Here is a 57,671-nt window from a genome sequence, read left to right on the forward strand (position 1 = left end):
AAGGCGCCTCCGCTTTTCTTATTCTATTTAAATGGGTACAAGCATATATTGGAACGAGCCATAAACTAAGGAGGATCGTTCGTGTATGCGTGTTTCTAATGTAACAGTGAGAAAAAGGTTAACAATAGCTTTAGTCGCAGGCATGTTAATTTTTTTTATAATCGATATTCGGCTTGGATATGTTCAATTCTTTTTGGGCAACTCATTAACAGATGGTGCAAAAGAACTATGGAGCCGTGATATACCCTTCGAACCTGAAAGAGGCGAAATCGTTGACCGTAATGGGATCGCGCTTGCGACAAATGTCAGTGCACCTACAATATATGTAGTACCAAGGCAAATTAAAGACCCTCATGATGTTGCGGAAAAATTGGCTGCAGTCCTTAATGCATCTAAGGAAAAAATTTATTCAGAGATTACTAAGAAAGAAAAAGATGTAAAATTAACAGCTGGAAGAAAGATCTCCCATGAAAAGGCAAAAGAAATAAGAGCGTTGAATATAGATGGTGTTTATCTTGGTGAGGATTCAAAAAGACATTATCCATTTGGAAATTATTTGTCCCATGTTTTAGGGTTTGCCGGGATTGATAATCAAGGGTTGATGGGTTTAGAACTTTATTATGATAAAGAATTGCAGGGGAAAAAGGGATCCGTTAAGTTTTATGCAAATGCAAAAGGTGAACGAATGAATGATATGGCTGACGATTATGATCCCCCTGAGGATGGATTAGATTTAAGGTTAACAATAGATTCTAAGGTTCAGACCATTATGGAACGGGTATTAGATAATGCTCAAGCGACTTATAACCCAGATGGAATAATTGCTATCGCGATGAATCCGAATAATGGAGAAATATTAGCGATGTCAAGCAGGCCAAATTTTGATCCTGCTAATTTCCGGAATGTCTCACCTGAAGTTTACAACCGTAATCTCCCAATTTGGAGTACATTTGAACCAGGATCTACTTTTAAAATCATAACACTTGCTGCCGCATTGGAGGAAGGGAAGGTAGATCTGAAAAAAGATCATTTCCATGATCCGGGCTACGTTAAAGTGGGCGGAGCAAGATTGCGATGCTGGAAAAAAGGCGGCCATGGCAGCCAATCATTCCTTGAAGTAGTTCAAAATTCGTGTAACCCTGGCTTTGTTGAGCTTGGTGATAGATTAGGAAAAGAAACTTTATTTAAATATATAAGAGACTTTGGATTTGGTGAAAAAACAGGAATAGACCTGCAAGGAGAAGGAACTGGAATCCTGTTTAATATGGATAAAGTGGGGCCCGTTGAACAAGCAACTACTGCTTTTGGACAGGGGGTTTCAGTCACTCCCATCCAACAAGTTGCTGCCCTTTCAGCAGCTATAAACGGCGGGACATTATATACGCCATATGTAGCAAAGGAACTCATTGATCCAATAACTGGTGAAGTTGTGATGAGAAAAACTCCTACAGCTAAAAGGGAAGTAATTTCAAAAGAAACATCAGATCAAATTAGATATGCCCTTGAAAGTGTTGTGGCCCAAGGAACGGGAGGTAAAGCATTTATTGACGGGTACCGTGTGGGAGGAAAAACCGGAACAGCCCAAAAGGCCCAAGGCGGCAGATACCTTGAAAATAACCATATCGTTTCATTTATTGGCTTTGCCCCAGCAGATGATCCACAGCTAGTTGTATATGTTGCTGTAGATAATCCAAAAGGCACCGTTCAATTTGGGGGAGTTGTTGCTGCCCCGATTGTAGGAGACATTATGGAAGATAGTCTGCGTGCGATGGGAGTTAAGCCGAGGGAAAAACAAATCGAGAAAAAGCTTACATGGCCTGATGTTCCGATGATCGAAGTGCCGGATTTAGTAGGGATAACGAAAAAAGAGCTCGGAGAACTATATATTAATTTAAGAATAGATGCTAGCGGGGAAGGGAACAAAGTGGTTAAGCAAACACCAGAACCGGGAATAAAGCTTAAAGAAGGGTCCACAATAAGACTTTATTTTGGCAAGGAAGAATAAAATAATGCCATTCTAAAAAAAAGCGGGCGGCCCATTATGATACGCCGCCTGCATTTTTATTATCCATTTTTAGACTTAGTAAATTCGAATAGCTAAATGTCAATTTTTCATGTAAAATGAAAATCGTTACGATTTTTGGCTGTTTCTAATATGGCATGGATTATAGTATGTAAAGTCTATGAGTTAAGGGGATGACGAAATGAAGTTACATACGCTTTTGCATGATTTGCAGCCATACATGGCATATAGCGGAGAAAATCCTGACATCTCTTCAATAGAAAATGACAGTCGTAAAGTGGAAAAAGGCAGTTTGTTCATTTGTATTAAAGGATTTACAGTAGATGGACATGATTTTGCCTCCTCTGCGGTAAAGAAGGGTGCGGCCGCAATCATTTCCGAAAAAGAAATGAACCTTTCTGTACCGGTTATTGTTGTTCGAAATACAAGGCGTGCAATGGCGTTATTAGCCGACTCCTTTTTCAAACAGCCAAGTAAGAAACTGCATTTAATTGGGATTACCGGAACAAATGGCAAGACAACAACAAGCCATTTAATCGAAAAAATATTATCCGATTATGGCAGAAAGACTGGCTTGATTGGGACAATGTATACAAAAATAGGGGATAAAATATCGGAAGTGAAAAATACAACTCCAGATGCCCTTACACTGCAAAGGATTTTCAGACGAATGGCTGATGCTGGTGTACAATCAACAGTGATGGAAGTTTCTTCTCATGCTTTGGATGAAGGAAGGGTCCACGGGTGTGATTTTGATATAGCCGTTTTCACAAATTTAACTCAGGATCACTTGGATTTCCATAAAACCATGGATGAGTATAGAAATGCAAAAGGTCTTTTGTTTGCACAGTTAGGCAGTGCATTCCGATATAATCCTCCAAAGTATGCCGTTCTAAATAACGATGATTCTGTAACCAATCATTATATAAAAGCAACATCAGCTCATGTTTTAACATATGGGATTGATCAGCCTGCAGATTTACAAGCTGTAAATATCCAAATGACAGCTTTTGGGACATCATTTGAATTACATAGTCCATTTGGAATTTATCAAATATCTATGCAGCTAGTAGGGATGTTTAGCGTATATAATGTGTTGGCAGCAATTGGTGCAGGGATAGCATCCGGCATTCCTATGAAACCGATCATTCAATCAATTGAGGAAGTGAAAGGTGTTTCTGGCCGTTTTGAGACAGTCGATGCAGGACAGAAATTTACTGTGATTGTTGATTATGCACATACGCCAGACAGCTTAGAAAATGCATTGAAAACAGTCAAGCAAATTGCTGCAAAAAGAATTTTTGTAATCGTTGGCTGTGGCGGGGACAGGGACCGTTCGAAAAGGCCATTAATGGCAAGTATTGCATGTCAGTATGGCACCGATGCTATTTTCACTTCTGATAATCCCCGTAGTGAGGATCCCCTCGCGATATTGGCAGATATGGAAGCTGGGGTAAAAGGTCAAAAATATAAAGTTATTCTTGACCGAAAAGAAGCAATTTATTATGCAATTAACATGGCAGCTGAAGGTGATGTCATATTAATAGCTGGAAAAGGGCATGAAACCTATCAGCTAATTGGAAATCAAGTTTTTGATTTTGATGACCGGCTAGTTGCAAAAGCGGCAATAGAGGAGCGATAAAATGTTATTAGCGTATGGTGATTTAGCGAAACTGTTTCCGAAAATGAAAGGAATACAGGATCATGAGCTTTTTTTTCATACGGTCGCGACAATTTCAGATGTACCCCAATTCAGAGGAGTGTTCATCCCTCTTGGCGAGAATACAGGGGAGTTGAAGAAAGCCATTGAAAATGGTGCAGTTGCTGCCCTGTGGAAGGAAGAGATGGAGATTCCCCGATATACTCCTAATCATTTTCCAATATTTTTTACTAATGACTTATTGAAAGGCTTAAAGGACATGATGGAACTATATATAGAAAAATTAAACCAACAACAAAAAACAGAACTTAAAGTGACTAATTTCCTCTTTTCAGATGAAATACTTCTTAATGAAAATAATTCAACATATGATATTGCTGTGATAGCAGAAAAAATGAAGGTAATAAATAATCTGCTCCAGGAAAGAAAGGAGGGAGCAAAATGATGGAGAAAGTAATATTTTTTACAATAATAATGAGCTTTTTAGTAACAGTCCTGCTTTCTCCCATCTTTATCCCCTTCTTGAGAAGATTAAAATTTGGGCAAAGCATAAGAGAGGAAGGTCCTCAATCACATTTAAAGAAATCCGGTACTCCTACGATGGGGGGAATTATGATCCTTCTCTCGATTGCCATTACTACCATTGTGATGACAGGGAAGTTCTCTGAACCAACTGTAAAGACTTATTTGCTCTTATTAGTTACACTCGGATTTGGGCTGCTTGGTTTCCTTGATGACTTTATTAAGGTCGCTTTGAAAAGGAATCTAGGATTGACTTCAATACAGAAGTTATTAGGGCAAATTATTATTTCAATTATTTTTTATTTTGTTTTTCAGCAAAACGATTTTTCAACAGTCATTCATATTCCATTAACAAATCTTTCTTTTGATTTAGGCTGGATGTATGTTTTCTTTATCATATTTTGGCTAGTTGGCTTTTCCAATGCTGTGAATCTTACAGATGGTTTGGATGGTCTTTTATCTGGAACAGCTGCAATCGCTTTTGGAGCGTTTGCTGTTTTGGCTTGGAGTTTATCACAATTTGAAATTGCCATTTTTTCTGTAGCGGTGGCAGGTGCTGTGCTAGGGTTCCTCGTTTTCAATGCTCATCCTGCCAAAGTATTTATGGGGGATACCGGCTCCCTAGCACTTGGTGGAGCTATTGCTACAATTGCTATATTAACAAAGCTTGAAATCATTTTACTTATTATTGGCGGCGTTTTTGTAATCGAAACTTTGTCTGTTATTTTACAGGTGATTTCATTTAAAACAACAGGTAAAAGGATCTTTAAGATGAGTCCATTACATCATCATTATGAGCTAATTGGATGGTCTGAGTGGAGAGTAGTGGTGACCTTTTGGGCTGTAGGCCTGCTTTGCGCAATTCTTGGAATCTATATTGAGGTGTGGATGTAATTGAAACAGATCAATCGCTATCGTCATAAAAAAATATTAGTATTAGGATTAGCAAAAAGTGGGGTTGCTGCTGCTTCTCTTTTACATAAACTCGGTGCTTTTGTAACCGTAAATGATTACAAACCACTTTCCGAAAATCTGGAGGCACAAAGTCTGCTAGAAGAAGGAATTACTGTTATATGTGGAGAGCATCCTATAGGACTCCTTGAAGAGGGTTTTGAGCTTATCGTGAAAAATCCGGGGATTCCTTATCATAATCCAATGATTGTAGGGGCAATTGAAAAGGAGATACCTATTATTACAGAGGTTGAGCTTGCCTATCAAATTTCTGAAGCCCCGCTTATTGGGATCACAGGGACAAATGGGAAGACAACAACTACCACACTTATTTATGAAATGCTGAAGGAAGGCGGGAAGCTTCCTTTAATTGCAGGCAATATTGGTACAGTAGCATCCGATGTAGCACAGGAGGCAACTAGGGAAAATACAATTGTTATCGAATTGTCTTCTTTTCAGCTTATGGGTATAAATGAATTTAAACCAAAAATTGCTATTTTAACAAATCTTTACGATGCTCACCTTGATTATCATGGGACAAGAAATGATTATGTTCAAGCGAAAGCAAATATTACTAAAAATCAAACGAATGATGATTATTTTATCGTAAATGCTGAGCAGGATGAAGTGTTGGAGGTCGCTGCACAGTCAAATGCCACAATCATTCCGTTTTCAGTTAAAAGTAAATTAAATTCTGGTGTTTATCATGAAAACGGCTGGATTTACTTTAATAACGAAAGAATTATTGAGACAAAGGAAATCGTGTTGCCGGGTGCTCATAACTTAGAAAATATTTTTTCTGCTATTGCTGCGGCCAAGCTTTCATCAGTTGATAACGAGGCAATTTCAAAAGTACTTCGTACATTTATAGGTGTTAAGCATCGCTTGCAGTATGTTAGAGAATTTGGGGGCAGAAAATTTTATAACGATTCAAAAGCAACGAATATTTTAGCAACTCAAAATGCTATTTCCGCTTTTCATGAACCTATTATTCTTCTTGCGGGCGGTTTGGACCGTGGGAATGAATTTGATGAACTCACTCCTTACTTCAAAAACGTAAAGGCAATAGTAACCTTTGGGCAAACAGCCCCAAAAATTGAAAGAGCTGCCATTAAAGCAGGAATAAAAAACATTTTGCATGTCGATAATGTGGAAAAAGCCGTTCCTGTAGCCTATCAGTTATCTGAACTGGGAGACGTGATATTATTATCGCCAGCTTGTGCGAGCTGGGATCAATATAAAACTTTTGAGGTTAGGGGAGACATTTTTATACAAGCGGTGCATATGCTTAAGTGAGGGCTTGTACGCGAAAAAGGAAAAAACAGCTTAGGGAGTCATCTTTCGCAAAAATTGCTTCGTTTTTTACACGGCCCTAAAACTAGCATTCGAGGTGTTTTGTGTTGCCAACAAAAAGAACGACTCCCGATTTGATTTTAATCATCGTAACTTTAACATTGCTTTCAGTTGGATTAACGATGGTATATAGTGCTAGCGCTATTTGGGCAGAGTATAAATTTGATGATTCTTTTTTCTTTGCTAAGAGACAGCTGCTGTTCGCAGGGGTAGGGATAGCCGCGATGTTTTTTATTATGAATGTCGATTACTGGACTTGGAGAACTTGGGCAAAGGTTATAGTCATCATTTGTTTTGTCCTTTTAATACTTGTTCTCATACCAGGAATTGGAAATGTTAGGAATGGTTCAAGGAGCTGGATAGGGGTCGGAGCTTTTTCGATTCAGCCATCGGAATTTATGAAGCTTGCGATGATTGCCTTTCTCGCAAAATACTTATCTGAGCGCCAAAAACTAATAACGTCATTTACAAAAGGATTAATTCCCTCATTAGGGATTGTGTTTTTGGCTTTTGGATTAATCATGCTGCAGCCCGATCTAGGAACGGGGACCGTCATGGTTGGAACTTGTCTTGTTATGATATTCATTGCAGGGGGGAGAATTAGCCATTTTCTCGGTCTTGGTTTACTGGGGCTTGGAGGATTTGCAGCCTTGATCTTATCTGCTCCATATCGGATCAAACGAATAACGTCTTTTTTGGATCCATGGGAAGACCCATTGGGAAGCGGATTTCAAATTATTCAATCCTTATATGCAATAGGGCCAGGTGGGTTATTTGGATTAGGCCTAGGACAGAGCAGACAAAAATTCTTCTATCTCCCAGAACCGCAAACAGACTTCATATTTGCCATTCTTTCGGAAGAACTTGGGTTTATTGGCGGATCGTTTGTAATTTTATTGTTTTCTTTATTATTATGGAGAGGAATTAGGATTGCCCTCGGAGCTCCTGACCTATTTGGCAGTTTCCTAGCGGTTGGTATTATTGCTATGATCGCTATCCAGGTCATGATTAATATCGGGGTTGTCATTGGACTCATGCCCGTTACTGGGATTACCCTTCCATTCTTAAGCTATGGCGGATCATCCTTAACACTTATGCTTTTAGCAATCGGTGTTTTGTTAAATATTAGCCGATATTCAAGATATTAATTTTTTGACCCTGATTACAGGGTTTCTTTTTGTTTTGTCTATCGTATAGTATTTTTATTACGGTTAGATGAAAATGAATAAAATCCACTGAAATTTATTACATTTACATGTCATTATGATATCCCATTATAATCATTAGTTTTTATATAGTAGAATAGGGTGTGTGAGCCGAACGGGGGTCACCACGGCAAGAAAATAAATCAATACACTCTGCTTTGAGGTGAGCACATGAAAATAGCAATTAGCGGCGGCGGAACTGGTGGGCATATTTATCCAGCTCTTGCTCTCATAAGAGAAATACAAAAGGATAATAAGGATGCAGAGTTTTTATATATTGGAACAGTAAGCGGTTTAGAAAGTAAACTTGTCCCAAGAGAAAATATTCCGTTTAAATCAATACATATTACTGGATTTAAAAGAAAGCTTTCATTAGAAAATGTAAAAACTATTTTCCGTTTTTTAAAAGGTGTTAAGGATAGTAAGAAAATGCTTAGAGAATTTAATGCAGATGTTGTAATTGGTACAGGAGGATACGTATGCGGGCCAGTTGTATATGCTGCAGCAAAGCTAGGTATCCCAACGATCATTCATGAGCAGAATAGTGTACCTGGTTTAACAAATAAATTTCTAAGCAAATATGTCGATCGAATTGCTGTTTGCTTTGAAGAAGCAAGTAAATATTTTCCGCATGAAAAAGTCGAGTTAACCGGAAATCCGCGTGCTTCAGAGGTTATTGGGAAAGATGGAATTAATGGGCGGCTATCCGCTGGGTTAAAAACAAATGTCCCCGTTGTATTAATCGTAGGTGGGAGCCGGGGTGCAAAACCTATTAATGAAGCAGTTCTAAAATCATTGGCGGAACTTGGTGAAAAGCCATATCAAATATTGTATGTGACTGGTGATGTTCATTTTGATGAAGTTCAAAATGAAGTTGAATTGATTGGAAATCCTGAAAATGTAATCATTAAACCGTTTATACATAATATGCCAGAAATTCTTGCAGGAACAGATTTAACAATTGCTAGAGCAGGAGCTACAACCCTCGCTGAATTAACCTCACTTGGGATCCCTAGTATTCTAATACCTAGTCCTTATGTTACAAATAACCATCAGGAAAAGAATGCTAGATCATTAAGTGATCATGGAGCAGCTGAATTGTTATTGGAAAAGGATCTGACAGGGAAGAAGCTTGTTGAGTTAATGGACCAAATCTTAATGGATGAAGTAAAGTTAAAGGACATGAAAAAATCCTCAAAGAAATTAGGGATTCCTGATGCGGCTAATAGGCTTTACAGGCTAATGGAAGAACTCGTTACGAAGAGGGGAAAGTAGCCTAAAAGAAATAACTGCATAAAATGGTCTATAAATTAAATTTAGAATTGAATTTAAAAAGAAAGGGAGGTAAATATGAACGAATTAATTGACAAGCTAAATGAATTAAACATTGGAAAAATAAAAGAACAAGAGCCTTTAGCTAATCATACAACTATGAAAATAGGCGGACCAGCCAATTTGTTTATTGAGCCTTCATCTGTCGAAAATATAATAAAAACAGTTGAGCTCCTTCATGAATATAAAGTAGGATGGACAGCAATTGGAAGAGGGTCTAACTTGCTAATATCAGATTTAGGTATAGAAGGCGCAGTCATTAAACTTGGATCAGGTTTGTCACATATGGAAATTAACGGATCAGAGCTAAAGGTTGGCGGTGGATATTCAATCGTCAGTCTTTCCACACAAATAAGCAGAAAGGGACTTTCAGGTCTTGAATTTGCAAGTGGTATTCCTGGTTCAGTCGGTGGGGCTGTTTATATGAATGCTGGTGCTCATGGTTCTGATATTTCTAACATATTAACAAAAGCCCACATTCTTTTTGAAGACGGGAAGGTAGAATGGCTATCTAATGAGGAAATGGAATTTTCCTATAGAACATCCGTTTTACAGAAAAAACGCCCTGGCATTGTCATTGAAGCCGTCTTTCAATTACAGCCCGGAGATAAAGACAAAATTTTTGAAGAAATGCAAAGAAATAAGGATTACCGGAAAGAAACACAGCCATGGAATTTTCCTTGTGCAGGCAGTATTTTTAGAAATCCCCTGCCTAATTATGCGGGTAAGCTGATTGAAGATGCAGGATTAAAAGGCTTTTCCATCGGGGGAGCTAAAGTATCAGATATGCATGGAAATTTCATTGTCAACACAGGAAATGCAAAAGCTGCTGATGTCCTGGCATTGATTCAGCACATAAAAGATGAAATTTATGAAAGATTTGCGATTAAAATAGAAACCGAAGTAGAAATAATCGGTCGAAAGTAACGGGAAAAAATCCTTACTACGGCTATTTATTATGGTATAATTGTACTCTAGGACTAAGGTCAGTATTCACTTTGGAAAGACGGCATGTCTATTCGTGCCGTTTGTTTTCCCATTTATAAATTTGGTTTTTATGAAAAAGGACAAGTCTTCCTTTATTTATTTTGATTTATATTGGGTTATTTGAAAGATTATGTGTGATACTTGAGGTGAATGATATGGAAAAAGGAAATGTTGTTTCTCTTGAGGACCGAATTCCAAAGCTAAAACAACAAAGGCGAAAAAAAGCTAATAGAAGACTGATTTTTTTGCTGCTGTTATTTTTCACGCTTATTTCTTTTATCATTTATTTCCAATCTCCCTTAAGCCATATACATAAAATCGAAGTTTTAGGCAGCTCCACATACAGCCAAGAAGAATTGATTTCTCTGTCAGGTCTTTCCGAGAAAATAAATATTTGGAAAGTAGATGAAAGTGCTATAAAGAGCAAACTTGAAGAGCTTCCAGAGATAAAATCCGCAAATGTTAAGATCAATTTGCCTAATACTGTTAGAATGACAATAAGTGAATATAAGCGTATCGCCTACATAATGAAAGATAAAAGCTATTTGCCGGTTCTTGAAAATGGGAAAGTTCTTAAAAAGAGTAAAACTGCTGAAATCCCCGCAACTGCGCCTATACTCATTGGCTTTTCTGAAGGTAATGAACTTAATGGAATGATTAATGAGCTTGAAGTGCTTCCAGAGGTGGTATTAAATTCTATTTCTGAAATTCACCATACCCCAAAGAAAACAGATACGTATAATCTGACTCTTTATATGAATGATGGATTTGAAGTAAGTGCTACAGTCAAAAGCTTTTCAGAAAAAATGTCACACTACCCTTCAATTATTAGCCAATTGGACCCTAATAAAAAAGGCATTATTGATTTGGAAGTCGGCTCTTATTTCAAAGCTTATGAACAAGAGGGAGCTGAACAGCTTGAAGAAGAAATTGAAAGTGACGGGTAATCATGTTATTTTTTCTCTTGTTTTTCTTGTATTAGGCTATATCATTGCTTTTTCATATCATCAAACTCAAAGCGAAGGTGAGAACACAGCTATAACAGGAAAACAATGGGAAAGAGATTTAGAATTACGGAATCAATTAGTTCAATTAGAGGAAAAAAACCGCTCATTACAAAAAGAATTAAATGAAAAGCAAGAGAGAGTGCGTGAAATCGAGAAGGAGATGTCACAAGAAGCACAGGTTTACTTCAATCTCGCTGAAGATGCAGAAAAGTATAGAATGTATTTAGGCAAGGTTAAAGTAAAAGGGCAAGGTGTTGAAGTAACGCTGGCAGATGGGGATTATAATCCTGAAGAAGTGAATGTTAATAATTATATTGTTCATGAACATCATGTGTTTAAGGTAATAAATGAATTATATATATCTGGTGCTTCTGCTATTGCTATTAACGGACAAAGGCTAGCCCATAATTCATATATTCTCTGTAATGGGCCGGTTATAGAAGTTGACGGCTATCAGCATCCAGCACCCTTCGTCATTTCCGCTATTGGCGATGCTGATGTTTTAGCCTCAGCTTTGAATTTAACAGGCGGAGTAAAGGATTCATTAGTCAATGATAATATTCTATTTACTCTTGAAAAAAAAGCCGATATTATGTTGGAGCCTTTGTTAGGAAGCTAATATAACAGTATGTATAATTGTTTCAAAAATCGTCCACATTTTTAAATTAGGTTGGAAAGTTAGGTGGTAAAAAACGTGGACAAATTCAAAAAAAATATAAATTTCACACTTATAACGATTGTCATTGGATTTATGGTAGCTATTCAATTTCGAACGGTTAAAGAGCCCGTTGTACGTGATACTCGAGATACTTGGCAGCTTAGGGAAGATGTCATGAAGGAAAATGAGCTCCAGATCAAACTAATTCGTGAAGTACGATCAAATGAAGAAAAGATTGCCAAGTACGAAACTGAACTAAAGCAAAGCAAAGAACAAATTTTGAGGGAAACTCTTGGTGAACTAAAAGCAGAAGCAGGGTTAACGAAGGTACAAGGAAATGGGATCATCTTAAATATTGAGCCAGTATATGAAGAACTTTTAGTTGGCAAGCCTGTATCAACTGTTTCTCCCGATTTATTAAAAAGACTAATTAATGAATTAAATATGTATAATGCAATGCACATATCAATTGATGGTCAGCGCCTCATTAATACAACGGTAATTAGAGATATAAACGGAGAAACAAAGGTTGACGGGCATTCCCTCAATCGATTGCCAATCGAGATCAAGGTGATCGCTGAAGACGCAAAATCCGCTGACAAACTGTTTAAACGGATGCAAGTATCAAAATCTGCTGACGAATTTTTTATTGATAATCTAAGGGTGAAAGTTCAAAAGCCGGAGGGAATTATTACAATACCCGCGTATGAAAATACAATAAGGATAAGAGATATGGAACCAGTGAACACAGACAAAGGAGGCAATTCATAATATGTGGCTTCCTTTATTAGGATTAATAATAGGTGTTATTCTAGGTTTATTTACCGAAGTGAAAATTCCAGAGGAGTATTCCAATTATTTATCTATTGCTGTACTTGCCGCATTAGATACGTTATTTGGAGGAATACGTGCTCAGCTTCAGAACATATACGATGAAAAGGTTTTTGTTTCCGGTTTCTTTTTTAATATTTTGCTTGCTGCAAGTTTGGCTTTTCTAGGTGTTCATCTTGGTGTAGACTTATATTTAGCGGCAGTATTTGCATTTGGAGTTAGATTATTCCAAAATATAGCTGTGATAAGAAGAATATTATTGACAAAATGGTCTGTAAGCCGTGAAAAAACTGAAAAAAATTAATTTTTATAAAGGGAAATTGCTAGTTTTGCCGAATTATTTAATATTAGCAAATTAATTTAGAATAAAGCGGGAATAGCAAAAGGAGGTGCCATAGAATGAACAACAATGAAATATATGTAAGTCTTGACATCGGTACATCCAGCGTAAAAGTTATCATAGGGGAAATGGTCAACGACTCTTTAAATATTATTGGTGTCGGCAGTGTGCAATCTGAAGGTTTAAGAAAGGGAGCCATTGTTGATATAGATGAAACGGTTCATTCAATTAGAAAGGCAATTGAACAGGCTGAAAGAATGATAGGAATGGAAATTACAAGTGTAATAGTTGGCATCACTGGCAACCATGTTATGCTCCAGCCATGTCATGGAGTAGTTGCAGTTTCAAGTGAAAACAGGGAAATTTCAGATGATGATGTAGCTAGAGTCATTGATGCAGCCCAAGTGGTTTCTATTCCGCCGGAAAGAGATATAATCGATGTCATTCCGAAACAATTTATTGTTGATGGTTTAGATGAAATTAATGATCCGCGTGGAATGATAGGGGTACGTCTTGAAATGGAAGGCACCATTATTACTGGATCCAAGACCATTTTACATAATTCATTACGTTGTGTTGAACGTGCGGGTCTTGAAATACTTGACATTACACTTCAGCCTTTGGCAGCTGGTGCTTACGCATTGTCAAAGGATGAGAAGAATCTCGGTGTAGCCCTAATTGATATTGGCGGTGGTTCAACAACAATAGCCATATTTGAACAGGGTAATTTAAAAGCTACAAGTGTTCTTCCAGTAGGGGGAGACCATATCACAAAGGATTTATCAATCGGTCTCCGCACATCAACTGAGGATGCTGAAAAGATAAAAACCAAGTATGGATATGCTTTTTATGACCATGCATCAGAAGAAGAGGTTTTCAGTGTACCGATAATTGGGAGTGACCAGCACCAGCAATTTAATCAGCTGGAAATTTCTGATATCATTGAAGCACGTATGGAAGAAATCTTTGACTTGATCCAAAATGAAGTGAGAAGGCTAGGCTCTCAAGACTTGCCTGGAGGATTCGTTCTTACAGGTGGGGTCGCGAACACTCAAGGGATCCTTGAGTTAGCCCAAGTCATTTTTCAAAATCGGGTTCGAATCGCCATACCAGATTATATCGGTGTAAGGGAGCCACAATTTACGACTGCAGTAGGACTAATTAAATTTGCATATAAAAATGCGAAGATTCAAGGCAGAAAAATGGCAATGGGCGGAGCACCCGTCCATGCACCAGAAGTAAAAGAAAAGCGTGTTCCAAAACAACCGCAACCAAAAAAGCCGGAAAAACAACCGGAAGAAAAAATTACATCAAGAGTGAAGAAGTTCCTCGGATACTTTTTCGAATAGTGGCTAAAAAGGCAAAAATGCTATTTATCAATTTTAATATAATTTAATAAATCAATGAATTATTTACTTAGTATAAATGGCGTCTATACACTTTGCCTTTTAAAAAATTATTCGTAAAAATGGTGTTCTATGGGATATCGTCGAATTAGGAGGATTTGTCATGTTGGAATTTGATACTAATTTAGATTCATTGGCAACTATTAAAGTCATCGGCGTTGGCGGCGGTGGTAACAACGCGGTTAACCGAATGATTGAACATGGTGTACAAGGTGTAGAATTTATTGCAGTTAACACGGATGCTCAGGCACTAAATTTATCTAAAGCAGAAGTGAAAATGCAAATTGGCGGAAAGCTCACCCGTGGACTTGGTGCAGGTGCTAACCCTGAGGTCGGTAAGAAGGCTGCTGAAGAGAGTAAAGAGCAAATTGAAGAAGCTCTTAAAGGAGCAGATATGGTTTTTGTAACTGCCGGTATGGGTGGAGGGACAGGAACAGGTGCTGCGCCTGTAATCGCTCAAATTGCACGAGATCTTGGGGCATTAACTGTTGGAGTTGTCACACGTCCGTTTACCTTTGAAGGACGAAAGCGTTCTACACAAGCTGCGGGCGGTATTGCTTCTATGAAGGAAGCTGTTGACACATTGATTGTCATACCTAATGATCGTTTATTAGAAATCGTAGATAAAAGTACGCCAATGCTTGAAGCTTTCCGTGAGGCTGATAATGTGCTCCGTCAAGGTGTACAAGGTATCTCTGACTTAATTGCAGTGCCTGGACTAATTAACCTAGATTTCGCGGATGTTAAAACAATTATGTCCAGCAAAGGATCAGCATTAATGGGAATTGGTGTTGCTGCTGGAGAGAACCGTGCTGCTGAGGCTGCGAAGAAAGCCATCTCCTCTCCGTTATTAGAAACATCTATTGATGGCGCTCAAGGTGTACTAATGAATATTACTGGCGGAACGAATTTAAGTCTTTATGAGGTACAAGAAGCAGCAGATATTGTTGCAACTGCATCTGATCAGGATGTTAATATGATTTTTGGCTCGGTTATTAATGAAAACCTAAATGATGAGATTGTCGTTACAGTAATTGCTACTGGCTTTAATGAAGAAATTCCCCAGCCAAAACCGTCTTCTAGGCCAACTTTTGGACAACCAAAACCTGCAATAAATCAAGTTAAACGTGAACCAAAAAGAGAAGAAGTTTCTCATGAACCCGTAAGAAATAATTATACTCAACAAACTGATGATGCATTAGACATCCCTACATTTTTAAGAAATAGAAATCGTAGAAGATAATTGTATGTCAATGAATAAAGGCATGACCTCTGTTAAAGAGAGTCATGCCTTTTTATTGTTTATTAACTTAAACAGTTTGAGACTCTTTTAATTCCATGGCCGGTCCGAAGAATTCATAGCGGATATTTTCCTTTTTGATGCCTGCTTTCATTAATGCTTCATACATAGCTTGCATAAAGCCGACGGGACCGCACATATAAACAATAGCATCTTTGTTATTGATTACTTTATTTAACCAATCAGAAGTAATATAGCCTTCTTTACTATAGAGCCCATTTTCTTTGTCAAGAGCAGTTGGTTTTTCATAGCAGTAATAGCTTCTTACTAATTCACTTTTCTCGGTTATTTGCTTGACTTCATTGACAAACGCATGAACATTTCCATTAATAGCTGCATGGATAAAGGTAGTTTCTTGTTGTTTATCAGCTAGTTGATGGAGCATGCAAAGCATCGGTGTGATGCCTACCCCACCGCTAAGCAGAACGGTTGGCCGAATTGTTTGTTCCTCTAATACAAAATCACCAGCAGGCGCACTGATTTCAATGATGTCGCCAACCTTGGCATTATTGTGCAAATAAGTTGAAACGATTCCAGCAGGTTTATTTCCAATTGGATCCTCTCTCTTAACTGATATGCGATAGAACGATTTATCTTGTGATTGAGATAGGCTATATTGACGAATATGTGTGTATTGTTCGTTAGGTATATTATTTAATTTAATACTAATGTATTGTCCGGGAATAAATTCAGCGATAGGCTCTCCATCGACTGGTGTAAAGTAAAAGGAGGTAATAACATCACTTTCCTTTACGATTTTTTCAATTTTAAATTCTCTGAAAAGCTCCCAGCCCCCTTGCTGTTTGCCCGCCTTATCATACATATCCTTTTCTACATTAATAAATGCATCGGCAATAACTCCATAGGCTTTTTCCCATGCACTAATGATTTCATCTGTAGCAGCCTCACCTAATACTGCTTTTATGGCTAATAGCAAATGTTTTCCTACTATTGGATATTGCTCTGGCAATATTCCTAAAGATCTGTGCTTATGGGCTATTTGTTTTACTACAGGGACAATCGCTTCTAATTGATCGATATATTTCGCAGCGGCATAGACAGTATTTGCAAGCGCTTTTTGCTGTCTGCCTTGCTTTTGATTAGCGTGATTAAAAACATTTAATAATTCTGGATGATTGCCGAACATTAATTCATAGAATTTTTTTGTGATTTCTTCTCCATGCTGTTCAAGAACTGGAACTGTACTCTTAATAATATCAATTGTTTTTTGATCTAACATTCTGAAAAACCCCTTTACTCTATTATCATCGTCATTATAGTGGAATAAAGAATTCGAAAGTGTGATTTGAATCACACTTTTTTAGACCAAAAGTGTCTAGTTTGTGAAAAGCTAAATATTGACAAAATTCGAAAGGAATAGTGGAAATTTCTATCTTTTTGATTACAGAAAGTGACACACTTTATCTTATAGGGTACGTTATACTTTTTTTAAAAGATTACTAGGTGTCATATATTTGTTCCTACCAATCTATAAGGAGGAAGAAGATTGGAGGTTTATTTAGATATTATTTGGGCTTTAAATCTTTTATTTGATAGCCTGTTGCTTTACTTAACTGCTGTTATCTTAAAAAGGGATATAAGGCTTTGGAGGCTTTTTACAGGGGGATTAATTGGGTCTGCCATAATTTTGTTATCCCTTACTCCATTGAACACGTTCTCATCACATCCATTTGCTAAATTGTTATTCTCTATTTTCATGATTTTAACAGTGTTTGGTTATAAAAGGCTTCGCTACTTTATTAACGGTTTGATGACTTTTTATTTAATAACGTTTTTAATTGGCGGAACACTGATCGGTGTGCATTATTTTATCAAATTTGACTTTCAGCTTTCTTCCTCGGTTATGCTTGCAAGTGTTAAAGGGTTTGGGGATCCAATCAGCTGGGTATTTGTATTAATTGGTTTTCCATTAGCCTGGCATTTTTCTAAACGTAATATGGATCAAATTGAAATGACAAAAATCCAATATGATACTTTAATTAAGGTCATTGTTTCAATAAATGGTGAAATATTCAGGTTTAAAGGTCTAATTGATAGCGGAAACCAGCTTTATGATCCAATTACTAAAATGCCCGTCATGTTTATTTCATTAAAAAACAGGGTTGAGGAATTTCCAGAGGATATAGTAAAAATGGCCCGAAATCCAGAAAATATCATTCTAGGTGAGGAAATGATATCTTCAGATTGGGAGTACAGAATGAGAATTGTTCCATACAAAGTAGTTGGACAAGAACACCAGTTAATTATTGCAATTAAGCCTGATTACATTGAATTAGAAAAAGAAAATGAATTAATGAAGGTAGAAAAAGGTCTTATTTCTTTTTCAATGCAGCAGCTGTCCGCAGATGATGCATTTCAATGCATTGTACATCCTAAGATGCTTACGACTACAAAAAAGGTTAATACAGAGGCATATGTAAAGCATGCATAGTAACACATTTCTATTTAGGAGGAGGATATTTCATGAAACGGTTAAAACTTCGCTTATCATACTATTGGTATAAATTATTAATGAAGCTTGGACTTAAAACGGATGAAGTATATTATATTGGCGGAAGCGAAGCATTGCCCCCTCCTCTTAGCAAAGAAGAAGAGGAACTGTTATTAGAAAAACTTCCGAATGGTGATAAAGCAGCAAGATCCATTTTAATTGAAAGAAATTTAAGGCTAGTTGTTTATATAGCTAGGAAATTTGAAAATACAGGAATCAATATTGAGGATTTAATTAGTATTGGCACCATTGGCCTTATTAAGGCTGTTAACACCTTTAATCCCGAAAAGAAAATAAAGCTTGCTACATATGCGTCACGGTGTATAGAAAATGAGATATTAATGTATTTAAGAAGAAATAATAAAATTCGTTCAGAGGTTTCCTTTGATGAGCCATTAAATATTGATTGGGATGGAAATGAATTGCTTTTATCAGATGTATTAGGTACGGAGGAAGATATTATTACTAAGGACCTCGAAGCAAATGTAGATAAGAAACTCTTATCAAAAGCATTGCATCAGTTATCTGATAGAGAAAAGCAAATTATGGAACTGCGGTTTGGACTAGGAACTGGGGAAGAGAAGACCCAAAAGGATGTAGCTGATATGCTGGGCATTTCACAATCGTATATTTCAAGATTAGAAAAGCGAATAATAAAGCGGCTTAAAAAAGAATTTAATAAAATGGTATAGAGCTGTAAATTTATTATTTCGAAAAAAATTATTTTTATAAAAAAAATGCAGGATTAAAGCTTGAATCCATCGTGTTTTTCTAAATTATGTGTTTGAGTCAAACTTCTAGCCGTGCATATTTTTCCTCCTCAAGGAAATACTGTTTTTTGTACAGCAGCTCCTATGAGGAGGGAAAGAATTGACTCGAAATAAAGTAGAAATTTGCGGTGTTGATACATCAAAGCTTCCAGTTTTGAAAAACGAAGAAATGAGAGAACTCTTCAAGCAAATGCATAAGGGGGATATAACCGCACGGGAAAAACTCGTTAACGGTAATTTACGCCTAGTTCTCAGCGTTATCCAACGCTTTAATAACAGGGGTGAATTTGTTGATGACCTATTCCAGGTCGGCTGTATCGGTCTAATGAAGTCTATTGATAATTTTGATTTAAGTCAAAACGTTAAGTTTTCCACCTATGCTGTTCCCATGATAATAGGCGAAATTAGAAGATATTTGCGTGATAATAATCCGATACGCGTCTCTCGTTCATTAAGGGATATTGCTTACAAGGCATTGCAAGTAAGAGAACGATTGATGAGTAAAACATCGAGAGAGCCGACAGCAGTTGAAATTGCGAAGGAGCTTGATGTGCCGCATGAGGAAATTGTATTTGCTTTAGATGCAATTCAAGACCCTGTGTCCTTGTTTGAACCCATTTATAATGATGGGGGAGATCCAATTTATGTGGTGGATCAATTAAGTGATGAGAAGAGTAAGGATATTCAATGGATTGAGGAAATAGCGTTAAAAGAAGGAATGAGAAGGTTAAACGATCGGGAAAAGCTAATTCTGCGAAAACGCTTTTTTCAAGGGAAAACTCAAATGGAAGTTGCTGAAGAAATCGGCATCTCCCAAGCACAAGTTTCGAGACTTGAGAAAGCTGCCATCAAACAAATGAATAAAAATATTCAAAGCTAAGCTGCCGTTTTGGCAGCTTATTCTTTTTTCTATTAATAGATACGATAATTTATTATGGATAGTCATATATATTCTATATCGATGCGAAATGATGGGAGTGGGAGGAAATGATAAGAATATCAGAATTCCAAATGAAGGATGTCATAAATGTAGCAAATGGAAAGAAGCTTGGCAATGTTGGGGATATAGATATCAATGTTCAAACCGGGAAAATTAATGCTGTTATTATTGGGGGAACTGGGAAGGTTTTAGGTTTTTTTGGCCGGGATGAAGATATGATTATTCCTTGGAAAAATATCCTTAAGATTGGGGAAGATGTCATCCTTGTGCGTTACCAGAATGGTAATATGGAGAAAGATGTCGATGAAGATGTGTAAATAATGTCTTTTAACTGTGAAGAGTGGCTATATTATGGTAAACTATAGAAAAATATAATGGGGTTTAATAAATGGAACCATTTATTTTGAAAAAAAGCGAGTATTTTGTTATTAATGAATGGGCTGAGAAGTTTCCCGGTTTACGTGCGGGATTTACGAGTAAAAATGGCGGAGTTAGTGAAGGCGCTTATTCCTCTTTGAACCTTGGGCTCCATGTAAATGATTCAGTGCAATCTGTTAGACAAAACCGGGAACATATGGCTGAAAGATTAGGATTCCCACTTCATACATGGGTGAGTGCAGAACAAACACATGACATACACATAGAAAAGGTAAATAGAGAAAACGGCGGGAGAGGCTCTTTACTTTATGAGGATTCCTACAAAGCAACAGATGGCTTTTTTACAGCAAATTCTGGACTGCTGCTAACCTTATGCTACGCCGACTGTGTACCCCTTTATTTCTGTCATGAAAAGACTGGAGCAATTGGTGTTGCCCACGCGGGCTGGAAGGGAACAGTCAATGGGATTGCCAGCGAAATGGTTTCAATGTTTAAGAAAGAAAATATGGACATTGAAGGAATTCATGCAGTAATTGGACCATCCATTTGCGGTAAATGTTATATTGTTGATAATCGTGTTATATCAATAATAGACAAAAACCTAGCCGATTACCATCCTAAACCTTATACTCAAATAGAGGATAATCAATATTTTCTTGACTTAAAGCAATTAAATAAAGATATTCTAATTAAATCAGGCGTCATGGAAAAAAACATAATCGTAACAAATTTATGCACCAGCTGTGAAAACAAAGATTTCTTCTCGCACCGAAGAGACAAAGGGAAAACAGGAAGAATGATGAGTTTTATTGGCTGGAAGGAGGATTTCTAGTTTTAAATGAAGGTCATTGAAAATCTAAAAAAAATTCAAATGAAAATAAAAAATGCTTGTGAAAGATCTAATCGAAATATTGAAGATATTAAGATTATCGCTGTAACCAAATACGTATCGACTGAACGCGCCCTTGAAGCGCTTGATGCGGGTGTTATCCATTTAGGAGAAAATCGAGATGATGGACTCCTAGAGAAATGGGAAGTGATCAAGGACAAGCCGGTATGGCATTTTATTGGTGCTTTACAAACTAGAAAAGTGAAAAATATCATTGGCATAGTTGACTATATTCACTCTCTTGACAGATTGTCGCTTGCTCAAGAAATAAATAAGCGTGCAAACAAGCAAATAAAATGTTTTATACAAGTCAATGTATCAGGTGAAGAATCAAAGCAGGGAATTCATCCTGAAGAGGTTAAGAAGTTTATTGAGGAGTTAAGTCAGTATCCAAATATTCTTGTATGTGGTTTAATGACAATGGCTCCGCTAACTTCTGATGAACAACTGCTAAGATCATGTTTTCAAAAACTTAAAAAACTGCAGATTGACATTCAACAGATGGAATTAGATTACGCACCTTGTCATGAGCTATCGATGGGTATGTCAAATGACTTCGAGATTGCTATTGAAGAAGGAGCGACAATGGTCCGGATTGGAACCGCTCTTGTAGGAAACGAGGAATAGGAGGTTTGTAAAATGAGCATAAAATCAAAGTTTAAAACATTTTTCTTCTTAGATGATGAATATGATGATAGACAAGAAGAATATATGGAAGAAGAGCCCGAACAAAAACAGCCTCAATCTCAAAAACAGCCCGTGCAGAAGAATAATGTCGTCAGTCTTCAAAGTGTGCAAAAATCATCAAAGGTTGTATTAATTGAACCACGTGTGTATGCAGAAGCACAGGACATTGCTGACCAATTGAAAAACAGAAGAGCAGTTGTTGTTAACCTACAAAGAATCGATCGGGACCAGGCAAAAAGAATTGTAGACTTCTTAAGTGGAACCGTCTATGCGATTGGCGGGGATATACAGAAAATTGGGACTGATATTTTCTTATGCACCCCTGATAATATTGAGGTTTCAGGTAATATTTCTCAAATCATGCAAGAAACTGAATTCGAAAGTTCGAGGTGGTAATATTTAATGGGTATTATACTTAGTGTGTTAACATCGATTATTTACTATTATTCATGGGCATTAATCATCTATATTTTATTGTCCTGGTTTCCAAATGCTAGGGAGTCAGGAATTGGGCAATTTTTAGGAAGAATTTGTGAACCTTACTTAGAACCGTTCAGAAAAATAATTCCACCACTTGGTATGATTGATATATCTCCAATTGTGGCTATTTTAGTTCTACGCTTTGCATCAAGCGGATTGCACCAGTTGTTCGTTTGGATTGCATAATTTGAAAGCTACAGGGCTCTTTCCAAGGCCCTTTTTTGTTTTCTTATTCCAGAGGGGCAGTAAAATGAAAACAAAGGATGCTACTTAAAGGAGTATTGTAAGTAAATGTCTATTTACCAGCACTTTCGTCCAGAAGAAAAAGGTTTTATTGATCAAGTTCTTAACTGGAAGAACTCCGTGGAAATTACATATGCACCGAAATTAACTGATTTTCTTGATCCAAGAGAACAGGAAATCATCAGACAATTAATTGGAATTAATAATGATGTAAAGATACAGTTGTTTGGCGGCTTTGATATGGCTGAGAGGAAGCGTGCCTTGTTATATCCAGAGTACTTACAGCCAGAGGATGAAGACTTTCAAATATCTTTATATGAAGTTGAATATCCGAAAAAGTTTGTTAACTTGGAACATCCTCAAGTGCTTGGCAGCCTAATGTCTCTTGGGCTAAAAAGGATGAAATATGGTGATATCCTTCTTGAAGATGATCGGATACAGTTTTTAGTAACTAGAGACATTGAACACTATATTTCTACGCAATTGAACACAATTGGCAAGGCCTCTGTCAGTTTAGTGAAACTGCCATTAGCCAGTGCCCTTCAGTCGAACGAAATTTGGTCTGAACAATCTGTAACTTCAACATCTTTACGGTTAGATACAGTTGTTTCTGCTATTCATAATATTTCAAGGCAGAAATCTCAAACTTTAATTCAACAGGGTCTTACTAAGGTGAATTGGACTTTAATTGAAAATCCATCTTTTGAAGTGAGAGAAAGTGATATAATTTCAATTAGAGGGTATGGCCGTGCAAAAATTATCTCTTTAGAAGGAAAAACGAAAAGAGATAAATGGAAAATCACCGCGGGAAAACAAAAATAATTATTAATATTGCAGGATTTTGCTACAAGTTGTCGAATTAATATTAGATAGATATTTATTAGACCAAGTACATAATTATTACTACTGAATTTGGGAGGTGGCCAAGATGCCATTAACACCGTTAGATATTCATAATAAAGAATTCAGCAAAGGATTCCGAGGTTATGATGAAGATGAAGTAAATGAATTTCTTGACCAAGTGATTAAAGACTATGAAATTCTAATTAGAGAAAAGAAGGAATTAGAGGAAAGACTAAATGACCAAAACGAACGGATTGGCCATTTTACCACAATTGAAGAAACGTTAAATAAATCAATTATTGTAGCCCAAGAGGCTGCAGAAGAAGTAAGAAGAAACGCACAAAAGGAAGCAAAGCTTATCATTAAAGAGGCTGAGAAAAATGCGGACAGAATTGTCAATGAATCATTATCAAAGGCAAGAAAAATTGCCCTTGAAATTGAGGAATTAAAAAAGCAATCGAAGGTATTCCGAACTCGCTTTAAAATGCTAATCGAAGCTCAGCTTGATTTGTTAAATAACGATGACTGGGATCATTTACTGGAATATAAGCTTGACGCTACCGAATTAAAATCCGCTCAAGAAGAGGATTCATTAGCTTGACGAAAGCAGAATATATCGCATATAATCTTAAAAAGAATGTAAATTATGAACATTAACTATGAGAGGGACAGTACAAATTTCATAGCTTAGATCATTGCTTAGCAGGCATTGTCAGCGAACCAGGGAAGGTGAAAGCCTGGAGTAAGCGGAGATTTGGAAGATCACCCTTGAGTTCCTTTGTTGAACATCCTTTAAGGATCAGTAGATAAAGGCGAGTCATTCACGTTAAGAATTTTTAAAGCGGATAGAAGTTTATTTATTATTCTATCTACAAGGGTGGTACCGCGGGAAATAATACCTTCTCGTCCCTTTTTGGGATGAGGGGGTTTTTTTATTTTTAGAAGCTCTAGCCACATCAATAATTGGTTTAATGTTGTTAAAAATGGTAATCATGAAGCTAGTGAAAGCTACGGGAGGAAAAGGAAATGGAATACAAAGATACTTTATTAATGCCAAAAACAGAATTTCCTATGCGTGGAAATTTACCAAACCGTGAGCCCGAAATTCAGGCTAAATGGAAAGAAATGAATATTTATGAGAAAGTTCAAGAACGTACAAAAGGCCGTCCAATGTTTGTTTTGCATGATGGGCCTCCATATGCAAATGGTGATATTCACATTGGCCATGCTTTAAATAAAATCCTCAAAGATATGATTGTCCGCCATAAGTCAATGAGCGGTTACCATGCTCCATATGTTCCTGGCTGGGATACACATGGTCTTCCGATTGAGCAGGCACTGACGAATAAAGGGGTCAAGCGTAAGGAAATGACTGTTGCAGAATTCAGGAAGCTCTGCGAACAATATGCATATGAACAAATTGACAGCCAGCGTACTCAGTTCAAACGCTTAGGAGTAAGAGGGGATTGGGAAAATCCTTACATTACCTTAAAGCCTGAATATGAAGCACAGCAAATTAAAGTGTTTGGGGAAATGGCGAAAAAAGGCTATATTTACAAAGGCTTAAAGCCAGTATATTGGTCTCCATCTTCTGAATCAGCATTAGCAGAAGCAGAAATTGAATATAAAGATAAGCGCTCTCCATCCATCTATGTAGGCTTTAAAGTAGCTGATGGCAAGGGTGTATTAGATGAGGACACGCAAATCGTCATTTGGACAACAACACCTTGGACAATTCCTGCTAACCTAGGGATCGCTGTTCATCCTGAGCTTAACTATGTTGTTGTGGAAGAAAAAGGTCAAAAGTATGTTGTTGCAGCTGACCTTTTAGAAGCAGTTACGAAGGAAGTAGAATGGCAGGACCCTCAAGTAGTTAAAACAGTTCAAGGTTCAGAACTTGAAAATATTGTTGCTGTCCATCCATTATATGGACGGGATTCTCTTGTCATATTAGGAGAACACGTAACGATTGATGCCGGTACTGGATGTGTTCATACCGCACCTGGTCACGGGGAAGACGACTTCTATGTTGGTCAGAAATATGGACTTGATGTATTATGTCCAGTTGATGACCGCGGATATATGACGAAGGAAGCTGAGGGTTTTGAAGGGTTATTCTATGATGAAGCCAATAAATCAATTACCGAAAAACTTGATGAGGCTGGGGCGTTATTAAAGCTTTCATTCATTACCCACTCTTATCCACATGATTGGAGAACAAAAAAGCCAGTTATTTATCGTGCAACAGCACAATGGTTTGCTTCCATTAAAGATTTCCGTAAAGAGCTTTTGGATGCTATAAATGAAACAAAGTTTGTACCTGCATGGGGCGAGACTCGTTTATTTAATATGGTTCGTGATCGTGGAGATTGGTGTATTTCACGTCAGCGTGCTTGGGGTGTGCCTATTCCTGTATTTTATGCAGAAAATGGAGATCCGATTATTACGGATGAAACCATTAATCATGTTTCCAACCTATTCCGTGAGCATGGATCAAACATTTGGTTTGAAAAAGAAGCAAAAGATTTACTTCCAGAGGGCTTTACACATCCTGAAAGTCCAAATGGGGAATTTACGAAAGAAACAGACATTATGGATGTATGGTTCGATTCAGGCTCGTCACACCAGGCTGTATTATTGGAGCGAGATGACCTGCAAAGACCAGCTGATCTTTATTTAGAAGGATCTGACCAGTACCGAGGATGGTTTAACTCATCTCTATCCACAGCTGTTGCTGTTACTGGAAAGGCTCCTTACAAAGGGATTCTCAGCCATGGATTTGTTTTAGATGGTGAAGGAAGAAAGATGAGCAAGTCATTGGGCAATGTTGTCATTCCAGCCAAAGTAATGAATCAATTAGGCGCAGATATTTTAAGGCTTTGGGTGTCTTCAGTAGATTATCAGGCCGATGTTCGTGTTTCTGATGCGATTTTAAAGCAAGTTACTGAGGTATACCGCAAGATTAGAAATACTTTCCGTTTCTTACTAGGAAATCTTGCTGACTTTGATCCAAACACAAATGCTGTTTCCTTTGAAAACTTGCGAGAAGTAGACCAGTTTATGCTTGTAAAATTAAATAAATTAGTTAAGACTGTTCGAGAAGCCTATGAACATTACGAGTATGCCGGCATTTATCATGCTGTTAATAATTTCTGTACACTTGATTTGAGTGCGTTCTATCTCGATTTTGCAAAGGATATTCTCTATATTGAAGGGAAGGATCATCCTGATCGTCGTGCTATTCAAACCGTTCTGTATGAGTGCTTGATTTCCTTAACAAAATTAGTTGCACCTGTTCTTTCCCATACGGCAGATGAGGTTTGGAGCTTTATCCCTTCAGTTAAAGAAGAAAGTGTTCAGCTAACTGATATGCCAGAGTATAAAGAACTGCCTAACGCTAAGGGACTAGAAGAGAAATGGACATCATTTATGAAACTTCGTGATGATGTTTTGAAGGCTCTTGAAGAAGCGCGCAATGAAAAGGTAATTGGTAAATCACTTACAGCGAAAGTAACAATGTTTGTAGATGAAAAGGCGAAGAGCTTACTTGATTCCATTGATGAGAATGTTAAACAACTATTCATTGTTTCTGGTTTTGAGGTAGCAGGAAATTATGAGGATGCTCCTGAAGATGCTCTTAAGTTTGAAAATACAGCGATCGTTGTTTCTAAAGCTGAAGGAGAAACATGTGAACGCTGCTGGATTGTTACACCAGAAGTGGGTCTGGTTGAAGAATTTAATACATTATGCCCTAGATGTGCAGATGTTGTTAAAACGCAATACAGCCACTTAGCATAATATTTTTATGAGGAGGGTCAGACTCCGCAAGGTATATCTTGTGGAATCTGGCCCTTTGTTAATTGTTGTACTCACTGTAAAAACTTACACCGACTTTTAAATATGCAAGCGGATATAATAGGTAGAAATAAATAGAACGGAGGAGCATAAATGGATGCCAAAGCAGAACCACTTTATTCGGAACTCCGTAAAACACGAATGGAACTTATGGAAAGGTTAGAGGACAATAATTCTTCATCCCTTATTAAACCAATCATTAAAGCAGAACTATTAGATGTGGAAGATACATTAAATAAAATTGAATTAGGTCTTTTTGGCAGATGTGAAATTTCAGGTGAACTGATTCCTGAAGAGCTGCTAACTATGGTACCAACAATAAAATCCTTGGATGACTATGAAAAAATCGACTGTTACTTTAGAAAGGGGATATTTCATTAACAACAGGATTACTGTGTTTTTTATAAAGAATGTGCTAAAATGCAAAGGTAATACTATGAAAATGTGGGGGTTGCCTTTGTGTTTTATTACATAATTGCTTTACTAATTATTGCACTGGATCAGTTCACAAAATGGCTTATAGTCAAAAACTTCCAATTGGGAGAAAGTGTGGAAGTAATCAAAAATTTCCTCTATATAACCTCTCATCGAAACAAAGGTGCGGCTTGGGGAATTTTGCAAGGCCAAATGTGGTTTTTTTATGTAATAACGGTCATTGTTATCATCGGAATTATTTATTACATTCAAAAAGCTGCAAAAGGCAAACTGCTGCTAGGTGTATCTTTAGGCTTTATGCTAGGGGGAGCGATCGGTAATTTTATTGATCGTGTTTACCGGAAAGAAGTTGTTGATTTTATTAACACTTATATTTTTGGCTATGATTTCCCTGTCTTTAATGTTGCTGACTCCGCATTAGTAATCGGTGTTGCTTTGCTTATGATACAAATGCTGCTAGAAGAGAGAGCGTTGAAAAAGGAGAAATCTCATGGAGAAAATGGAACACATCATTCCTGAGGAACAGGCGGGTGAAAGAATCGATAAGGTTCTTACATCATTAAATAAGGAATGGTCTAGGACACAGGTTCAGCTGTGGATTAAGGATGAGCATGTTCTCGTCAACGGACAAAAAATAAAGACAAATTATAAATGCAGTCTGAATGATCAAATAGTGATTCAAATTCCTGAACCAGAGGAATTAGACGTTGTACCGGAAGAAATGGATTTAGATATTTATTATGAAGATCAGGATGTTTTAGTTGTCAATAAACCTAAAGGAATGGTTGTACATCCTGCACCTGGGCATTTAACAGGTACACTTGTTAATGGGCTTATGGCGCATTGTAAAGATTTGTCTGGGATCAATGGGGTCATGAGACCAGGGATTGTTCATCGAATTGATAAAGATACATCAGGTTTATTAATGGTGGCAAAAAATGATCTTGCCCATGAAAGTCTTGTGAATCAGCTAGTTGAAAAAACTGTAACTAGAAAATATAAGGCGATCGTTCATGGTGTAATCCCTCATGATTACGGAACAATTGATGCCCCTATTGCACGTGATCAGAAAGACCGGCAAAGTATGGCTGTTGTTGATAATGGAAAAAAAGCCGTTACACATTTTCATGTTCTCGATCGGTTTAACGATTATACGTTCATTGAATGCCAGCTGGAAACAGGCAGAACACATCAAATTAGGGTACATATGAAGTATATAGGCTACCCGCTTGTTGGAGATCCAAAATATGGCCCGAGAAAAACTCTTGATATAGGCGGACAGGCATTACATGCAGGTATTTTAGGCTTTGTCCATCCTAGATCAGGTGAATATATGGAATTTGAAGCCCCATTACCGGATTATTTCGAGCAATTAATGGAACAGCTCCAAAAATAATGATTGACATATGAGTGTATGTAAAATAAAATTACTATAGTTAAATAAGTCCTTTAATCACAGTCCCGTGAGGCTGAGAAGGAAGCGGATAAGATATCAAGTCATCTATTGTATGACTTGATCCTTAATGAACGCCTATATCCTCTCGCCATAGCGGCGAGAGTTTTTTTGTAAAGGGGTGGTTAACATTTCAGAGAAAGCAATCGTTCTTGATGAACAAGCAATAAGGAGAGCATTAACGAGGATTGCCCATGAGATCATAGAAAGAAACAAAGGTATTGAAGGCTGTGTTCTTGTCGGAATTCGAACTCGGGGAATATATCTTGCAACTCGGCTTGCTGAAAGAATCGAGCAAATTGAAGGAACAAAGATTGCTGTTGGGGAACTAGATATAACGCTATATAGAGATGATTTAACAAAAATTACAGCGAGTCAGGAACCACTAGTCAAAGGGTCGGATATACCTAAAGATATTAATGACCAGAAGGTTATACTGATTGATGATGTTCTTTATACAGGCAGGACAGTAAGAGCTGCTCTTGATGCATTGATGGATATCGGCAGACCTTCTACGATTCAACTAGCAGTCCTTGTTGATCGTGGACATAGGGAATTGCCAATCAGGGCAGATTTTGTTGGAAAAAACATTCCGACTTCAAGTTCAGAGAAAATTGTTGTGGCATTAAAGGAAGTCGATCAAGTCGATCAAGTAAGTATATATGAAAACTAAATAACCCTTTTTAAAAGCAGTCCTGTGAGACTGACAAAGGGGGAATTACACATACAGAATGTCCTTTTCTGTATACCTGTACCCTCTTTGCGCAAATTTGGCAAATGAGGGTTTTTTTATGGCTACTGGGAAAATCAAAAGAAATAGATATGAACATCAACTAGTAGGAGAGGTATATGATGAACAAACCAGTATTAGACATTAAAGATGTTCCATCACCAATGCAATGGTTAACATTAAGTTTACAGCATTTATTCGCCATGTTCGGCGCAACAGTATTAGTTCCGTATCTTGTTGATTTAGATCCTGCCATAGCCTTAATTTCAAGCGGCTTCGGCACACTGGCCTTTCTTATGATCACTAAATGGAAGGTTCCGGCCTATCTGGGCTCATCATTCGCCTATATCATTCCGCTGCAAATGGCAGGAAAAGCAGGCGGAATTGGGGCGATGATGATCGGAAGCTTTATGGTAGGTCTCTTGTATGGGGTTGTCGCTCTTATTATCAAAAAAGGCGGCTATCGTTGGCTAATGAATCTTCTGCCGCCAATAGTTGTCGGTCCAGTCATCATGGTTATCGGATTGGCTTTATCGGGAACAGCAGTAGGAATGGCGATGAATAACCCGGTAACAAGCGAATATAGTATGCTTCACTTCTCTGTAGCGCTTGTCACATTAGCTGTAACGATTATTTTCTCGGTTTACTTTAAAGGGATGCTAAGCATGATCCCAATCTTAGCTGGAATCATTATAGGGTATGTATATGCTCTTGCAGTAGGAATTGTTGATTTTACAGGTGTTCGGGAGGCAGACTGGATTGAAGTTCCTGATTTTGTTTTCCCATTCGCCGACTACAATATAAGCTTTACATTAGATCTCATGCTCTTAATGCTGCCTGTTGCAATCGTTACAATTTCTGAGCACATCGGACACCAGCTCGTCCTAGGAAAGGTAGTTAACAAAGATTATATTAAAGACCCTGGTCTACATCGTTCGCTTCTTGGAGATGGGACAGCAACGATGATCTCAGCGATCATGGGCGGACCGCCAAAGACTACGTATGGTGAAAACATCGGTGTACTCGCGATCACTAGAATATATAGTGTGTATGTATTAGGCGGTGCAGCCGTTTTAGCGATTATCTTCGGGTTTATCGGGAAAGTTTCAGCTCTCATCAGCTCTATTCCTACACCTGTTATGGGCGGAGTATCAATCCTTTTGTTTGGAATAATCGCCTCATCTGGATTGAGAATGTTAGTGGACAGCAAAGTAGACTTTGGTGACAAAAGAAATCTAGTGATTGCTTCGGTCATCCTAGTCATCGGCATTGGCGGAGCACATGTCGATATCGGACCATTGCAGATCCAGGGAATGGCTCTTGCAGCGATTTGCGGAGTGGTTTTAAACTTGATTTTACCTGGCCGAGAGCCGGTAAAGGATAATATGTTTGAAACAGAATTAGAATAAGGTTAATCAGTATAACGCCTTTTAAGTAAGTCCAGAGAGATTTGAAAGGGTGTTGAAGTGATTGGGTAAAAGGAAATCATTGCTTCCTTTTGCCAACTTGTCTCTTCAACTCTTCAGCACCCTGACAAAATGTCAGGGTGTTTTTTTTAGAAGATAAGGGAGGGTTTATGAATGAAACATTTACTAACGACAACTGAATTAACTATTAATGAAATTAACGAAATTCTTGAAGATGCTCAATACTTTTTAGATGGTGGTACATGGTCAGCTGGGAAAAATATGTTTGTAGCGAATTTATTCTATGAAAATAGCACGAGGACGAAATGCAGCTTTGAAGTTGCTGAAAGAAGATTAGGAATTAATACGATCCCATTTGAAGTGAGTACATCAAGTGTGCAAAAGGGTGAAACTCTTTATGATACGGTTAAAACGCTTGAAGCAATAGGAGCAAATGCAGTTATTATTCGCCATAGCGAAGATCGATATTTTGACAGTTTAGATGGAAAAACAGATGCTGCAATCATTAATGCTGGTGACGGATGTGGGCATCATCCTACACAATCGCTTCTAGATTTATTAACCATCAAACAGGAATTTGGCTGCTTTCATGGATTAAAGGTTGCGATTATCGGTGATATCAGACATAGCCGAGTAGCAAGGTCGAATGCTGATACTTTAGTAAGATTAGGTGCTGAAGTTGTTTTTTCAGGACCTGAAGAGTGGTTTGATGATGAAATTCTTGAAAATGGGGTCAATTTTGAAAATATTGATACAGCTGTAGCTACTTCCGATGTTGTCATGCTGTTAAGAATTCAGCATGAACGCCATGAAGTTAAAGGGGATCGAACAGCTGAAGAATACCATCAAGCCTACGGATTGACTGTGGAAAGGGAAAGAAAAATGAAGCCAGGAAGCATCATTATGCATCCAGCTCCTATCAATCGTGATGTTGAAATAGCTGATTGCTTAGTAGAATGTGAACGGTCAAGAATATTTAAGCAAATGACGAATGGTGTTTTTGTAAGAATGGCGGTATTAAAAAGAGCACTTGAACAATCTGAAAGGGGCGGTAAAGATGTCAACACTTATAAAGAATGGGCAGTTGCTAACTAATGAAGGGGAGTTCATTAGAAGAGATATCTTAATAGAATCTGGAAAGATTGTTGAAATAAAAGAAGGAATTTCAAAGGAAGCAAAAGAAACGATTGATGCTTCGGGTTTGCTTATTGCTCCTGGATTTATTGATCTGCATGTCCACCTTCGCGAGCCAGGAGGCGAGAAGAAGGAAACTATTGAGACTGGAACTAAGTCCGCTGCAAAGGGCGGATTTACAACGGTTGCGGCCATGCCAAACACAAGACCTGTTCCTGATTCTAAGGAACAATTGGAAAAGTTAAATAAACGTATTGAAGAAACGGCTTCTGTTCGAGTTCTTCCATATGCATCTATTACCATTCGTGAGATTGGTGAAGAGCTGACAGATTTCCAAGCACTTAAGGAAGCTGGGGCTTTTGCCTTTACGGATGATGGGGTTGGCGTTCAATCGGCTGCGATGATGCTTGCCGCTATGAAGCGTGCTGCTGAAATTAATATGCCAATTGTAGCCCATTGTGAAGAAAATACGCTTATAAATAAAGGCTCCGTTCATGAAGGAACTTTTTCAAAAGCAAATGGTTTGAATGGTATTCCTTCTGTATGTGAATCTGTCCATATAGCTAGGGATGTATTGCTCGCTGAGGCTGCTGATTGCCATTACCATGTTTGTCATATTAGTACAAAGGAATCCGTAAGGGTCGTACGCGATGCAAAAAAGGCAGGTATTAAAGTTACGGCTGAAGTAACGCCTCATCATCTTTTATTATGTGAGGAAGACATCCCTGGCCTTGATACGAATTATAAAATGAACCCTCCACTAAGAGGTTTAGCTGATAAAGAAGCACTAATTGAAGGAATTCTCGATGGAACAATTGACTTTATTGCTACTGATCATGCGCCACATTCAGCAGAGGATAAAGCAGAAGGCATGAAGCTGGCACCATTCGGGATTGTTGGATTGGAAACAGCGTTCCCACTCCTTTATACACATTTCGTGGAAAAAGGGATTTTCTCTTTAAAGCAATTAATTGATTATTTAACAATAAAACCTGCTCAAGCTTTTGGTTTATCTTTAGGGAAAATTGAAGTAGGAGCAGAAGCAGATATCGTCTTACTAGACTTAGAACATACAGAAAAAATTGATCCTGAACAATTTTTATCAAAGGGCAGAAATACACCTTTTGGAGGCTGGGAGTGCAAAGGCTGGCCTGTATTAACAATGGTTAATGGGCAAGTTGCATGGAGTAACAGAAAAGTAACAGTATGAATGAACAGCAAGAGGAATCCTGCTACAAGGGGTGTATATAAATGATAAAAAAAGAATTATGTCAAGTTGTATCACAACAAGAAATTGCTGAACGTATTTTTGAGCTCACCTTAAAAGGTGAGCTTGTTAACGAAATGAATGAGCCTGGCCAATTTGTCCATTTGAAGATTTCTGAACAATTTGACCCGCTTTTGAGAAGACCGATTAGTATTTCTGCCATAAACAAAGACGAGAAAGAGTTCACAATGATTTACCGTGCGGAGGGTAAAGGAACTATCATTCTATCAGAGAAGAAACCAGGTGATACTGTTGATGTTCTAGGCCCTCTAGGTCATGGCTTTCCATTAGAAGAGGCCAGTGCTGGAGAAACGGCACTTTTAGTTGGGGGAGGAATAGGTGTTCCGCCTCTATTTGAATTGTCTAAGCAGCTTGTAAAAAAAGGGGTCAAGGTTATTCATGTACTTGGCTTCCAATCATCAAATGTTGTTTTTTACGATGAGCAATTTACACAGCTCGGGGAAACATATGCTGCAACAGTTGATGGCAGCTATGGCAGGAAAGGATTTGTCACAAATGTGATCGAAGACGACAAAATTAACTTTGATATTCTCTATTCCTGCGGGCCTACTCCAATGCTAAAAGCATTAGAACAAGCATATAAACATAAGAAAGTTTACCTGTCCTTAGAGGAAAGAATGGGCTGTGGAATTGGAGCCTGCTTCGCTTGTGTATGTCATACTGGAGAAGATCCTACTGGATACACATATAAAAAGGTATGCAGTGATGGTCCGGTTTTCAAGGCAGGGGAGGTTGTATTATGAAAACTTTAGAAATAAGCCTGCCAGGATTACAATTGAAAAATCCGGTTATGCCGGCATCAGGCTGTTTTGGGTTTGGCAGAGAGTTTAGTCAGCTTTTTGATTTAAGCTTGCTCGGAGCAATTATGATAAAGGCTACAACATTTGAGCCTCGATTTGGAAATCCGACACCACGAGTAGCGGAAACCTCCGCTGGTATGCTGAATGCAATAGGATTGCAAAATCCGGGCTTAGAAAAAGTAATAAATGAAGAGCTGCGCTGGTTAGAGCAATTTGATGTTCCGATCATTGCTAATGTTGCTGGCTCCCAGGAAGAAGATTATATTGCTGTCGCTAAAGAGATTTCTAAAGCACCAAATGTCCATGCATTAGAATTGAATATATCCTGTCCAAATGTTAAGACAGGCGGCATTGCTTTTGGCACAATTCCTGAAGTGGCAAAGAACTTAACGAAAAAGGTTAAGGAAGTTTCTGAAGTACCTGTATACGTTAAATTATCACCAAATGTGACAAATATAGTTGATATGGCAAAAGCGATCGAAGACGGCGGTGCCGATGGTTTAACAATGATTAACACTTTAGTTGGCATGAGAATTAACTTGAAGACCGGAAAACCGATCTTAGCGAATCAAACAGGCGGATTATCGGGCCCAGCTATTAAACCAGTGGCAATCCGGATGATCCACGAGGTTAGCCAGCGAGTATCTATTCCAATCATCGGAATGGGCGGTATTCAATCAGCGGAAGATGTAATTGAATATTATTATGCTGGAGCAAGTGCTGTAGCTGTAGGAACAGCCAATTTCGTTGATCCATTTGTTTGCCCGACAATTATTGAAGAATTACCAGAACTATTACAAAGCCTAGGCTTCGAACATATTTCTGAGTGCACGGGAAGGAGCTGGAAATAAGCATGGATAAATCTATTATTATCGCTCTTGATTTTGCTGGTAAAAATGAAGTCTTCCGATTCCTCGAGAATTTTGGAGATGAGAAGTTATTTTTAAAGGTTGGAATGGAACTGTATTATCAAGAGGGGCCAGGCATCGTTCATGATTTGAAGGCACAAGGCCACGATGTTTTTCTAGATTTAAAGCTTCATGATATTCCAAATACAGTGAGAAGTGCGATGAAAGGACTTGCTAGGCTTGGGTGTGACCTCGTTAATGTACATGCTGCAGGCGGGAAAGAAATGATGGAAGCAGCTCTTGAAGGTTTAGATGCTGGAACCGGAACTGGACAGGCTAGACCTGCTTGTATTGCAGTTACTCAATTAACAAGCACATCAGAGGAGCAAATGAAGAAAGAACAGTTAATCAATGTTTCTTTAGAAGAGTCTGTTCTTCATTATGCATCACTTGCTAAGCAAGCGGGTATGGATGGTGTCGTATGTTCTACTTTCGAGGCTAGCCCGATTACTCAAGTATTAGGGAATTCATTTTTAACTGTGACACCTGGCATTCGTTTAAAGTCAGACGATGTACAGGATCAAAAGCGGGTAGCCACTCCTGAATTTGCAAAATCAGAAGGTGTTTCGGCGATAGTTGTTGGCCGTTCAATTACTAAATCAGAAAATCCGCTGGAGAAATATTTCATGTTCAAACAATCGTGGGAGGGTGTTCACCAATGAATCGCAAAATAGCAGAAAGCCTACTTGAAATTAAAGCTGTCGCATTAAAGCCAAACGATCCTTTTACATGGTCATCAGGTCTCCGTGCGCCAATTTACTGTGATAATCGCCTTACATTATCCTACCCTACCGTCCGTAAAGAAATTGCTAATGGGCTAAAGGAAACGGTTTTAGCGAAGTTTCCAGATGCAGAACTTATTGCAGGTACTGCTACAGCGGGTATTCCGCATGCTGCTTGGGTAAGTGATTTAATGGATCTTCCTATGTGTTATGTACGTTCAAAGCCGAAAGGCCATGGTCAGGGGAATCAGATTGAAGGTAAGGCTGAAGCGGGCCAAAAGGTCGTAGTCGTGGAAGATTTAATTTCTACAGGAGGCAGCGTCATTACCGCTGTTGAGGCACTTAGAAAGGCTGGCTGCATCGTGTTAGGGGTCGTAGCTATTTTCTCTTATCAGCTTCAAAAGGGTAGAGAGCTATTGGAAAATGCTGATATTACTGCTTATACGTTAACTGACTTTGAAACTTTGTCAGAAATTGCAAGAGAAAAAGGTTATATTCAGGAAGAAGATATGAAGAAGCTTTCGGAATGGAGAAATGACCCTGTAGAATGGGGAAAACAAGCATAAATTAATTCAAAAAGGCAAGCACAATTGGCTTGCCTTTTATTAATTTTTTAAAGCGAGAATTGTTTCCTCATCAGGGGTTACATATATCGTTTGCTGATTATCATAGATGACGAACCCAGGCTTTGCACCGCTCGGCTTTTTGACATGCCTGATTTGTGTAAAATCTACAGGAACAGAGCTAGAATTTCGCGCTTTGCTGAAATAGGCTGCAAGGGATGCTGCCTCTAGAATTGTTTTCTCCATTGGTTCCTTGCTTCGTATGACTACATGGGAACCTGGAATATCTTTTGTGTGAAGCCAAATCTCATCTCTTCCTGCCAGCTTATTCGTTAAGTAGTCATTTTGTTTATTATTTTTTCCGACTAATATTTCTGTTCCGTCTGAAGACATATAGCGATCTAGTACAGGCTTTGCATTTTGGACTTTTTTATTTTTTCGCTTCTTTTTATCTTTTATATATTGACCTTCGATAAGTTCTTCGCGGATTTCCTCGATATCCTTCGGTGAAGCCGATTCAACTTGCTGCAGCAATGCTTCAAAATACGCTTGCTCTTTTCTTGCTATCTCAATCTGTTCTTTTACGATACTAATAGCATTTTTCGCTTTCTGGTATTTTGTAAAATACTTTTGAGCATTTTCCGATGGAGTTTTTTGCGGCTCTAACGGAATGGTCACGGTTGCCCCATGTTCATCATAGTAGTTGATGACTTTGATTTCCTTCATTCCTTTTTGAATGGCAAAAATATTAGCTGTAACTAATTCGCCATACAGCTGATGAATATCCGCATTTTCTGCTTCCTTTAAAGTAGCTAAAAGCTTATCAAATTTCTTCTCATTTTTTTCTTTTTCGTTCATGATAAAACGTTCAAGATCATGTGCTTGCTGTTTAACACGGTCACGTTCAGCCTTGCCAAAATAAAAGCGATCAAGCATTTCGCTTAGTGTTTGAAACTCCCTGGCCTTTCCTTGTAAATAAGTCAATGGAAAAAGATAATAGCTCTCTTTCTCACCACCCATTGTTATAGCGGGCTGTATTTGCTGTTTCTTCACTTTTTGCAAAATCGCTAAAAACGTCTTCGGCAAAGTTGCCCGATTAGCTAGTCCTGCCTGAAAGATGACTTCCTTTGCGAAAAGTGGAGATATTCCAGCAAAGCTTGAGACAAGCTGCTTATCAAGCTTCCCGCTATTAAAATCCAATTGCCTCACCACTTCAGTTTCGTCTGCTTCAAATGGATTTAATTTATTCTGACTTGGCGGCAATATGTATTCGTGTCCAGGCAATATGGCCCTATGTGAATTAACGGCAAATGAAACATGCTTAATACTATCTAGAATCATATTTCTCGTTTTATCGACTAATGTAATATTGCTATGCCGGCCCATAATTTCCACAATTAATTGTTTATAGGACGTATCCCCGATTTCGTTCCGCCCTTTTACTTCAAAAATCATAATCCGATCTAAATCCACCTGCTTAATATCTTCAAGAAAATACCCTTCTAAATGTTTTCTTAGGAGCATACAAAACATTGGAGGCTCAGCAGGGTTGTCATGAGTTTCATTTGTCAGCTGCACCCTTGCATAGCTTGGGTGAGCAGATAGGAGGAGTTTATGATTTTTTCCGTTGGCTCTTACTACTAAAATAATTTCATTTTTATAAGGCTGATGAATTTTATTAATTCTTCCGCCTTTTAATTCACGGGTCAATTCTTCAGTCATGGCCCTAGTAAATAAACCGTCAAATGACATAAGGGAACATCCTCTTCTTATTTAATATCTTCTTACACTTGCCGTAATAAGGTGGCAGCAATATTAGTGCTTAACGGACAACAGGACCGTTATTTGAGGAAAAGGGTGTTAATTTCTGATGTTTACAGACATACGTTCCGTTAATATGTAAAAAAGCATCGATTTCCTTGTGTTTTTTCAAAAATAGCGTCCTCTGTGTCCGTTTAGCCTTAAATTTAGATTATTTAATAGAAATAACGGATTCAATGTCCGTTTGTTTCTTCACCACATTTGTTTTTATCCTGCTCTCCTAAATATAATAGCATTTTTTTGGACGAGTCTGAATAAGCTTTCTTTAGACAAGACTGTTTTCGGGGTGATGTTTGCTAATTAAAAGGGGTGGTAGGTCCGAATGCTGTCACTTTAAAGGCATCTTTTCATAATAAAGGTCATAACTCTAGTTTGTACAAATATTTGCTTTTTTCTACAAGAAGCTAGAAAAGCGAGGCGACTGTTCAGCCCCGACAAGCATAAGGCAATCTTTCATGAAGGTTGTATTTTAACCTTTATGGAAGATTGACTTATGACCTCGAGGGGCTAGGAGCCGCAGCTAGACAATAAGGAGGAAGTGTGATGTTCGGATGAGATTTCATGAAATGAATGAAACAGAAGTTGAGCAGGCCCTTAATTCTGATAAGAAAGCCGGTTTAACTAAAGACGATGTAAAAAACCGAAGAAAACAATTTGGCTATAATGAACTGGAAGAAGGAGAAAAACAGTCTGCCCTACTTTTGTTTTTTAGTCAATTTAAGGATTTCATGGTCCTTGTTTTACTAGCAGCGACACTTGTTTCGGGACTCCTTGGTGAATACATAGATGCTGTCGCCATTATTGCTATCGTAATAATAAATGGTTTGCTTGGATTTTTTCAAGAAAGAAAAGCGGAAAAATCATTAGCCGCATTAAAAGAGCTTTCGGCGCCTCAGGTGAGTGTTTTAAGAGATGGGGAATGGATGAAGATTCCCACAAAGGAAATTGTCGTTGGAGATATTATTAAGTTTTCAAGTGGAGATCGAATCGGGGCAGATGTAAGATTAATAGAATCCAATAGCCTTGAAGTGGAAGAATCTGCACTCACTGGCGAATCGTTGCCGGTTTCGAAAACAATAGGCTCTATTAAAGCAGCAAATCTTGGAATTGGCGACATGGAAAACATGGCGTTTATGGGCACATTAGTTACACGCGGAAGCGGAGTAGGGCTAGTCGTTGCAATCGGGATGAAAACAGCTATGGGGCAAATTGCTGATTTGCTGCAAAAGGCTGAAACAATGACTACTCCATTGCAGCGCAGGCTTGAGCAGCTTGGGAAAATTCTCATCACGGTGGCCCTATTACTAACTGTTCTTGTAGTAGTTGTCGGGGTTTTACAAGGGCATGATCTTTATACGATGTTCCTTGCTGGAGTTTCATTGGCTGTTGCGGCAATTCCAGAAGGGCTTCCAGCCATTGTAACGGTTGCCTTATCCCTCGGTGTCCAAAGAATGATTAAGCAGAAGGCTATCGTAAGGAAGCTTCCAGCAGTTGAAACGCTAGGTTGTGCTTCGGTAATCTGTTCAGATAAAACAGGAACAATGACGCAAAACAAAATGACCGTTACTCATCTTTGGAGCGGCGGCAACGTATGGGGTGTTGATGGCGTTGGCTATGAACCTCAAGGGAAGTTCTATCGAAATGACAAGCAAATAGAAATAAAGAATGAAAAGTCACTTCAGCAATTGCTTATGTTCGGTATGCTCTGCAATCATGCAGAAATTAAACAAAAAGGTAATGAATATGTTATCGATGGAGATCCAACAGAAGGTGCTTTGCTCGTTGCGGCTATGAAGGCAGGTTACAGCCGTAACACTTTATTAAGCCAATATCAAATAATGAAGGAATTCCCGTTTGATTCTTCCAGAAAAATGATGAGCATCATCGTAAAGGATCATAAGGGCAGGCAATTTATTGTCACAAAAGGTGCACCCGATGTGTTAGCTGGAATATCCAGAAGTGTACTTTGGGACGGAAAACGCCAGCTTATGTCTCGTGAAGTTTCTAATAAAATTCAAGAAGCAATTGAAAGCTTAGCCTCTCAAGCCTTAAGAACAATTGCGATTGGATTTAAAGAAATTCCTGAAAATACAATTATTTTACATGAAAAAGAGGCAGAAAGAGATCTTACTTTTATAGGGCTTCATGGCATGATTGACCCTCCAAGACCAGAAGTAAAGGATGCTGTTAAGGAGTGCAGGGACGCAGGCATTAAAACCGTCATGATTACCGGTGATCATGTAATTACCGCAAAAGCAATAGCAAGTCAGCTTGGTATTTTTACAAACAACTCAAAGGTTTTAGATGGTAATGCGCTTTCAGAAATGGATGTTCATGAATTAGAAGAAGTAGTAGATGATGTTTCTGTTTTTGCCAGAGTTTCGCCAGAGCATAAATTGAAAATTGTCAAGGCTCTGCAGAACAGAGGACATATTGTGGCCATGACAGGTGATGGCGTTAATGATGCACCGGCCATTAAAGCTGCGGATATTGGGGTAGCAATGGGGATAACAGGGACAGACGTGGCCAAGGAAGCATCCGCGTTAGTTCTGCTTGATGATAATTTTGCTACGATAAAAGCAGCTATAAAAGAAGGCAGAAATATTTACGAGAATATTAGAAAGTTTATCCGATATTTGCTAGCTTCCAATGTTGGTGAAATTCTTGTTATGCTTTTTGCTATGCTGCTAGGTTACCCCCTTCCTTTAGTGCCTATTCAAATTCTTTGGGTAAATCTTGTAACGGACGGCTTACCTGCAATGGCTTTAGGTTTAGATCAGCCTGAAGATGATGTGATGAAACGGAAGCCAAGAAATCCTAGAGAGGGAGTATTTGCTAGGGGACTTGGCTGGAAAGTAGTATCACGAGGCTTTTTGATTGGGGTTGTAACTTTAATTGCCTTCATCATCGTATACAATAAAAATCCAGATGAACTCGCATACGCACAAACGATTGCCTTTTCCACCCTAGTAATGGCTCAGTTAATTCACGTATTTGATTGCCGCAGTGAGAAATCTGTTTTTGCAAGAAATCCGTTTGGCAACAAATATTTAGTTTGGGCAGTTATTTCATCCTTGGCTTTATTGTTCGTTGTCATTTACTATCCGCCTTTACAGCCAATTTTCCATACAGTTCCAGTAGTAATGAAGGATTGGTTTATGATTACTGGGCTTGCTGCTTTACCAACATTTTTATTAGCTGGTTCTTTTTTGGCAAGAAAAAGAAAATAAGATATGGTATAATCCAAAAGGTAATAGAGCATTTACTATTGCCTTTTTTGCTTGTATTCAAATTTTTAAATACATTTTTCTTTCCTTATGGTAAAATACGAACTAAATGTTTAATTATTTTTGTAATCCATAGATCAGGGCGTGTTTAATTATGGTTATAAGTATGACTGGTTTTGGCAGAGGGAAGAAGGTTGAGGGTTCTTTTACTGCCATAGTTGAAGTTAAAACGGTAAATCATCGATTTGCTGAATACCAAATTAGAATGCCGAAACAGCTTCTTTATCTGGAAGATAAAATTAAGAAAAAAATTAGTGAATATGTCCAAAGAGGCAGAATTGAAGTTTATATTACGATTGAGGGACAGAGCCTTTCAAGTCGGCATGTTCAAATAGATTGGGCATTATTAGACGAATATGTTAAATACATAACGGATATTAAAAACAAATATTCAATTGAAACTGAAATTACGCTTCAAGATGTAACGAGGGAAGAGCTTATTTTAATTGTAGATAAAGAAACGAATAATGAAAATGTAGAATGTTTGTTGCTTGCGGCTGTTGAAGAGGCGTGTCAACAATTATGGCAAATGCGTAAATTAGAGGGTGTAGAGCTCGAAAAGGATCTAAACTTTAATCTTAGTAAATTAAATGAGCGGCTTTCTGAACTAAAGGAGCAAGCCCCGAAAGTAATACAGCAATATCAAGAGAAACTAGCCAAGCGGATGTCTGATTTTTTGAATGGGCAAGTGGATGAAACACGACTGTTAACGGAAGTAGCTGTTTTCGCCGATAAGTCAGATATTAACGAGGAAGTCACTCGTCTTTATAGTCATATCAATCAGTTTTTGCAAACTTTGCAAGCGAATGAACCGATTGGAAGAAAATTAGATTTCATCCTTCAGGAGATGAACCGTGAAGTTAATACAATCGGTTCGAAAGGAAATGATTCTTCTATTGCTTTTTTTGTAGTAGAGATGAAAAGCCTGCTGGAGAAAATGAAGGAACAGGTCCAAAATATTGAATGACTGTTTAGAAAAAGGCTCGCGGGGCCAAAATATATAACTGATACTTGGAGGAACCTGATGGCGATTAAATTAATTAATATTGGCTTTGGCAATATTGTTTCAGCCAATCGTATTATCTCTATAGTAAGTCCCGAATCTGCACCGATAAAAAGAATCATACAAGATGCTCGTGATCGCGGTTCTTTAATAGATGCAACCTATGGCAGGCGGACGAGGGCAGTTATTGTTATGGATAGTGACCACGTCATTCTCTCAGCAGTTCAGCCAGAAACTGTCGCCCACCGCTTAGATGACAGAGATGATACTATTGATGAAGGGTAGGATTGAATAATGAAGGAAAAAGGTTTATTGATTGTTTTGTCCGGCCCTTCCGGTGTAGGGAAGGGCACTGTTCGGAAAGAGATCTTTTCGCAGCCGGATACCGCTTTTGAATACTCCATTTCAATGACAACAAGGTCTCCTAGAGAAGGCGAGATTGATGGAATTGACTATTTCTTCAAATCCCGTGAAGAATTTGAAGCCTTAATTGAACAAGAAAAACTTCTGGAGTATGCTGAATTCGTTGGGAATTATTATGGTACGCCTGTAGATTATGTGCAAGAGACATTGGAAAAGGGAAAGGATGTTTTCCTAGAAATTGAAGTACAGGGTGCTCGCCAAGTGCGGAAAAAATTCCCAGATGGCTTATTCATTTTTCTTGTTCCGCCAAGCCTATCGGAATTAAAAAACAGAATTGTCACAAGAGGAACAGAAACTGAAGATATTATTAACAACCGGATGACGGTTGCAAAAGAAGAAATTGAAATGATGAACTTGTATGATTATGTCGTTGAAAATGACCAAATTGAGCTTGCATGTGAAAGAATTAAAGCAATTGTAGTTGCTGAACATTGCCGAAGAGAACGTGTTGAGCCACGATATATTAAAATGCTGGAGGTTGAATAATATATGCTATATCCTTCTATTGATTCATTAATGACAAAAATTGATTCTAAATATTCACTTGTATCTGTAGCTGCAAAGCGTGCCCGCATGATGCAAGTAAATGCAAAGCCGCAGCTTGATAAATATGTATCACACAAAAATGTTGGCAAAGCATTAGAGGAAATCAATGCGGATCAGCTTCACTACCGTCTTGCAAAAAAGCAAAAGGATGAAGCTTACGAATAGTACCTGATAAAAATAACAACCGTAACTGGTTGTTATTTTTATTTCTTAACTAAATTGTATAGGTAAAAAGTAAGGTAAAACTTGATTAAAAGATGAAAAAAAAAGGCACTTCTTGCATAATAAAGGTAGAACTTGTTGGTGGATGGAGGTCCAATTATGCTCATCGGAAAAAAAATTCTTTTATGCGTTACAGGTGGCATTGCCGTTTATAAGGCTGCTGCCCTGACTAGTAAACTAACTCAGGCTGGTGCGGATGTAAAGGTTGTTCTAAGTAAATCAGCTGAAAAATTTGTAACCCCCTTAACATTTCAAGCTTTATCTCGAAATGATGTTTATACAGATACATTTGATGAAAAGAATTCTGAAGTAATTGCCCATATCGATCTAGCTGATTGGGCTGATTTAATATTAATTGCACCTGCTACAGCAAATATAATTGGAAAGCTGGCAAACGGGATTGCAGATGATATGATTACGACTACACTGCTTGCTGCTACTGCTCCTGTTTGGGTTGCCCCTGCTATGAATGTCCATATGTACAATCACCCAGCAGTTCAGAAAAACATTAACACGCTTCACAGCTTCGGTTATAGGTTTATCGAGCCGGGAGAAGGATACCTTGCGTGCGGATATGTAGGGAAAGGGAGATTGGAGGAGCCAGAGAAAATAACAGAACTGATTGGGGACCATTTTCGAACAAACCATATAAATCTATCAGGATCAAAGCTTGTCATTACAGCTGGTCCTACTAGGGAAAAAATTGACCCGGTCAGATATATTACCAATCATTCATCAGGAAAAATGGGATATGCGATTGCTGAGGAGGCTGCTAAGACTGGCGCAAATGTTGTGCTCATCTCAGGTCCTGTTTCACTCCAGGCACCAGCGGGTGTAAATGTAATAAAGGTAGAGAGCGCTGAAGAAATGTATGAAGCAGTAATATCCCAATACGAAAATGCAGATATCGTAATAAAAACTGCTGCAGTTGCAGACTATCGTCCGAAAATAACGTATGATCATAAGGTGAAAAAACAGCCAGGAGAACAAAGCATAGAGCTTGAGAGAACTAAGGATATTCTTTTTGAACTTGGCAAAGCAAAAAAACATCAAATTTTGATTGGGTTTGCTGCAGAAACAGATCATGTAGCAGAGTACGCCCGTGAAAAGCTCAAGAAAAAAAATGCAGATATGATTGTCGGAAATAATGTAAAAACCGAAGGAGCAGGCTTTGGAACAGACACGAATATTGTGACGTTATTTAAACGGGATGGCACGTTAGAAGAGCTCCCTCTTATGTCAAAGCATGAGGTTGCAGCAAAAATACTCCATGAAGCTTCTTTATTATTAAGGAATGAACATAAATGAACATTGCCAGTGTAATCGTTGATGTACCGGCAAGACAAACGGACAGGGCTTTTGATTATTTAATCCCGGATCATTTAATAGATGTTATACAAATTGGTATGAGGGTGATTGTTCCTTTTGGGCCGAGAAAAATTCAAGGCTTTGTGACAGACATAAAAGCTGAATCTGTTTTCAAGCAATTAAAAAAGCTAATAGAACCAATGGATTTAACTCCTGTATTGAATCAGGAACTCCTAACTCTTGGCGATTGGTTAACGGAAACAACACTCTGTTATAAAATTTCAGCCTACCAAGTCATGCTGCCTGCAGCTTTAAAAGCTAAATATGAAAAAAAACTTAAACTAATAGAAGCTAACAACCCGGTTGAATTGCCTACTCAAGTTATGGAGGTTTTTTCGAGTCGGGACATAATTTCTTGGCAGGAAGCAATTGAGAAGGGCTATTTATCTATGCTGCAGAAAGAGGTAACGAAAGGGACAGTTGAAATTTTATACGAAGTAAAGGAACGAGTAAGAAAGAAAAAGCTTAAGGCGATTTATACAAATTTAAGTAAGGAAGAGCTATATGCTGAAATAGAAAGCTTGCCGACTCAAGCCACTAAACAAAAGCATGTGCTGGACTTTTTTTTACACACTGAGGAGAAAATGATTGAACTTCGTGAGCTTCTCGTGAAGCTTCGGATTACCTCGTCTGTTGTGAATGGATTAATCCACAAAGGGATATTACGGCAAAAGGAATTAGAAGTATACAGAGATCCTTATGGGGAACGAACTTTTGCAAGAACGGAACCACTGCCATTATCATCGGACCAAGAAAATGCGATTAAGCCAATCTTATCAACTATTGAAATAGAAAGCCACCAAACTTTTTTATTATATGGTGTAACCGGGAGCGGCAAAACGGAAGTTTATCTTCAATCCATTCAAACGGTACTTGAGAAGGGAAAAGAAGCCATTGTCCTTGTTCCCGAAATTTCACTAACCCCGCAAATGGTCAAAAGATTTAAGGGGAGATTCGGGGACCAAGTAGCAGTTCTTCATAGCGGTCTTTCAACCGGAGAAAAATATGATGAATGGAGAAAAATTCAAAGACAGGAAGTAAAGGTTGTAGTCGGTGCCAGATCAGCCATTTTCGCTCCTTTCCAAAATCTCGGAATTATCATAATTGATGAGGAGCATGAGACAAGCTATAAACAAGAGGAAAACCCAAGGTATCATGCTCGCGATGTGGCGATCCATAGAGCAGCTACCCATAAATGTCCTGTTGTCTTAGGAAGTGCGACCCCTTCACTCGAGTCATTTGCTAGGGCGCAAAAAGGAGTTTACAAGCTTTTATCGATGCCGAAGAGAATGAATAATCAAGCTTTGCCTGAAGTAGCTATCATCGATATGAGGGAAGAATTGAGAGCTGGAAACCGCTCGATGTTTTCTCAAATGCTTCTTGAAAAAATAAAAGATCGATTAGAAAAAAAAGAACAAATTGTTTTATTTTTAAATAAAAGAGGCCACTCCTCTTTTGTCATGTGCAGAGATTGCGGGTTTGTTGTTAACTGCCCTAATTGCGATATATCACTAACCTATCATCGATTCAATCAGCAAATGAAATGTCATTATTGCGGCTACGAAGCAACAGTTCCAAATAACTGCCCTGAATGCCAGAGTGAGCATATTCGTTATTTTGGAACTGGAACGCAGAAAGTCGAGGAGGAACTGGCGAAGATTCTTCCTGAAGCGACCGTCATTCGTATGGATGTTGATACAACAAGTAAAAAGGGTGCCCATGAAAAACTGCTGGATCAATTCCAGGCCGGGCATGCTGATATCCTTCTTGGAACACAAATGATTGCGAAAGGATTGGATTTTCCAAACATAACCTTAGTTGGGGTATTATCCGCTGATACTATGCTCCACCTCCCGGATTTCAGATCGTCAGAGAAAACCTTTCAGCTGCTGACTCAAGTTAGTGGACGTGCAGGAAGACATGAGCTTGAAGGAGAGGTTGTCATTCAGACGTATACCCCAGAGCATTATAGCGTCGAATTAGCAGGTGAACAGGATTATGCTCGTTTTTATGATAAAGAAATGATGATAAGGAAAATCCATAAATATCCGCCGTTCTACTATATATCCTTAGTTACAGTTAGTCATGAGGAATTACTGAAGGCAGTGTCGGTTACAGAAAAAATCACAGCCTTTATTCGCTCCAAGCTATCCAATGAAGCAATATGTCTTGGCCCTGTTGCTTCTCCAATTCCTAGGATTAATAATAGATATAGGTACCAATGTTTGATAAAATACAAGCGGGAACCAGCTCTAGGCGAGTCTCTCAAAAAAATGCTTGATCACTATCAACAGGAGATTCATTCGGGCGGACTGCAAATTTCCGTAGATCTAAATCCATATATATTAATGTAGTAAAATTGGCGAAAAGATTTAGATAAATTTAGTTATGAATCATGTAAAAATAGTTGAAAATAGGTAAATAAGAAGACATTGGAGGAACTAGATTGTCAGTCAGAAAAATCGTCACTTATCCTTCTGAAATATTAGAGGTACAGTGTAAACCAGTTAAGTTTTTTGATAAAAAACTCGTAAAAATATTAAATGACATGTATGATACGATGATTGAATTTGACGGAGTTGGACTAGCTGCCCCACAAATTGGTCTTGATCAGCAAATTGCGATTGTTGATATTGATGATGATAGCGGCACAATCGAAATGATCAATCCGGAAATACTAGAAATAAAAGGAGAACAGATTGGGCCAGAAGGCTGCTTGAGTTTTCCAGGGTTATATGGAGAAGTAAATAGACCTGCCTATGTGAAAATCAAAGCACAAGATCGGAAAGGGAAATTTTATACACTTGAAGCAGAAGATTTCTTGGCGAGAGCGATTTTACACGAAATTGATCATCTTCAAGGAATTTTATTTACTTCCAAAGTAATTAGATACCTTGAAGAATCTGAGCTGGAAGGAGCGGAGTAATATGACAAAAATTGTTTTTATGGGAACACCAGATTTCTCTGTTCCTGTCCTGCAGCAAATTATAAAAGACGGGTTTGAGGTTATAGGAGTTGTTACACAGCCTGACCGTCCTGTAGGGAGAAAAAGGGTATTAACACCCCCACCAGTAAAGGTAGAGGCAGAAAAACATGGAATCCCTGTTTATCAGCCGGAAAAAATCAGAGAAAAAGCTGAGCTAGACAAAATCTTAGCATTGAATCCTGATTTAATTGTAACTGCCGCTTTTGGGCAAATTTTACCTAAGGAGTTATTAGACGCTCCTAAATTCGGATGTATTAATGTTCATGCATCTTTGCTTCCAGAATTAAGAGGAGGTGCACCTATCCACTATTCTATTATTCAAGGGAAGAAAAAGACAGGCATTACAATAATGTATATGGCCGAAAAGCTTGATGCCGGGGATATATTAACCCAGGTAGAGGTGCCAATTACGGATACTGATACAGTTGGTACGCTGCACGATAAGCTTAGTGTGGCAGGTTCTGATCTTTTATCCGACACTTTGCCTAAGCTGATCAAAGGGGAATTACAGCCTATCCCTCAAAATGACGCTAATGCTACCTTCGTTTCAAATATAAAAAGAGAGCAGGAAAAAATTGATTGGACAAAAACAGGTGAGGAAATTTATAACCATATACGCGGGTTAAATCCTTGGCCTGTTGCTTACACCACATTAAACGATGCTGTCATAAAAGTTTGGTGGGCTGAAAAGGTTCATGGGGATTCAAATCAGCCACCAGGGACCATTATAAGATATAAGGATCATGATCTAGTTATTGCAACTGGTAATGAGACCGCCATTAAAATTATCGAACTTCAGCCAGCAGGAAAGAAAAAAATGACTGCGGAGCAATTTTTACGAGGTGCTGGGTCACAAGTCACGACTGGTGATCGTTTAGGAGTTGAACAATGAAAAAGAAAAACGTCCGCGAAACCGCAATGGACTTGTTAGAGACTATTGAAAAAAATCAGTCTTACAGCAATTTGCTTCTAAATAATTTTATTAACAAGAACCAAATTAGCTCAAAGGATATTGGCTTGCTAACCGAATTGACCTACGGTACTTTGCAGAGAAGAATGAGTCTTGATTTCTTTTTAAAGCCCTTTCTTAAAGGTAATAAAAAGGTTGAGAGCTGGGTAGTTCAATTACTGCGACTTACTTTATATCAAATGATTTATTTAGATAAGATTCCGGACCGGGCAGCGATCTTTGAAGCAGTTGAAATTGCAAAAAATCGTGGCCATAAAGGAATTTCTGGAATGGTTAATGGAATTCTTCGCAATATTCAAAGGTCGGGCTTGCCTTCCTTAGAAACAATCGAGGATCCGATTGAAAGACTTTCTATCGAAACAAGTCACCCATATTGGCTTGTGAATAGATGGGTAGATCAGCTAGGTTATGAAAAGACAAAAGAAATGTGTGAACTTAATTTAACAGCTCCATTACAAACGGCAAGGGTCAATCTAACTAGAACGACAGTAGAAGATTGCATCAAGCTACTAGAACAAGAAGGGTATCAGATTGAACAAAGCCCTGTAATTCCTGAAGCTATCAAATGTTACCGCGGTAACATTGCTCATTCACAAATCTTTAAGGATGGGCTGATCACGATTCAAGATGAAAGTTCGATGCTTGCTGCATATGCATTAGGTATTTCTGAAAATGAACGGATATTGGATGCGTGTGCGGCTCCCGGAGGAAAATCTACTCATATAGCAGAGAGGCTTTCTAACACTGGTCAAGTTATTTCTCTTGATTTACATGATCATAAAGTAAGATTAATTCAGGAAAATGCAACAAGACTTAAATTAACCAATATAACGGCAACTTCCCTTGACAGCAGAAAGGTTCAAGGTCATTTTGAACAAGCATCTTTTGATCAAATATTATTAGATGCCCCTTGCTCAGGTCTAGGGGTGATGAGAAGAAAGCCCGATATGAAGTATACGAAAAAAGAAGAAGATATTTTCCAATTGGCAGCCGTGCAAAAAAACTTATTAGCTGCCGTTTCTCCTTTATTGAAAAAAGGTGGTAATCTAGTTTATAGTACTTGTACGGTTGATCTTGAAGAGAATGAGAAAGTTGTTGAAGCTTTTTTAAATGAAAACGAAGAATTTGAAGGTGATCTATCGATGAAGGAACGGATGCCTGAGGCCATACGACCATTTGTAAATGGGTATCAGCTTCAAATTTTACCGCAACATATTGGATCTGATGGCTTTTATATAGCCTGTCTAAGAAAGAAGGTATAATGAATGGAACAAGCAACTGAGAAAAAAGTAACAACTGAACAAAAACCGTCCATTTATTCTTTACAGCTGCATGAGTTAAAAGCCTGGCTAGCAGAAATGAATGAAAAGACGTTTCGTGCCGATCAAATTTTTGATTGGCTCTATACGAAAAGAATTTTAAGCTTTGAGGATATGTCCAATTTATCTAAAGGATTACGGGATAAGCTATCTAATTCCTTTACATTAACGACATTGAAAACCATTATTCAACAGCAATCCTCAGACGGGACGATTAAATTTTTATTTGAACTTCATGATGGGTATTCGATTGAGACCGTTCTTATGAGGCATGAATACGGCAATTCTGTTTGTGTAACAACCCAGGTAGGCTGCAGAATTGGCTGTACATTCTGTGCATCCACTCTAGGGGGATTAAAGCGGAACCTAGAAGCAGGAGAAATCGTTGCTCAAGTCGTAAAAGTACAGCAGGCATTAGATGAAACAGAGGAAAGAGTTAGTTCAATCGTTATAATGGGGATTGGCGAGCCCTTTGATAATTATGATCAAATGCTCTCCTTCTTAAAAATTGTTAATCATGATAAAGGGCTAAATATCGGGGCCCGCCATATTACTGTATCAACAAGTGGAATCATTCCGAAGATTTATCAATTTGCCGACGAAAATCTGCAAATCAATTTCGCACTATCTCTCCATGCACCAAACTCAGAACTTAGAAGCCGACTAATGCCTATTAATCGTGCATATAAGTTGCCAGATTTAATGGAAGCCATCCGTTATTATGTAAATAAAACCGGAAGACGTGTCAGCTTTGAGTACGGTTTATTCGGTGGAGTAAATGACCAGGTGGAGCATGCAGAGGAATTAGCAAGATTAGTAAAAGGAATTAAATGCCATATTAACTTAATTCCAGTTAATTATGTTCCTGAACGGGATTATGTCAGAACACCGAAGGAACAAATTTTTAAATTTGAAAAGACATTAAAAAATCATGGTGTAAATGTAACGATTCGCAGAGAGCAAGGTCATGATATTGATGCAGCATGTGGACAACTTCGTGCGAAGGAGCGAAAAGAGGAGACGAGGTGACAAGATGAAAGCTGTTTTTAAGACAGACCGAGGCAGAATTCGTCAGCATAATGAGGATAATGGTGGAATATTTTTAAACCGCAGCGGCCAGCGCCTTGCCATTGTAGCAGATGGCATGGGCGGTCATCGTGCGGGAGATGTTGCAAGTGAAATGGCTTTAACGAATTTGCAGAAGCTATGGGGAGAAACAGAATCGATCAGGACAGCAGATGAAGCGGAAGAATGGTTAAGGATCAGTATTGAAAAGGGCAATACTGTCCTCTTCGAACATTCAAGAAATACTAAAGAATGTGAAGGGATGGGGACAACGCTTGTTGCCGCCATTTGTACAAAACATTTTGCTACCATTGCTAATATTGGGGATAGCCGTTGCTATATTCTAAATGAAAATGGTTTTCAGCAGCTAACAGACGACCATTCACTCGTAAATGAATTAGTCCGTTCTGGACAAATTTCAAAAGAGGATGCAGAGCATCACCCGATGAAAAATGTTGTATTAAGAGCGCTTGGAACAGAAGAAACTGTAGATATGGATTTTAAGACAATCATTTTTGAGGAGGATGACCTTTTGCTTTTATGCTCAGACGGTCTCTCCAATAAGGTGACGGAGAAAGAAATGATTCATATACTTACGGATAGTCAAGGATTGGAAGAAAAGGCTGCTGCTCTTATTGATTTAGCTAATAATCATGGCGGCGAGGATAATATTACATTGGCCATTGTTGAATTTTTTGATAATGAGTCTGGTGAACGTCTATGATGATTGGAAAAAGAATTAGCGGAAGGTATAAGATTCTTGAGGTCATCGGCGGAGGCGGTATGGCTAATGTATATTTAGCTCATGATATGATTCTTGACCGTGATGTGGCAGTTAAGATGCTTCGCCTTGATTTTGCTAATGATGAGGAGTTCATTCGTCGTTTTCACCGAGAAGCTCAATCGGCAACAAGTCTTGCTCACCCTAATATCGTTAGTATCTTCGATGTCGGTGAAGAGGATTCTCTTTATTATATTGTCATGGAATATGTCGATGGACAAACATTGAAACAATACATACTGCAAAACAGTCCTGTCCGTGTTGAAAAAGTAATTGAGATTATGAAGCAGCTGACCTCTGCCATTGCTCATGCTCATCAAAATCATATTATACATCGAGATATTAAACCTCATAATATATTAATAGACCAGTACGGAAATGTAAAAATTACAGATTTCGGCATCGCTATGGCTTTAAGTGCGACAAGCATAACCCAGACGAATTCAGTTCTTGGGTCTGTTCATTATTTATCGCCCGAACAAGCAAGAGGCGGGATGGCAAACCAGAAGTCTGATATTTATTCTCTTGGAATTGTGATGTTTGAGTTGCTGACGGGAAGGCTGCCATTTTCGGGTGAGTCAGCTGTTTCCATTGCTTTAAAGCATTTGCAATCTGAAACACCTTCATTAAGGAGATGGAATCCATCCATACCGCAAAGCCTTGAAAACATTGTATTAAAAGCAACGGCAAAAGATCCATTTCATCGCTATGAAAGTGCGGAAGAAATGGAGGACGATTTAAGCTCAAGCCTTGATCCGGATCGAATAGATGAGGCAATTTTTATGATCCCGGTCGATAATGATGCAACAAAGGCTATTCCTATTATTACAGATGAGCATTCTTTTCCGGCTAGAGATGAGACAGTTGTTCACGGGAAAGCCGTTCACCATGCTGATGATACTAAACCGCAAAAGGAAAAGAAAAAGAAAAAGGAAAAGAAAAAGGAAAAGAAAAAGGAAAAGAAAAAGAAATGGCCAGCAATATTAGTTTCTACTTTTATTGGCCTAATTATTTTAGGAATTTTAGTAGTTTTTGTTCTTCCCGGTTTATTTTCACCAAAGGAAGTGGAAGTTCCAGACTTAACTGGCGATGAAATTGATAAAGCAATTGCTGAGCTGGAAGCGGCAGGATTTCACGTAAATGAACCAATTCGGATAAACGATGAGGAATGGGATGAAGGCCTAGTCATTAGGACTGAACCTAAAGCAGGAAAGACTGTTAAAGAAGGTTCAGATATTGATATTTATGAAAGCTTGGGCAAGGAAAAGTTTGAAATGGCAGATTATACCGATCACTCTTATGATGATGTGTTTAGGTTATTAGGAGTAGAAGATTTTAAATTTATTGATAAAAAGGAAGTATATGATGAGGTCATTCCTTCAGGGAAAATAATCGACCAAAACATCGAAAAAGGTGAATCAGTCATTCCTGAGGAAACGGTACTAGAATTTATCGTAAGTAAGGGACCTACTCCAATAACATTAAAAGATTTAAAAGGGTACAATAAAAAAGGGCTCCAAGAGTATGAGGCAGATTATGGGATAATAATTGAAATAACAGAGGCGTACTCAAATGATGTACAGGAAGGAAATGTTATTTCGCAAGATCCTCCTTCAGGCACGGAGTTATCAAAAGGGAAAAAAGTGAAGGTCGTTATTTCTAAAGGGAAAGAGGAAATACCGCCAAAAATAGTTCGTAAAGATATCATTGTTCCATATGCGCCTTCTGAGGATGGCCATCCACAGGAAGTTCAAATTTATATTGATGACATGGTAAGTGATTTGAATGAACCCGCTTTAACGGAGTACATTACAGAGACTAGGACATTTACACTCGAATTTACGATTGCTGCTGGACAACAAGCAGTTTACCAAGTAAGAAGAGACAATGAGTTAATTGATCAGCAATACGTGCCATTTTCGGAATAATGTTAAAGGTGCTCCTCAAACGAATGTTAAATAAACTTAAGAGTAAGGAGTGTTGCTATGCCTGAGGGCAAAATTATTAAGGCATTAAGCGGTTTTTATTATGTAATAAGTGATAATGAAACTGTCCAATGCCGTGGACGGGGAGTATTTCGGAAGAATAATGTGACTCCTCTTGTCGGTGATGAAGTCGTTTTTCAAGCTGAAAATAATAAAGAAGGCTATATATTAGAAGTAAAAGAGCGGAAAAATGAGCTTGTCAGGCCGCCTATCGCTAATGTAGATCAAGCAATTCTTGTATTTTCAGCAGTTGAACCAAGCTTTAGTACGTCACTGCTAGACCGGTTTCTTGTATTGGTAGAATTTAATCATATTAAACCGATTATTTGTATTACAAAAATGGATTTAACAAATGATGAACAAAACGAGGAAATCCAAACCTATGCGAATGAGTATCGAAATGCTGGTTATCAAGTTTTATTAACTTCTTCTGAAACAGAGGAAGGGATTAAAGAATTGTCACCATTTTTGGATGGCGAAATCTCTGTTTTTGCCGGACAATCAGGAGTAGGAAAATCCTCCTTGCTAAATGCTTTAAGGCCAGATCTTGAATTAAAGACAAATGATATTTCCTCTCATTTAGGCAGGGGGAAACATACTACTAGACATGTTGAATTAATAAGTGTTGGCAACGGTCTAGTTGCCGACACTCCAGGGTTTAGTTCATTGGAGTTTACCGATATTGAGTTGGAAGATTTAAATTTCTGTTTTCCCGAATTTCAGCAGCATAGTGAGGATTGTAAATTCAGAGGATGTCTTCATTTAGCAGAACCAAAATGCGCAGTGAAAATAGCGGTAGATAATCATGAAATTCCACTTTATCGATATGAACACTACAAAACATTTTTGCAGGAAATTAAAGATAGAAAGCCGAGGTACTAATTATGGTGAAAGTTGCACCATCGATATTATCAGCTGATTTTGCCAAACTTGGGGAAGAAATAAAGGATGTAGAAAAAGGGGGAGCAGATTATATCCATGTGGATGTAATGGATGGACACTTTGTTCCAAATATTACGATTGGTCCGCTTATCGTTGAAGCGATAAGACCGGTTACAAAGCTGCCTTTAGACGTCCATTTGATGATTGAAAATCCTGATCAATATATTGAGGCATTTGCGAAAGCGGGAGCGGATTATATTACCGTCCATGTGGAAGCATGCCGACATCTCCATCGGACTATACATTTTATTAAGTCCTTGGGAGTAAAGGCTGGTGTTGTATTAAATCCAGCAACACCGGTAAATACGATTGAGCACATCATCGAGGATGTTGATATGGTCTTGCTTATGACAGTTAACCCTGGCTTTGGCGGTCAAAAATTCATTTCATCTGTTCTTCCAAAAATTACAGAAGTCAAAAGGATGGCAGACGAAAAAGGATTAAACATTGAAATTGAAGTAGATGGCGGAGTAAATGAAGAAACGGCAAAGCTATGTATTGAGGCAGGTGCTAATGTTTTAGTTGCAGGTTCCGCTGTATACAGTCAAAAGGATCGAGCCAAAGCAATTGCAGCAATAAAAGGCAATATGATTCACTAAATTTTCAAGGCTGACTCGAGGGAACAACTCCATTATGGGGTTTTCCCCATAATATGAGTCAGCCTTTTTTCCAATAGCGAGAAAGTGTAAGTTTACACGACTTTGAGAACAGTCTAGCTCCAGCGCCTACCCTCGACGTACAGGACGTACTAGTGTCGACAATGCGACAGGATAAGGAAGTCTTCGACAGCAATATATCGCACGACCAAAAGTAGAGCTTTTGGGAGGACGCCGCGTTTTTGTTTACCTCAAGGTCACAAGCCAATCCTGAAAGGCAGAGCTCACCTTTCCGTGAGGCTCGTCTTGTGCTTGTCGGGGGTGACCGAGGCGCTTGCGCTTTTTATAATGGAGATGGTAAAAGTGATTATTAATATACTTGCGGGTGGTCCGGTAACCCTGCTGCCAAATTTGAGTATTTACAAGCAAGAAGGGGATATTTGGGTAGGAGTTGATAGAGGCGTCTTACCCCTTCTCTCATTCGAGATACATCCATCGATCGCTTTTGGGGATTTTGATTCGGTTTCAGATGAGGAAATGGCCATGATTGAGGAGCATATTGCAGACTTGAAACGGTACATGCCTGAGAAAGATGAAACGGATATGGAATTAGCATTAAACTGGGCAATCAAACAGAAGCCCGAATTAATTCGCATATTTGGGGCAACGGGCGGAAGATTAGACCACTTTTTAGCTAATATACAGCTTCTTGTTAAACCATTACTTCAAGATGAAGATACTCAAATCGAAATTATTGACCAAAGTAATATCATCTATATTAAAGGACCGGGAAATCATGAAATCAGGAGAAACCTTCAGTTTAAATATGTTTCTTTTATCCCTCTAACTATGGAAATTACCGGTCTGACCTTAAAAGGATTTAAGTATCCATTAAAGGATCAGCATGTTCCTATGGGGTCCACGCTATGTATTAGTAATGAACTTATTAACGATATTGGGAATTTTTTATTTTCAAAAGGCATAATAATGGTTGTAAGAAGTAAAGATTAAGTTCCCAAATTATTAGTACTTATCATATTTATTTGAATAAGATGATAATGGCGAAGGATAAGATGGATGTGTGAGATCGTGAGGAGGGACACGTGATATGAGATTTTATACAATTAAACTGCCTAGATTTTTAGGCGGTATCGTACGCGCAATGTTAGGAACCTTTAAGAAAAATTGAAGCGAGTCGAGCAAGAAAACGAAGCACCTGTCAAGGGTGCTTTATTTATTGCATTTAAAAAAGACATCCAAATGGATGTCTTTTCATATTATACGCGTTCTACTTTACCAGATTTAAGCGCTCTTGTAGATACCCAAACACGCTTTGGTTTACCGTCTACAAGGATACGTACTTTTTGAAGGTTTGCACCCCAAGTACGCTTGTTAGCGTTCATTGCATGGGAACGTGCATTACCTGTTGTTGTTTTTCTACCAGTGACTACACATTTACGTGGCATATTATTTCCCTCCTTACACATAAGCTGAAGCTATTTTTCATGCTTTCATTGCTATGTTAGATGACCATTTTGATTTAATGTCTCGAAATTAATAAATTTGTAGACATTAAAAGATACTTTAATAATTTATCATACAACCCTTCATATTGCAATAGGTGTCTTTCAAGAAAAAATCCTTGACATACACTATAGAGCGGTAAGTTATAATAAGGAGGCTAGAGTCTAGCTTTCAAAATGACAAAGTATATAGTAAAATGAT

The 57,671-nt window shown here is 38.2% G+C and carries 56 protein-coding genes and 1 other annotated feature; of the genes, 53 read left to right on the forward strand and 3 right to left on the reverse strand.

All coding sequences use genetic code 11. The features are described 5' to 3' along the window. The first annotated feature begins 85 nt into the window (after positions 1-85). The 14 genes from V7122_RS14840 to ftsZ all read left to right on the forward strand — a co-directional run bounded on the left by V7122_RS14840 (position 86) and on the right by ftsZ (position 15,518). Positions 86-2,005 (forward strand): stage V sporulation protein D, encoded by a 1,920-nt coding sequence (locus V7122_RS14840; RefSeq protein WP_335354299.1) that lies wholly within the window; start codon positions 86-88, stop codon positions 2,003-2,005. A 199-nt stretch (positions 2,006-2,204) separates the two neighbouring features. Continuing rightward, on the forward strand, positions 2,205-3,665 hold the full coding sequence (locus tag V7122_RS14845) for a UDP-N-acetylmuramoyl-L-alanyl-D-glutamate--2,6-diaminopimelate ligase (protein ID WP_335346574.1): 1,461 nt from the start codon (positions 2,205-2,207) through the stop codon (positions 3,663-3,665). A 1-nt stretch (position 3,666) separates the two neighbouring features. Beyond that, the gene (locus V7122_RS14850) at positions 3,667-4,128 is read left to right on the forward strand and encodes a hypothetical protein (RefSeq protein ID WP_335527407.1); all 462 of its coding nucleotides are present in this window, start codon (positions 3,667-3,669) and stop codon (positions 4,126-4,128) included. After that, positions 4,125-5,099, forward strand: coding sequence for a phospho-N-acetylmuramoyl-pentapeptide-transferase (mraY, locus tag V7122_RS14855; protein ID WP_335346576.1), 975 nt, complete (start codon positions 4,125-4,127; stop codon positions 5,097-5,099). Before V7122_RS14850 ends, mraY begins: the two co-directional genes overlap by 4 nt. After that, on the forward strand, positions 5,100-6,452 hold the full coding sequence (murD, locus tag V7122_RS14860; protein ID WP_335354298.1) for a UDP-N-acetylmuramoyl-L-alanine--D-glutamate ligase: 1,353 nt from the start codon (positions 5,100-5,102) through the stop codon (positions 6,450-6,452). Positions 6,453-6,556: 104 nt separating this feature from the next. After that, entirely contained in the window at positions 6,557-7,657 is a 1,101-nt protein-coding gene (gene spoVE / locus V7122_RS14865; protein WP_335346578.1) for a stage V sporulation protein E, read from the forward strand. 228 nt (positions 7,658-7,885) lie between these two features. Next, a complete protein-coding gene (gene murG / locus V7122_RS14870) occupies positions 7,886-8,989 on the forward strand; it encodes an undecaprenyldiphospho-muramoylpentapeptide beta-N-acetylglucosaminyltransferase (RefSeq protein ID WP_335527409.1) in 1,104 nt (367 codons plus the stop codon). A gap of 75 nt (positions 8,990-9,064) precedes the next feature. Then, positions 9,065-9,973: a UDP-N-acetylmuramate dehydrogenase gene (gene murB, locus V7122_RS14875; protein ID WP_335346580.1), complete on the forward strand. Its 909-nt coding sequence runs from the start codon at positions 9,065-9,067 to the stop codon at positions 9,971-9,973. Between the two features lie 215 nt (positions 9,974-10,188). After that, positions 10,189-10,980, forward strand: a complete 792-nt coding sequence (locus V7122_RS14880) for a cell division protein FtsQ/DivIB (RefSeq protein WP_335346581.1) — start codon at positions 10,189-10,191, stop codon at positions 10,978-10,980. Next, positions 10,928-11,659 (forward strand): DUF881 domain-containing protein, encoded by a 732-nt coding sequence (locus tag V7122_RS14885; RefSeq protein ID WP_335346582.1) that lies wholly within the window; start codon positions 10,928-10,930, stop codon positions 11,657-11,659. Before V7122_RS14880 ends, V7122_RS14885 begins: the two co-directional genes overlap by 53 nt. Before the next feature lie 75 nt (positions 11,660-11,734). Beyond that, complete coding sequence (locus V7122_RS14890) at positions 11,735-12,469, forward strand: DUF881 domain-containing protein (protein WP_335354296.1); 735 nt, start codon at positions 11,735-11,737, stop codon at positions 12,467-12,469. Between the two features lies 1 nt (position 12,470). Further along, entirely contained in the window at positions 12,471-12,833 is a 363-nt protein-coding gene (locus V7122_RS14895; protein WP_335348300.1) for a small basic family protein, read from the forward strand. 95 nt (positions 12,834-12,928) lie between these two features. Continuing rightward, positions 12,929-14,218 (forward strand): cell division protein FtsA, encoded by a 1,290-nt coding sequence (gene ftsA, locus V7122_RS14900; RefSeq protein WP_335354295.1) that lies wholly within the window; start codon positions 12,929-12,931, stop codon positions 14,216-14,218. Between the two features lie 160 nt (positions 14,219-14,378). Beyond that, on the forward strand, positions 14,379-15,518 hold the full coding sequence (gene ftsZ / locus V7122_RS14905; RefSeq protein ID WP_335348298.1) for a cell division protein FtsZ: 1,140 nt from the start codon (positions 14,379-14,381) through the stop codon (positions 15,516-15,518). 67 nt (positions 15,519-15,585) lie between these two features. Here the strand turns inward: ftsZ and hmpA are convergent, their stop codons facing one another. Continuing rightward, positions 15,586-16,815 carry an NO-inducible flavohemoprotein gene (gene hmpA, locus V7122_RS14910; RefSeq protein WP_335354294.1) on the reverse strand — a complete coding sequence of 410 codons (1,230 nt, stop codon included), beginning with the start codon at positions 16,813-16,815 and terminating at the stop codon, positions 15,586-15,588. A gap of 267 nt (positions 16,816-17,082) precedes the next feature. On the opposite strand from hmpA, the gene spoIIGA reads away from it, so the two are divergent. The 22 genes from spoIIGA (at position 17,083) to pyrE (ending at position 36,635) form a co-directional block, all read left to right on the forward strand. Then, positions 17,083-18,027, forward strand: a complete 945-nt coding sequence (gene spoIIGA / locus V7122_RS14915) for a sigma-E processing peptidase SpoIIGA (protein WP_335355280.1) — start codon at positions 17,083-17,085, stop codon at positions 18,025-18,027. Between the two features lie 32 nt (positions 18,028-18,059). Next, entirely contained in the window at positions 18,060-18,779 is a 720-nt protein-coding gene (gene sigE, locus V7122_RS14920; protein ID WP_335355281.1) for an RNA polymerase sporulation sigma factor SigE, read from the forward strand. A 178-nt stretch (positions 18,780-18,957) separates the two neighbouring features. After that, positions 18,958-19,737, forward strand: a complete 780-nt coding sequence (sigG, locus tag V7122_RS14925; protein WP_066289326.1) for an RNA polymerase sporulation sigma factor SigG — start codon at positions 18,958-18,960, stop codon at positions 19,735-19,737. Positions 19,738-19,844: 107 nt separating this feature from the next. Next, positions 19,845-20,114 carry a YlmC/YmxH family sporulation protein gene (locus V7122_RS14930; RefSeq protein ID WP_335355282.1) on the forward strand — a complete coding sequence of 90 codons (270 nt, stop codon included), beginning with the start codon at positions 19,845-19,847 and terminating at the stop codon, positions 20,112-20,114. A 71-nt stretch (positions 20,115-20,185) separates the two neighbouring features. Next, complete coding sequence (gene pgeF, locus V7122_RS14935) at positions 20,186-21,007, forward strand: peptidoglycan editing factor PgeF (protein ID WP_335346324.1); 822 nt, start codon at positions 20,186-20,188, stop codon at positions 21,005-21,007. Between the two features lie 6 nt (positions 21,008-21,013). Next, positions 21,014-21,691 carry a YggS family pyridoxal phosphate-dependent enzyme gene (locus tag V7122_RS14940; RefSeq protein ID WP_335346323.1) on the forward strand — a complete coding sequence of 226 codons (678 nt, stop codon included), beginning with the start codon at positions 21,014-21,016 and terminating at the stop codon, positions 21,689-21,691. A gap of 12 nt (positions 21,692-21,703) precedes the next feature. Continuing rightward, complete coding sequence (locus V7122_RS14945; protein ID WP_335346322.1) at positions 21,704-22,147, forward strand: cell division protein SepF; 444 nt, start codon at positions 21,704-21,706, stop codon at positions 22,145-22,147. A 6-nt stretch (positions 22,148-22,153) separates the two neighbouring features. Continuing rightward, positions 22,154-22,417 (forward strand): YggT family protein, encoded by a 264-nt coding sequence (locus V7122_RS14950; RefSeq protein ID WP_066289306.1) that lies wholly within the window; start codon positions 22,154-22,156, stop codon positions 22,415-22,417. Between the two features lie 105 nt (positions 22,418-22,522). Beyond that, positions 22,523-23,296 carry an RNA-binding protein gene (locus V7122_RS14955; protein ID WP_335346321.1) on the forward strand — a complete coding sequence of 258 codons (774 nt, stop codon included), beginning with the start codon at positions 22,523-22,525 and terminating at the stop codon, positions 23,294-23,296. Between the two features lie 106 nt (positions 23,297-23,402). Then, complete coding sequence (locus V7122_RS14960; protein WP_066289301.1) at positions 23,403-23,918, forward strand: DivIVA domain-containing protein; 516 nt, start codon at positions 23,403-23,405, stop codon at positions 23,916-23,918. A gap of 49 nt (positions 23,919-23,967) precedes the next feature. Continuing rightward, positions 23,968-24,231: a binding site (T-box leader), on the forward strand. A gap of 112 nt (positions 24,232-24,343) precedes the next feature. Then, positions 24,344-27,115 (forward strand): isoleucine--tRNA ligase, encoded by a 2,772-nt coding sequence (gene ileS / locus V7122_RS14965; RefSeq protein WP_335346320.1) that lies wholly within the window; start codon positions 24,344-24,346, stop codon positions 27,113-27,115. Between the two features lie 150 nt (positions 27,116-27,265). Next, positions 27,266-27,553, forward strand: coding sequence for a hypothetical protein (locus V7122_RS14970; RefSeq protein WP_335346319.1), 288 nt, complete (start codon positions 27,266-27,268; stop codon positions 27,551-27,553). Positions 27,554-27,631: 78 nt separating this feature from the next. Further along, positions 27,632-28,126, forward strand: a complete 495-nt coding sequence (gene lspA, locus V7122_RS14975) for a signal peptidase II (protein ID WP_335346318.1) — start codon at positions 27,632-27,634, stop codon at positions 28,124-28,126. Next, a complete protein-coding gene (locus V7122_RS14980) occupies positions 28,098-29,003 on the forward strand; it encodes an RluA family pseudouridine synthase (RefSeq protein ID WP_335353339.1) in 906 nt (301 codons plus the stop codon). The genes lspA and V7122_RS14980 overlap by 29 nt, the downstream gene beginning before the upstream one ends. A gap of 187 nt (positions 29,004-29,190) precedes the next feature. Then, a complete protein-coding gene (gene pyrR / locus V7122_RS14985) occupies positions 29,191-29,733 on the forward strand; it encodes a bifunctional pyr operon transcriptional regulator/uracil phosphoribosyltransferase PyrR (RefSeq protein WP_335346326.1) in 543 nt (180 codons plus the stop codon). Between the two features lie 179 nt (positions 29,734-29,912). Then, positions 29,913-31,199, forward strand: a complete 1,287-nt coding sequence (locus V7122_RS14990; protein WP_335346325.1) for a solute carrier family 23 protein — start codon at positions 29,913-29,915, stop codon at positions 31,197-31,199. A 171-nt stretch (positions 31,200-31,370) separates the two neighbouring features. After that, positions 31,371-32,312: an aspartate carbamoyltransferase catalytic subunit gene (locus V7122_RS14995; protein ID WP_335353340.1), complete on the forward strand. Its 942-nt coding sequence runs from the start codon at positions 31,371-31,373 to the stop codon at positions 32,310-32,312. Next, on the forward strand, positions 32,275-33,561 hold the full coding sequence (locus V7122_RS15000) for a dihydroorotase (protein ID WP_335344152.1): 1,287 nt from the start codon (positions 32,275-32,277) through the stop codon (positions 33,559-33,561). Before V7122_RS14995 ends, V7122_RS15000 begins: the two co-directional genes overlap by 38 nt. A 41-nt stretch (positions 33,562-33,602) precedes the next feature. Then, the gene (locus tag V7122_RS15005; RefSeq protein ID WP_438823975.1) at positions 33,603-34,382 is read left to right on the forward strand and encodes a dihydroorotate dehydrogenase electron transfer subunit; all 780 of its coding nucleotides are present in this window, start codon (positions 33,603-33,605) and stop codon (positions 34,380-34,382) included. After that, positions 34,379-35,290 (forward strand): dihydroorotate dehydrogenase, encoded by a 912-nt coding sequence (locus V7122_RS15010; protein ID WP_335344151.1) that lies wholly within the window; start codon positions 34,379-34,381, stop codon positions 35,288-35,290. Before V7122_RS15005 ends, V7122_RS15010 begins: the two co-directional genes overlap by 4 nt. A 2-nt stretch (positions 35,291-35,292) precedes the next feature. Beyond that, complete coding sequence (pyrF, locus tag V7122_RS15015) at positions 35,293-36,009, forward strand: orotidine-5'-phosphate decarboxylase (protein ID WP_335484436.1); 717 nt, start codon at positions 35,293-35,295, stop codon at positions 36,007-36,009. After that, positions 36,006-36,635: an orotate phosphoribosyltransferase gene (pyrE, locus tag V7122_RS15020; protein ID WP_335484434.1), complete on the forward strand. Its 630-nt coding sequence runs from the start codon at positions 36,006-36,008 to the stop codon at positions 36,633-36,635. Before pyrF ends, pyrE begins: the two co-directional genes overlap by 4 nt. A gap of 39 nt (positions 36,636-36,674) precedes the next feature. On the opposite strand, the gene V7122_RS15025 is transcribed toward pyrE, so the two are convergent. Next, positions 36,675-38,384 (reverse strand): Rqc2 family fibronectin-binding protein, encoded by a 1,710-nt coding sequence (locus tag V7122_RS15025; RefSeq protein ID WP_335527410.1) that lies wholly within the window; start codon positions 38,382-38,384, stop codon positions 36,675-36,677. A gap of 620 nt (positions 38,385-39,004) precedes the next feature. On the opposite strand from V7122_RS15025, the gene V7122_RS15030 reads away from it, so the two are divergent. From V7122_RS15030 to spoVM, 17 genes are all read left to right on the forward strand, one after another. Continuing rightward, on the forward strand, positions 39,005-41,683 hold the full coding sequence (locus tag V7122_RS15030; protein WP_335344147.1) for a calcium-translocating P-type ATPase, SERCA-type: 2,679 nt from the start codon (positions 39,005-39,007) through the stop codon (positions 41,681-41,683). A gap of 151 nt (positions 41,684-41,834) precedes the next feature. Beyond that, positions 41,835-42,707: a YicC/YloC family endoribonuclease gene (locus V7122_RS15035; RefSeq protein ID WP_335353342.1), complete on the forward strand. Its 873-nt coding sequence runs from the start codon at positions 41,835-41,837 to the stop codon at positions 42,705-42,707. A gap of 57 nt (positions 42,708-42,764) precedes the next feature. Further along, the gene (gene remA, locus V7122_RS15040) at positions 42,765-43,028 is read left to right on the forward strand and encodes an extracellular matrix/biofilm regulator RemA (RefSeq protein ID WP_315668487.1); all 264 of its coding nucleotides are present in this window, start codon (positions 42,765-42,767) and stop codon (positions 43,026-43,028) included. A gap of 9 nt (positions 43,029-43,037) precedes the next feature. Then, entirely contained in the window at positions 43,038-43,652 is a 615-nt protein-coding gene (gmk, locus tag V7122_RS15045) for a guanylate kinase (protein ID WP_335348177.1), read from the forward strand. Positions 43,653-43,655: 3 nt separating this feature from the next. Next, positions 43,656-43,877 carry a DNA-directed RNA polymerase subunit omega gene (gene rpoZ, locus V7122_RS15050; RefSeq protein ID WP_066289256.1) on the forward strand — a complete coding sequence of 74 codons (222 nt, stop codon included), beginning with the start codon at positions 43,656-43,658 and terminating at the stop codon, positions 43,875-43,877. Between the two features lie 156 nt (positions 43,878-44,033). Beyond that, positions 44,034-45,242 carry a bifunctional phosphopantothenoylcysteine decarboxylase/phosphopantothenate--cysteine ligase CoaBC gene (gene coaBC / locus V7122_RS15055; RefSeq protein WP_335348178.1) on the forward strand — a complete coding sequence of 403 codons (1,209 nt, stop codon included), beginning with the start codon at positions 44,034-44,036 and terminating at the stop codon, positions 45,240-45,242. Further along, positions 45,239-47,656, forward strand: a complete 2,418-nt coding sequence (gene priA, locus V7122_RS15060) for a primosomal protein N' (RefSeq protein WP_335484429.1) — start codon at positions 45,239-45,241, stop codon at positions 47,654-47,656. The genes coaBC and priA overlap by 4 nt, the downstream gene beginning before the upstream one ends. Positions 47,657-47,748: 92 nt before the next feature. Further along, positions 47,749-48,228, forward strand: a complete 480-nt coding sequence (def, locus tag V7122_RS15065) for a peptide deformylase (protein ID WP_335348366.1) — start codon at positions 47,749-47,751, stop codon at positions 48,226-48,228. Position 48,229: 1 nt separating this feature from the next. Continuing rightward, complete coding sequence (gene fmt, locus V7122_RS15070) at positions 48,230-49,180, forward strand: methionyl-tRNA formyltransferase (protein ID WP_335527412.1); 951 nt, start codon at positions 48,230-48,232, stop codon at positions 49,178-49,180. Next, positions 49,177-50,520, forward strand: a complete 1,344-nt coding sequence (gene rsmB / locus V7122_RS15075) for a 16S rRNA (cytosine(967)-C(5))-methyltransferase RsmB (RefSeq protein ID WP_335484425.1) — start codon at positions 49,177-49,179, stop codon at positions 50,518-50,520. The genes fmt and rsmB overlap by 4 nt, the downstream gene beginning before the upstream one ends. A gap of 3 nt (positions 50,521-50,523) precedes the next feature. Then, on the forward strand, positions 50,524-51,606 hold the full coding sequence (gene rlmN / locus V7122_RS15080) for a 23S rRNA (adenine(2503)-C(2))-methyltransferase RlmN (RefSeq protein ID WP_335347904.1): 1,083 nt from the start codon (positions 50,524-50,526) through the stop codon (positions 51,604-51,606). A gap of 4 nt (positions 51,607-51,610) precedes the next feature. Then, entirely contained in the window at positions 51,611-52,366 is a 756-nt protein-coding gene (locus V7122_RS15085) for a Stp1/IreP family PP2C-type Ser/Thr phosphatase (protein WP_335347905.1), read from the forward strand. Continuing rightward, positions 52,363-54,351 carry a Stk1 family PASTA domain-containing Ser/Thr kinase gene (gene pknB / locus V7122_RS15090; protein ID WP_335353345.1) on the forward strand — a complete coding sequence of 663 codons (1,989 nt, stop codon included), beginning with the start codon at positions 52,363-52,365 and terminating at the stop codon, positions 54,349-54,351. Before V7122_RS15085 ends, pknB begins: the two co-directional genes overlap by 4 nt. Positions 54,352-54,408: 57 nt before the next feature. Then, positions 54,409-55,290, forward strand: coding sequence for a ribosome small subunit-dependent GTPase A (gene rsgA, locus V7122_RS15095; protein ID WP_335527415.1), 882 nt, complete (start codon positions 54,409-54,411; stop codon positions 55,288-55,290). Between the two features lie 2 nt (positions 55,291-55,292). Further along, a complete protein-coding gene (gene rpe / locus V7122_RS15100) occupies positions 55,293-55,949 on the forward strand; it encodes a ribulose-phosphate 3-epimerase (protein ID WP_335347908.1) in 657 nt (218 codons plus the stop codon). A 360-nt stretch (positions 55,950-56,309) separates the two neighbouring features. Further along, positions 56,310-56,957 (forward strand): thiamine diphosphokinase, encoded by a 648-nt coding sequence (locus tag V7122_RS15105; RefSeq protein ID WP_335347909.1) that lies wholly within the window; start codon positions 56,310-56,312, stop codon positions 56,955-56,957. A 97-nt stretch (positions 56,958-57,054) separates the two neighbouring features. Next, the gene (gene spoVM, locus V7122_RS15110) at positions 57,055-57,135 is read left to right on the forward strand and encodes a stage V sporulation protein SpoVM (protein WP_066289202.1); all 81 of its coding nucleotides are present in this window, start codon (positions 57,055-57,057) and stop codon (positions 57,133-57,135) included. 88 nt (positions 57,136-57,223) lie between these two features. Here spoVM and rpmB read toward each other — a convergent pair whose 3' ends face one another. Next, positions 57,224-57,412, reverse strand: a complete 189-nt coding sequence (gene rpmB / locus V7122_RS15115; RefSeq protein WP_335347910.1) for a 50S ribosomal protein L28 — start codon at positions 57,410-57,412, stop codon at positions 57,224-57,226. Between the last annotated feature and the right edge of the window lie 259 nt (positions 57,413-57,671).

Origin of the sequence: Bacillus sp. JJ1532, assembly GCF_036965085.1 — a bacterium.
Lineage (GTDB): Bacteria > Bacillota > Bacilli > Bacillales > Cytobacillaceae > Cytobacillus.

Bases quoted from the DNA above. Each gene is read 5' to 3' on its own strand.
- V7122_RS14840 (WP_335354299.1), top strand. From the start codon at position 86: ATGCGTGTTTCTAATGTAACAGTGAGAAAAAGGTTAACAATAGCTTTA.
- V7122_RS14845 (WP_335346574.1), top strand. From the start codon at position 2,205: ATGAAGTTACATACGCTTTTGCATGATTTGCAGCCATACATGGCATAT.
- V7122_RS14850 (WP_335527407.1), top strand. From the start codon at position 3,667: ATGTTATTAGCGTATGGTGATTTAGCGAAACTGTTTCCGAAAATGAAA.
- mraY (WP_335346576.1), top strand. From the start codon at position 4,125: ATGATGGAGAAAGTAATATTTTTTACAATAATAATGAGCTTTTTAGTA.
- murG (WP_335527409.1), top strand. From the start codon at position 7,886: ATGAAAATAGCAATTAGCGGCGGCGGAACTGGTGGGCATATTTATCCA.
- murB (WP_335346580.1), top strand. From the start codon at position 9,065: ATGAACGAATTAATTGACAAGCTAAATGAATTAAACATTGGAAAAATA.
- V7122_RS14880 (WP_335346581.1), top strand. From the start codon at position 10,189: ATGGAAAAAGGAAATGTTGTTTCTCTTGAGGACCGAATTCCAAAGCTA.
- V7122_RS14885 (WP_335346582.1), top strand. From the start codon at position 10,928: ATGAACAAGAGGGAGCTGAACAGCTTGAAGAAGAAATTGAAAGTGACG.
- V7122_RS14895 (WP_335348300.1), top strand. From the start codon at position 12,471: ATGTGGCTTCCTTTATTAGGATTAATAATAGGTGTTATTCTAGGTTTA.
- ftsA (WP_335354295.1), top strand. From the start codon at position 12,929: ATGAACAACAATGAAATATATGTAAGTCTTGACATCGGTACATCCAGC.
- ftsZ (WP_335348298.1), top strand. From the start codon at position 14,379: ATGTTGGAATTTGATACTAATTTAGATTCATTGGCAACTATTAAAGTC.
- hmpA (WP_335354294.1), bottom strand. From the start codon at position 16,815: ATGTTAGATCAAAAAACAATTGATATTATTAAGAGTACAGTTCCAGTT.
- sigE (WP_335355281.1), top strand. From the start codon at position 18,060: ATGAAACGGTTAAAACTTCGCTTATCATACTATTGGTATAAATTATTA.
- V7122_RS14930 (WP_335355282.1), top strand. From the start codon at position 19,845: ATGATAAGAATATCAGAATTCCAAATGAAGGATGTCATAAATGTAGCA.
- pgeF (WP_335346324.1), top strand. From the start codon at position 20,186: ATGGAACCATTTATTTTGAAAAAAAGCGAGTATTTTGTTATTAATGAA.
- V7122_RS14940 (WP_335346323.1), top strand. From the start codon at position 21,014: ATGAAGGTCATTGAAAATCTAAAAAAAATTCAAATGAAAATAAAAAAT.
- V7122_RS14945 (WP_335346322.1), top strand. From the start codon at position 21,704: ATGAGCATAAAATCAAAGTTTAAAACATTTTTCTTCTTAGATGATGAA.
- V7122_RS14950 (WP_066289306.1), top strand. From the start codon at position 22,154: ATGGGTATTATACTTAGTGTGTTAACATCGATTATTTACTATTATTCA.
- V7122_RS14955 (WP_335346321.1), top strand. From the start codon at position 22,523: ATGTCTATTTACCAGCACTTTCGTCCAGAAGAAAAAGGTTTTATTGAT.
- V7122_RS14960 (WP_066289301.1), top strand. From the start codon at position 23,403: ATGCCATTAACACCGTTAGATATTCATAATAAAGAATTCAGCAAAGGA.
- ileS (WP_335346320.1), top strand. From the start codon at position 24,344: ATGGAATACAAAGATACTTTATTAATGCCAAAAACAGAATTTCCTATG.
- V7122_RS14970 (WP_335346319.1), top strand. From the start codon at position 27,266: ATGGATGCCAAAGCAGAACCACTTTATTCGGAACTCCGTAAAACACGA.
- V7122_RS14980 (WP_335353339.1), top strand. From the start codon at position 28,098: ATGGAGAAAATGGAACACATCATTCCTGAGGAACAGGCGGGTGAAAGA.
- V7122_RS14990 (WP_335346325.1), top strand. From the start codon at position 29,913: ATGAACAAACCAGTATTAGACATTAAAGATGTTCCATCACCAATGCAA.
- V7122_RS14995 (WP_335353340.1), top strand. From the start codon at position 31,371: ATGAAACATTTACTAACGACAACTGAATTAACTATTAATGAAATTAAC.
- V7122_RS15000 (WP_335344152.1), top strand. From the start codon at position 32,275: ATGTCAACACTTATAAAGAATGGGCAGTTGCTAACTAATGAAGGGGAG.
- V7122_RS15005 (WP_438823975.1), top strand. From the start codon at position 33,603: ATGATAAAAAAAGAATTATGTCAAGTTGTATCACAACAAGAAATTGCT.
- V7122_RS15010 (WP_335344151.1), top strand. From the start codon at position 34,379: ATGAAAACTTTAGAAATAAGCCTGCCAGGATTACAATTGAAAAATCCG.
- pyrF (WP_335484436.1), top strand. From the start codon at position 35,293: ATGGATAAATCTATTATTATCGCTCTTGATTTTGCTGGTAAAAATGAA.
- pyrE (WP_335484434.1), top strand. From the start codon at position 36,006: ATGAATCGCAAAATAGCAGAAAGCCTACTTGAAATTAAAGCTGTCGCA.
- V7122_RS15025 (WP_335527410.1), bottom strand. From the start codon at position 38,384: ATGTCATTTGACGGTTTATTTACTAGGGCCATGACTGAAGAATTGACC.
- V7122_RS15030 (WP_335344147.1), top strand. From the start codon at position 39,005: ATGAGATTTCATGAAATGAATGAAACAGAAGTTGAGCAGGCCCTTAAT.
- V7122_RS15035 (WP_335353342.1), top strand. From the start codon at position 41,835: ATGGTTATAAGTATGACTGGTTTTGGCAGAGGGAAGAAGGTTGAGGGT.
- remA (WP_315668487.1), top strand. From the start codon at position 42,765: ATGGCGATTAAATTAATTAATATTGGCTTTGGCAATATTGTTTCAGCC.
- gmk (WP_335348177.1), top strand. From the start codon at position 43,038: ATGAAGGAAAAAGGTTTATTGATTGTTTTGTCCGGCCCTTCCGGTGTA.
- rpoZ (WP_066289256.1), top strand. From the start codon at position 43,656: ATGCTATATCCTTCTATTGATTCATTAATGACAAAAATTGATTCTAAA.
- coaBC (WP_335348178.1), top strand. From the start codon at position 44,034: ATGCTCATCGGAAAAAAAATTCTTTTATGCGTTACAGGTGGCATTGCC.
- priA (WP_335484429.1), top strand. From the start codon at position 45,239: ATGAACATTGCCAGTGTAATCGTTGATGTACCGGCAAGACAAACGGAC.
- fmt (WP_335527412.1), top strand. From the start codon at position 48,230: ATGACAAAAATTGTTTTTATGGGAACACCAGATTTCTCTGTTCCTGTC.
- rsmB (WP_335484425.1), top strand. From the start codon at position 49,177: ATGAAAAAGAAAAACGTCCGCGAAACCGCAATGGACTTGTTAGAGACT.
- rlmN (WP_335347904.1), top strand. From the start codon at position 50,524: ATGGAACAAGCAACTGAGAAAAAAGTAACAACTGAACAAAAACCGTCC.
- V7122_RS15085 (WP_335347905.1), top strand. From the start codon at position 51,611: ATGAAAGCTGTTTTTAAGACAGACCGAGGCAGAATTCGTCAGCATAAT.
- pknB (WP_335353345.1), top strand. From the start codon at position 52,363: ATGATGATTGGAAAAAGAATTAGCGGAAGGTATAAGATTCTTGAGGTC.
- rsgA (WP_335527415.1), top strand. From the start codon at position 54,409: ATGCCTGAGGGCAAAATTATTAAGGCATTAAGCGGTTTTTATTATGTA.
- rpe (WP_335347908.1), top strand. From the start codon at position 55,293: ATGGTGAAAGTTGCACCATCGATATTATCAGCTGATTTTGCCAAACTT.
- spoVM (WP_066289202.1), top strand. From the start codon at position 57,055: ATGAGATTTTATACAATTAAACTGCCTAGATTTTTAGGCGGTATCGTA.
- rpmB (WP_335347910.1), bottom strand. From the start codon at position 57,412: ATGCCACGTAAATGTGTAGTCACTGGTAGAAAAACAACAACAGGTAAT.